Source organism: Mycobacterium sp. NGS67 (genome assembly GCF_059812185.1).
This window is the reverse complement of sequence record NZ_JCALCF010000016.1, coordinates 1-57,671: the sequence shown is the minus strand read 5'-3', so window position 1 is coordinate 57,671 and position 57,671 is coordinate 1. Positions and strand designations below refer to the sequence as shown.

General features: G+C 66.7%; 48 protein-coding genes and 1 pseudogene (1 of these 49 running past the window's edge). 28 read left to right on the top strand and 21 right to left on the bottom strand.

Features of this window, described 5'->3' with window-relative positions; all coding sequences use genetic code 11:
- A protein-coding gene (locus AC5Y4D_RS16390; protein WP_500037615.1) for a thiolase family protein crosses the window boundary here: on the bottom strand, window positions 1-247 show its beginning. It extends 899 nt beyond the left edge of the window; only the first 247 of its 1,146 coding nucleotides appear in the window; the start codon lies at window positions 245-247; its stop codon lies beyond the left edge, outside the window.
- A 77-nt stretch (window positions 248-324) separates the two neighbouring features.
- On the opposite strand from AC5Y4D_RS16390, the gene AC5Y4D_RS16385 reads away from it, so the two are divergent.
- Window positions 325-462, top strand: coding sequence for a hypothetical protein (locus tag AC5Y4D_RS16385; protein ID WP_499940955.1), 138 nt, complete (start codon window positions 325-327; stop codon window positions 460-462).
- On the top strand, window positions 459-1,661 hold the full coding sequence (locus AC5Y4D_RS16380) for a cytochrome P450 (RefSeq protein WP_500037614.1): 1,203 nt from the start codon (window positions 459-461) through the stop codon (window positions 1,659-1,661). The genes AC5Y4D_RS16385 and AC5Y4D_RS16380 overlap by 4 nt, the downstream gene beginning before the upstream one ends.
- Here AC5Y4D_RS16380 and AC5Y4D_RS16375 read toward each other — a convergent pair.
- Entirely contained in the window at window positions 1,658-2,047 is a 390-nt protein-coding gene (locus tag AC5Y4D_RS16375; RefSeq protein ID WP_500037613.1) for a lipocalin-like domain-containing protein, read from the bottom strand. The two genes, AC5Y4D_RS16380 and AC5Y4D_RS16375, sit on opposite strands and share 4 nt — an antisense overlap.
- Window positions 2,048-2,112: 65 nt before the next feature.
- Here AC5Y4D_RS16375 and AC5Y4D_RS16370 point away from each other — a divergent pair, with 65 nt between their 5' ends.
- Window positions 2,113-3,165, top strand: coding sequence for an LLM class F420-dependent oxidoreductase (locus tag AC5Y4D_RS16370; protein WP_500037612.1), 1,053 nt, complete (start codon window positions 2,113-2,115; stop codon window positions 3,163-3,165).
- Window positions 3,153-4,085 carry an SDR family oxidoreductase gene (locus tag AC5Y4D_RS16365; protein WP_500037611.1) on the top strand — a complete coding sequence of 311 codons (933 nt, stop codon included), beginning with the start codon at window positions 3,153-3,155 and terminating at the stop codon, window positions 4,083-4,085. The genes AC5Y4D_RS16370 and AC5Y4D_RS16365 overlap by 13 nt, the downstream gene beginning before the upstream one ends.
- On the opposite strand, the gene AC5Y4D_RS16360 is transcribed toward AC5Y4D_RS16365, so the two are convergent.
- Both AC5Y4D_RS16360 and AC5Y4D_RS16355 read right to left on the bottom strand, forming a co-directional pair.
- On the bottom strand, window positions 4,067-5,713 hold the full coding sequence (locus tag AC5Y4D_RS16360; protein WP_500037610.1) for an acyl-CoA synthetase: 1,647 nt from the start codon (window positions 5,711-5,713) through the stop codon (window positions 4,067-4,069). The two genes, AC5Y4D_RS16365 and AC5Y4D_RS16360, sit on opposite strands and share 19 nt — an antisense overlap.
- Before the next feature lie 78 nt (window positions 5,714-5,791).
- Window positions 5,792-6,823 (bottom strand): Rieske 2Fe-2S domain-containing protein, encoded by a 1,032-nt coding sequence (locus AC5Y4D_RS16355; RefSeq protein WP_500037643.1) that lies wholly within the window; start codon window positions 6,821-6,823, stop codon window positions 5,792-5,794.
- A 93-nt stretch (window positions 6,824-6,916) separates the two neighbouring features.
- On the opposite strand from AC5Y4D_RS16355, the gene AC5Y4D_RS16350 reads away from it, so the two are divergent.
- From AC5Y4D_RS16350 to AC5Y4D_RS16340, 3 genes are read left to right on the top strand one after another with little or no spacing between them, the layout of a single operon-like run.
- Window positions 6,917-7,135 carry a nuclear transport factor 2 family protein gene (locus AC5Y4D_RS16350; protein ID WP_500037609.1) on the top strand — a complete coding sequence of 73 codons (219 nt, stop codon included), beginning with the start codon at window positions 6,917-6,919 and terminating at the stop codon, window positions 7,133-7,135.
- A gap of 3 nt (window positions 7,136-7,138) precedes the next feature.
- Window positions 7,139-8,746: a flavin-containing monooxygenase gene (locus tag AC5Y4D_RS16345; protein WP_500037608.1), complete on the top strand. Its 1,608-nt coding sequence runs from the start codon at window positions 7,139-7,141 to the stop codon at window positions 8,744-8,746.
- A 10-nt stretch (window positions 8,747-8,756) separates the two neighbouring features.
- Window positions 8,757-9,845 carry a PHB depolymerase family esterase gene (locus AC5Y4D_RS16340; RefSeq protein WP_499940941.1) on the top strand — a complete coding sequence of 363 codons (1,089 nt, stop codon included), beginning with the start codon at window positions 8,757-8,759 and terminating at the stop codon, window positions 9,843-9,845.
- Window positions 9,846-9,956: 111 nt separating this feature from the next.
- On the opposite strand, the gene AC5Y4D_RS16335 is transcribed toward AC5Y4D_RS16340, so the two are convergent.
- Window positions 9,957-11,453, bottom strand: a complete 1,497-nt coding sequence (locus AC5Y4D_RS16335) for an acyl-CoA carboxylase subunit beta (protein ID WP_500037607.1) — start codon at window positions 11,451-11,453, stop codon at window positions 9,957-9,959.
- 72 nt (window positions 11,454-11,525) lie between these two features.
- Here AC5Y4D_RS16335 and AC5Y4D_RS16330 point away from each other — a divergent pair, with 72 nt between their 5' ends.
- Window positions 11,526-12,542, top strand: a complete 1,017-nt coding sequence (locus AC5Y4D_RS16330) for an LLM class F420-dependent oxidoreductase (protein WP_500037606.1) — start codon at window positions 11,526-11,528, stop codon at window positions 12,540-12,542.
- Between the two features lie 14 nt (window positions 12,543-12,556).
- The gene (locus tag AC5Y4D_RS16325) at window positions 12,557-13,777 is read left to right on the top strand and encodes a cytochrome P450 (protein ID WP_499941383.1); all 1,221 of its coding nucleotides are present in this window, start codon (window positions 12,557-12,559) and stop codon (window positions 13,775-13,777) included.
- Window position 13,778: 1 nt separating this feature from the next.
- Here the strand turns inward: AC5Y4D_RS16325 and AC5Y4D_RS16320 are convergent, their stop codons facing one another.
- Complete coding sequence (locus AC5Y4D_RS16320; protein ID WP_500037605.1) at window positions 13,779-14,171, bottom strand: nuclear transport factor 2 family protein; 393 nt, start codon at window positions 14,169-14,171, stop codon at window positions 13,779-13,781.
- A 157-nt stretch (window positions 14,172-14,328) separates the two neighbouring features.
- Here AC5Y4D_RS16320 and AC5Y4D_RS16315 point away from each other — a divergent pair, with 157 nt between their 5' ends.
- Together AC5Y4D_RS16315 and AC5Y4D_RS16310 are read left to right on the top strand one after the other, a co-directional pair.
- Window positions 14,329-15,159: an SDR family NAD(P)-dependent oxidoreductase gene (locus AC5Y4D_RS16315; RefSeq protein ID WP_499940933.1), complete on the top strand. Its 831-nt coding sequence runs from the start codon at window positions 14,329-14,331 to the stop codon at window positions 15,157-15,159.
- Window positions 15,159-15,947 carry an SDR family NAD(P)-dependent oxidoreductase gene (locus AC5Y4D_RS16310; protein ID WP_500037642.1) on the top strand — a complete coding sequence of 263 codons (789 nt, stop codon included), beginning with the start codon at window positions 15,159-15,161 and terminating at the stop codon, window positions 15,945-15,947. The genes AC5Y4D_RS16315 and AC5Y4D_RS16310 overlap by 1 nt, the downstream gene beginning before the upstream one ends.
- 75 nt (window positions 15,948-16,022) lie before the next feature.
- Here the strand turns inward: AC5Y4D_RS16310 and AC5Y4D_RS16305 are convergent, their stop codons facing one another.
- Together AC5Y4D_RS16305 and AC5Y4D_RS16300 are read right to left on the bottom strand one after the other, a co-directional pair.
- Window positions 16,023-17,180 carry a Zn-dependent alcohol dehydrogenase gene (locus tag AC5Y4D_RS16305; protein ID WP_500037604.1) on the bottom strand — a complete coding sequence of 386 codons (1,158 nt, stop codon included), beginning with the start codon at window positions 17,178-17,180 and terminating at the stop codon, window positions 16,023-16,025.
- A complete protein-coding gene (locus AC5Y4D_RS16300) occupies window positions 17,177-18,403 on the bottom strand; it encodes a cytochrome P450 (RefSeq protein ID WP_500037603.1) in 1,227 nt (408 codons plus the stop codon). The genes AC5Y4D_RS16305 and AC5Y4D_RS16300 overlap by 4 nt, the downstream gene beginning before the upstream one ends.
- Window positions 18,404-18,526: 123 nt before the next feature.
- Here AC5Y4D_RS16300 and AC5Y4D_RS16295 point away from each other — a divergent pair, with 123 nt between their 5' ends.
- The 4 genes from AC5Y4D_RS16295 to AC5Y4D_RS16280 all read left to right on the top strand — a co-directional run bounded on the left by AC5Y4D_RS16295 (window position 18,527) and on the right by AC5Y4D_RS16280 (window position 22,163).
- A complete protein-coding gene (locus AC5Y4D_RS16295; protein ID WP_500037602.1) occupies window positions 18,527-18,883 on the top strand; it encodes a Rieske (2Fe-2S) protein in 357 nt (118 codons plus the stop codon).
- Window positions 18,880-19,932: an amidohydrolase family protein gene (locus AC5Y4D_RS16290; protein ID WP_500037601.1), complete on the top strand. Its 1,053-nt coding sequence runs from the start codon at window positions 18,880-18,882 to the stop codon at window positions 19,930-19,932. Before AC5Y4D_RS16295 ends, AC5Y4D_RS16290 begins: the two co-directional genes overlap by 4 nt.
- Window positions 19,929-21,095 (top strand): amidohydrolase family protein, encoded by a 1,167-nt coding sequence (locus tag AC5Y4D_RS16285; RefSeq protein WP_500037600.1) that lies wholly within the window; start codon window positions 19,929-19,931, stop codon window positions 21,093-21,095. The genes AC5Y4D_RS16290 and AC5Y4D_RS16285 overlap by 4 nt, the downstream gene beginning before the upstream one ends.
- A 105-nt stretch (window positions 21,096-21,200) precedes the next feature.
- The gene (locus AC5Y4D_RS16280) at window positions 21,201-22,163 is read left to right on the top strand and encodes an alpha/beta hydrolase (RefSeq protein WP_499991001.1); all 963 of its coding nucleotides are present in this window, start codon (window positions 21,201-21,203) and stop codon (window positions 22,161-22,163) included.
- A 42-nt stretch (window positions 22,164-22,205) separates the two neighbouring features.
- Here AC5Y4D_RS16280 and AC5Y4D_RS16275 read toward each other — a convergent pair whose 3' ends face one another.
- Both AC5Y4D_RS16275 and AC5Y4D_RS16270 read right to left on the bottom strand, forming a co-directional pair.
- Complete coding sequence (locus tag AC5Y4D_RS16275; RefSeq protein WP_499991063.1) at window positions 22,206-22,790, bottom strand: Rv1363c family protein; 585 nt, start codon at window positions 22,788-22,790, stop codon at window positions 22,206-22,208.
- 542 nt (window positions 22,791-23,332) lie between these two features.
- Window positions 23,333-24,184, bottom strand: a complete 852-nt coding sequence (locus AC5Y4D_RS16270) for an Rv1363c family protein (RefSeq protein WP_499940922.1) — start codon at window positions 24,182-24,184, stop codon at window positions 23,333-23,335.
- A gap of 184 nt (window positions 24,185-24,368) precedes the next feature.
- Here AC5Y4D_RS16270 and AC5Y4D_RS16265 point away from each other — a divergent pair, with 184 nt between their 5' ends.
- Both AC5Y4D_RS16265 and AC5Y4D_RS16260 read left to right on the top strand, forming a co-directional pair.
- Window positions 24,369-25,499: an acyl-CoA dehydrogenase family protein gene (locus AC5Y4D_RS16265; RefSeq protein WP_499940920.1), complete on the top strand. Its 1,131-nt coding sequence runs from the start codon at window positions 24,369-24,371 to the stop codon at window positions 25,497-25,499.
- Window positions 25,496-26,731 (top strand): acyl-CoA dehydrogenase family protein, encoded by a 1,236-nt coding sequence (locus tag AC5Y4D_RS16260; RefSeq protein ID WP_499940918.1) that lies wholly within the window; start codon window positions 25,496-25,498, stop codon window positions 26,729-26,731. The genes AC5Y4D_RS16265 and AC5Y4D_RS16260 overlap by 4 nt, the downstream gene beginning before the upstream one ends.
- 3 nt (window positions 26,732-26,734) lie before the next feature.
- On the opposite strand, the gene AC5Y4D_RS16255 is transcribed toward AC5Y4D_RS16260, so the two are convergent.
- The 4 genes from AC5Y4D_RS16255 to AC5Y4D_RS16240 form a co-directional block, all read right to left on the bottom strand.
- Window positions 26,735-28,699, bottom strand: coding sequence for a SpoIIE family protein phosphatase (locus tag AC5Y4D_RS16255; protein WP_499940916.1), 1,965 nt, complete (start codon window positions 28,697-28,699; stop codon window positions 26,735-26,737).
- Window positions 28,700-28,827: 128 nt separating this feature from the next.
- Window positions 28,828-29,253: an anti-sigma factor antagonist gene (locus AC5Y4D_RS16250; RefSeq protein WP_499940915.1), complete on the bottom strand. Its 426-nt coding sequence runs from the start codon at window positions 29,251-29,253 to the stop codon at window positions 28,828-28,830.
- Window positions 29,254-29,432: 179 nt separating this feature from the next.
- A complete protein-coding gene (locus AC5Y4D_RS16245) occupies window positions 29,433-30,461 on the bottom strand; it encodes a hotdog fold thioesterase (protein WP_499940914.1) in 1,029 nt (342 codons plus the stop codon).
- Between the two features lie 225 nt (window positions 30,462-30,686).
- Window positions 30,687-31,004: a WhiB family transcriptional regulator gene (locus AC5Y4D_RS16240; RefSeq protein ID WP_499940912.1), complete on the bottom strand. Its 318-nt coding sequence runs from the start codon at window positions 31,002-31,004 to the stop codon at window positions 30,687-30,689.
- 347 nt (window positions 31,005-31,351) lie between these two features.
- On the opposite strand from AC5Y4D_RS16240, the gene AC5Y4D_RS16235 reads away from it, so the two are divergent.
- Window positions 31,352-32,488: an FHA domain-containing protein gene (locus tag AC5Y4D_RS16235; protein ID WP_499940911.1), complete on the top strand. Its 1,137-nt coding sequence runs from the start codon at window positions 31,352-31,354 to the stop codon at window positions 32,486-32,488.
- A gap of 4 nt (window positions 32,489-32,492) precedes the next feature.
- Here AC5Y4D_RS16235 and AC5Y4D_RS16230 read toward each other — a convergent pair whose 3' ends face one another.
- Complete coding sequence (locus tag AC5Y4D_RS16230; protein ID WP_499940910.1) at window positions 32,493-33,254, bottom strand: DUF5336 domain-containing protein; 762 nt, start codon at window positions 33,252-33,254, stop codon at window positions 32,493-32,495.
- An 89-nt stretch (window positions 33,255-33,343) separates the two neighbouring features.
- Window positions 33,344-35,053 (bottom strand): type VII secretion protein EccE, encoded by a 1,710-nt coding sequence (gene eccE / locus AC5Y4D_RS16225; RefSeq protein ID WP_499940908.1) that lies wholly within the window; start codon window positions 35,051-35,053, stop codon window positions 33,344-33,346.
- A gap of 120 nt (window positions 35,054-35,173) precedes the next feature.
- On the opposite strand from eccE, the gene eccB reads away from it, so the two are divergent.
- On the top strand, window positions 35,174-36,664 hold the full coding sequence (gene eccB, locus AC5Y4D_RS16220; RefSeq protein ID WP_499940907.1) for a type VII secretion protein EccB: 1,491 nt from the start codon (window positions 35,174-35,176) through the stop codon (window positions 36,662-36,664).
- A 29-nt stretch (window positions 36,665-36,693) separates the two neighbouring features.
- Here eccB and eccD (AC5Y4D_RS16215) read toward each other — a convergent pair whose 3' ends face one another.
- Entirely contained in the window at window positions 36,694-38,190 is a 1,497-nt protein-coding gene (gene eccD / locus AC5Y4D_RS16215; protein WP_499940905.1) for a type VII secretion integral membrane protein EccD, read from the bottom strand.
- A gap of 92 nt (window positions 38,191-38,282) precedes the next feature.
- Here eccD (AC5Y4D_RS16215) and eccCa point away from each other — a divergent pair, with 92 nt between their 5' ends.
- From eccCa to AC5Y4D_RS16195, 4 genes and pseudogenes are all read left to right on the top strand, one after another.
- Window positions 38,283-42,326 carry a type VII secretion protein EccCa gene (gene eccCa, locus AC5Y4D_RS16210; RefSeq protein ID WP_500037599.1) on the top strand — a complete coding sequence of 1,348 codons (4,044 nt, stop codon included), beginning with the start codon at window positions 38,283-38,285 and terminating at the stop codon, window positions 42,324-42,326.
- A gap of 29 nt (window positions 42,327-42,355) precedes the next feature.
- Window positions 42,356-43,798: a type VII secretion integral membrane protein EccD gene (gene eccD, locus AC5Y4D_RS16205; RefSeq protein ID WP_500037598.1), complete on the top strand. Its 1,443-nt coding sequence runs from the start codon at window positions 42,356-42,358 to the stop codon at window positions 43,796-43,798.
- A complete protein-coding gene (mycP, locus tag AC5Y4D_RS16200) occupies window positions 43,798-45,204 on the top strand; it encodes a type VII secretion-associated serine protease mycosin (RefSeq protein WP_500037597.1) in 1,407 nt (468 codons plus the stop codon). Before eccD (AC5Y4D_RS16205) ends, mycP begins: the two co-directional genes overlap by 1 nt.
- Window positions 45,205-46,277: 1,073 nt before the next feature.
- A pseudogene (locus AC5Y4D_RS16195) lies at window positions 46,278-47,687 on the top strand (MinD/ParA family ATP-binding protein); the annotation flags it as partial.
- Window positions 47,688-47,699: 12 nt separating this feature from the next.
- Here the strand turns inward: AC5Y4D_RS16195 and AC5Y4D_RS16190 are convergent.
- The 3 genes from AC5Y4D_RS16190 to AC5Y4D_RS16180 all read right to left on the bottom strand — a co-directional run bounded on the left by AC5Y4D_RS16190 (window position 47,700) and on the right by AC5Y4D_RS16180 (window position 51,729).
- Window positions 47,700-49,337, bottom strand: coding sequence for a hypothetical protein (locus AC5Y4D_RS16190; RefSeq protein WP_500037596.1), 1,638 nt, complete (start codon window positions 49,335-49,337; stop codon window positions 47,700-47,702).
- 99 nt (window positions 49,338-49,436) lie between these two features.
- Window positions 49,437-49,880, bottom strand: a complete 444-nt coding sequence (locus AC5Y4D_RS16185) for a hypothetical protein (RefSeq protein ID WP_500037595.1) — start codon at window positions 49,878-49,880, stop codon at window positions 49,437-49,439.
- A gap of 121 nt (window positions 49,881-50,001) precedes the next feature.
- On the bottom strand, window positions 50,002-51,729 hold the full coding sequence (locus tag AC5Y4D_RS16180; protein ID WP_500037594.1) for an alpha/beta hydrolase: 1,728 nt from the start codon (window positions 51,727-51,729) through the stop codon (window positions 50,002-50,004).
- A 101-nt stretch (window positions 51,730-51,830) separates the two neighbouring features.
- On the opposite strand from AC5Y4D_RS16180, the gene AC5Y4D_RS16175 reads away from it, so the two are divergent.
- The 4 genes from AC5Y4D_RS16175 to AC5Y4D_RS16160 all read left to right on the top strand — a co-directional run bounded on the left by AC5Y4D_RS16175 (window position 51,831) and on the right by AC5Y4D_RS16160 (window position 56,016).
- Window positions 51,831-52,667, top strand: a complete 837-nt coding sequence (locus AC5Y4D_RS16175; protein ID WP_500037593.1) for a hypothetical protein — start codon at window positions 51,831-51,833, stop codon at window positions 52,665-52,667.
- A 75-nt stretch (window positions 52,668-52,742) separates the two neighbouring features.
- Complete coding sequence (locus AC5Y4D_RS16170; protein ID WP_500037592.1) at window positions 52,743-53,594, top strand: hypothetical protein; 852 nt, start codon at window positions 52,743-52,745, stop codon at window positions 53,592-53,594.
- Entirely contained in the window at window positions 53,587-54,435 is an 849-nt protein-coding gene (locus AC5Y4D_RS16165; RefSeq protein WP_500037591.1) for a hypothetical protein, read from the top strand. The genes AC5Y4D_RS16170 and AC5Y4D_RS16165 overlap by 8 nt, the downstream gene beginning before the upstream one ends.
- A 27-nt stretch (window positions 54,436-54,462) precedes the next feature.
- Window positions 54,463-56,016, top strand: coding sequence for a 9-bladed beta-propeller domain-containing protein (locus AC5Y4D_RS16160; protein WP_500037590.1), 1,554 nt, complete (start codon window positions 54,463-54,465; stop codon window positions 56,014-56,016).
- Window positions 56,017-56,550: 534 nt separating this feature from the next.
- Here the strand turns inward: AC5Y4D_RS16160 and AC5Y4D_RS16155 are convergent.
- Window positions 56,551-57,126 (bottom strand): hypothetical protein, encoded by a 576-nt coding sequence (locus tag AC5Y4D_RS16155; RefSeq protein ID WP_500037589.1) that lies wholly within the window; start codon window positions 57,124-57,126, stop codon window positions 56,551-56,553.
- 95 nt (window positions 57,127-57,221) lie between these two features.
- On the opposite strand from AC5Y4D_RS16155, the gene AC5Y4D_RS16150 reads away from it, so the two are divergent.
- Window positions 57,222-57,395 carry a GAD-like domain-containing protein gene (locus tag AC5Y4D_RS16150; protein WP_500037588.1) on the top strand — a complete coding sequence of 58 codons (174 nt, stop codon included), beginning with the start codon at window positions 57,222-57,224 and terminating at the stop codon, window positions 57,393-57,395.
- Window positions 57,396-57,671 lie beyond the last annotated feature (276 nt).

Below are 57,671 nucleotides of genomic sequence, written 5' to 3'. Positions count from 1 at the left end.
TGGCCGCGGTGGCGCACGCATTGAAGACGTTGGTGAACGGAATACCGGACAGCCCCACCATCCCGACGATCGCGTCCGGGTTGGCCACCGTCCAGCTGCCACCGGTGGCGGCCTGGATGTCGCGCCACTGCACGCCGGCGTCGGCGACCGCGGCGACGATGGCGTCCACACCCATCTGCATCGCGGACTTGCCCTCGAACCGGCCGAAGGGGTGGAGACCAACCCCGATGATGGCAACCTCGTTCACTTCGCAACACCCTTCCTGCCCCGAAAGGAGGGAAACCTATGCCCGACGACTTGTCTATACTACTGTAACCATTACCGTTGATCGTTCCGAATGTGTGGACCGGGGAGAGGTTGCGCCACGTGGGCAAGTTGGACGCGTTGCCTGTCGGCAATGCCGAAACCGTCCTCGACGACGGGATGCGGGTCCTGCTGACACGGCAGGGGCCGAAGCCATGACCACGGCGACGGTGGTATTCGACCCGTTCTCCGAGGATTTCTTCAACAGTCCCTACGAGATCTACCGCCGCATGCGCGAGGAAGCTCCGGTCTATTACAGCCAGGAGTACGACTTCTATGCACTGACCCGCCACCAGGATGTGGCGGCCGCCTTCAAGGACTACACGACGTACTCGTCGGCCTACGGGGTGGACCTCGCCCAGGTTCGCAAAGGGCATGTGACCGAACACGGGTCGATCATCGCCATGGACCCGCCCGCGCACCGCCGCATGCGGGGTCTGCTCAACAAGGTGTTCACCCCGCGCGCGATCCAGGCACTGCGGCCTCTGGTGGCGGAGTTGGTGGACAAGCACCTGTCCGCCGTCGACCCAACGGGTTTCGACTTCGTGCAGGACTTCTCCGCACTGTTCCCGGTCGACGTGATGACGACGCTGCAAGGCGTTCCGGAGCAGGATCGCCAGCAGATCCGGCTGTGGATCGACGATCTGCTGCATCGCGGCCCCGGCGAGGTCGAGATGGGTGAGGTGGGACAGAAGTCGGCGGTCGACATGGCCATCTACTACTACCGGCTGACCAAGCAGCGTCGCGGGAACCTGGGTGAGGATCTGCTGAGCCGGCTGATCGAGGCCGAGATCGAACGCGACGACGGCGAGATGGCACCGCTGACCAACATCGAGATCACCGAATTCGCAACGCTTTTGGGCGGTGCGGGGGCGGAGACCGTGACCAAGCTGCTGGGCAATGCCGCGGTGGTGTTCGCCAGGTTTCCGGGCCAGTGGCAGAAACTGTTGGACGACCGCAGCAAGATCCCGCTGGCGGTCGAAGAACTGCTGCGCTACGAGGCGCCCGCACAGTACAACGTGCGGCGCTCCACCCGCGATGTCACGTTGCACGGCGTGACGATTCCGGCCGGCAAACCGGTGTTCCTGGTGGGTGCGTCGGCCAACCGCGACGAGCAGGCCTGGACCGACCCGGACACCTTCGACATGGAGCGCGACCGCACCCAGGCGCAGAATCTGGGATTGGGCTACGGCATTCACAGCTGTCTGGGGGCTGCCCTCGCGCGGCTGGAGAGCGTGATCGCATTGGAGCGCATGCTGGACTTCATGCCGCGCTACGAAGTGGACTGGGCCGGCTGTAAGCGGGTCAACATGCAGAACGTGGCGGGCTGGAGCAACGTGCCGGTGCGGGTGCTCTAAACCGCCGGGTCCCGTCGCCAAACCAGCGTGCTGTGAACGGCTTTGCCGCGGGCGGAGGTCTGGGACGCCGAGAGCGTCAACCGGTCGCCGTCGATGCGTGCTTGCCGGAGCTGCGGCTGCTGCAACAACTCTGGCATCGTCGACACCAGCACCAGATGACGCACCGTCGCCGCGGCATCGTCGACGTCGAACCTGCCGCCGTAGGAGACGAATTCGCCGTCCGGGCCCGAGGTCAGCTGCGCGGACATGTGACCGTCGGCGGTGTAGAGGATCAGCCCCGAGGGATGCTCACCGAACGGGTGCCGCAGTTCGTCGCTGTCCGGGTAGCGGGAGACGAACGACTCCAACAGCCAACCGCCCAACAGTGCCTGCCGTAACTCACTCACCCGGTTGACCCTACCGAATCGATTACAGTAACGTCCACGCTCATGAGCTGTGGGTGTCTGCGGCGATGATCGCTGGATCCGGCTCCGGGATCAAGATCGACGGCGGCATCCCCATGGAGCTGACCCGGGTGCCCCCCGCGGCGGCCGAACTGGAAGGCCGTGGCTACGACGGCGGCTGGACCGGGGAGATCAACCACGACCCGTTCCTGCCCATGCTGTTGGCTGCCGAACACACCTCGACTCTCGAACTGGGCACCAGCATCGCGGTGGCGTTCGCGCGTAACCCGATGACGGTCGCCAACGTGGCGTGGGATCTGCAGTCCTACTCCGGCGGCCGGTTCATCCTCGGCCTGGGCACCCAGATCCGGCCGCACATCGAGAAGCGGTTCGGCCTGCCGTGGAGCCGGCCGGTGGCCAGGATGCGGGAGTTCGTCGCGGCGCTGCGGGCCATCTGGGATTGCTGGCAGCACGGCAGCCGGTTGAGCTTCGAAGGCGACTTCTACACGCACCAGCTGATGACGCCGATGTTCACCCCGGAGCCCTTGACCTGCGCGCTGCCAAAGGTTTTCGTGGCCGCGGTCGGCGCGGTGATGACCGAGATGTGCGGCGAGGTCGCCGACGGCCTGATCGCTCACGCGTTCACCACCCGGCGCTTCCTGGACGAGGTGACCCTGCCGGCGTTGCAGCGCGGGATCCAGCGTGCCGGACGTGAACGTGCCGACGTCGCGGTGTCCTGCCCGGTCTTCGTCGTGACAGGCCGCACCGAAACCGAGATGGCCGGTGCCGCAGCGGGAATCCGAAAGCAGATCGCCTTCTACGGCTCGACGCCGGCGTATCTGAAAGTGCTCGAGCTGCACGGCTGGGCCGAGCTGCACACCGAACTGCACCGCCTGTCCCGACAAGGCGAATGGGATGCCATGGGCCCTTTGATCGACGACGACGTGCTGGACGCGTTCGCCGTCGTCGCGCCCGTCGACGAGTTGGCCGCCGCGCTGCGCACCCGCTGCAAAGGTGCGGTCGATCGCGTGCTGCCGGCCTTCCCGGCCTGCCTGCCGCGGGAGGCAGTCGTGTCGATCCTCGATCAGTTGCGCCAGGAGGTTCAGCCATGGACAGGGTGAGAGGCAGAACGGTGGTCGTCACGGGCGGGGCCCGCGGCATCGGATTCGCCACTGCGACAGCGTTGTTAGCGCGCGGTGCGCGGGTGGTGATCGGCGACCGGGACGGGGCGGCGCTGGACGCGGCCGTCGCGGCGACGGGGGGTGCGGTTTGCGGTCACCTGCTCGACGTCTCCGACCGCGACTCCTTCGCCGGGTTCCTCGACCGGGCCAGGGCCGACGGCGGTGGACGCATCGACGTGCTGATCAACAATGCCGGAGTGATGCCGGTGGGCTCGTTCGTCGACCAGGCGCCGCAAGCCATCCGATCCTCCATCGAGGTCAACCTCTACGGAGTGCTCAACGGTTGCCAGCTGGTGCTGCCGGAAATGGCGGCGCGCCGGCGCGGCCACATCGTCAACATCGCGTCGATGGCCGGCGTGATGGCCATCCCGGGACAGGTCGTCTACGCCGCGACCAAATTCGGTGTGGTCGGACTCAGCGTGGCGCTGGCCGACGAATTCGCCTCCCGCGGTGTGGATGTCACCGTGGTGATGCCGCCCTTCACCCAGACCGACTTGATCGCCGGGACGAAGGCGTCGGGCATCGGCAAACCGGTCAAGCCCGACGTGGTGGCCGCGGCGATCGTCGGCGCGCTGGACAAACCCCGGACCCACGTGGCGCTCCCGCAGCCGACCCGGTTCGTCGGCCCGGTGGTGGCGATGCTGGGTGCGCGGGGGAGGCGCTGGTTCAACAAAAGGATCGGCGCGGACAGATTGTTCCTCGACGACATCGACCATGCCGCGAGGGCGTCCTACGAACGGCGGGCGCAGTCGGCGGTCGGCGTGGTGGAGGAACCCGTCGAGCGTCGCGCCAGCGTGACATCGGGTGACGAGCGTCGCGCCAGCGTGACGCTCGATGCGGGCTACGAATCCTCGGCCTGAGCCCGCGCCCATCGGTAGTCCGCCTTACCCGAGGGGCTGCGCTGGATGACATCGCGGAAGACGATCGCTTTGGGAAGTTTGTAGCGCGCCAACGAGTTTGCGGCGTGCGCGATCAGCTCGTCGGCGTCGGTCACGGCTCCCTCGGCCAATGCCACCACCGCCACCACTTCCTGACCCCACCGTTCACTGGGACGTCCGGCGACCACCACGTCGGCGACGGCCGGATGGGAAGCCACCGCGGTTTCCACTTCCTCGGCGAAGATCTTCTCGCCGCCGGAATTGATGGTCACCGAGTCGCGGCCCAGCAGTTCGATGTGGCCGTCCTCGCGATGCCGGGCCCGGTCACCGGGGATCGCATAGCGGACGTCGTCGATGACCGGGAAGGTCGCCGCGGTCTTGGTGGCATCGCCCTTGTAGCCCAACGGAACATACCCGCGTTGCGCCAGCCACCCCAGTCCGTCGTGACCCTTCGGCAGGATCGAGCTCAGATCCTCGGCCGCCACGAACGTGTCCGGCCCGGCGTTGAAGGTGCCCGTCGACACCGCACCGGAGGTGGACATGTGGTGCATCTGCGCGCCGGTTTCGGAGGACCCGACGCCGTCGATGATGATCGCGTTGGGCAGCACCTCGATCAGTTTTTGCTTGACGTACGGCGTCAACAGCGCTCCGCCGTTGGCGACCACGGCCAGCGACGATACATCGGCGATCCCCTTCTCGATGGCGGCGACCAGCGGCCTTGCAATCGCATCACCGACGACCGTCACCACCAGGACCTTCTCGCGTTCGACGGTGCGCACCACCTCCTCGGTGTCCAGGCGCTCGACCGTCGAGGGGAACACCACCGACTGCCCGGTGGTCAACGCCGTCATCACACTCCACTGCGCCGCCCCGTGCATCAACGGCGGCAAGACCATCAACTTGCTACCCGGGCCGGCCGTCACCCGGGCCACCACGTCGTCGACGGAACCGACCGGCTGGCCGGTGACCAGGTCGCGGCCGCCGAAGGAGGTCATGAAGATGTCGGCCTGGCGCCACAGCACGCCTTTCGGCATGCCCGTCGTGCCGCCGGTGTAGAGCACGTACAGATCGTCGGGGGAGTGCTGCACCGGTGGCGCGTCCGGACTGGCCGATGCCAATGCTTCCTCGTAATCGACTGCGCCGTCGAGCAATTCGTTGCCTGAGTCGTCCGCGATCTGGATCAGCACCTTCAGGTCAGGCAGGTCCGGCAGGATCTCGGCCACCCGGGGCGCGAACGCGGCGTGGTAGACCAGCGCGGTGGCACCGGCGTCGGCCAGCAGATACTGCAGCTCTTGTTTGACATAGCGGAAGTTGACATTGAACGGGGCGACCCGGGCCGCGAACGAGCCGAGCAACGTCTCGACGAACTCGTTGCCGTTGTAGGCATAGATCCCGAGTAGGTCCTGCCCGGCTTCGTGGCCGGCCAGCGCGGAGCGTTCGGTGTGGCAGCCCAGCCCCCGGGAATGCAGATAGTTGGCAAGGCGGTTGGACCGCTCGAGGATTTGCGCGTAGCTGAATCGGCGGTCCCCCTGAATGACCAGGTCGCGGTCGGGAATCGCGGCCGCGACGGCGGCCACTACATCGGGAACGGTGAATTCGGTGTCGGGCACGAGAGTCCTTTCCGCCGAGCAGACAGAGAATCGCACGAATGAGTGTGCCGCAGTGCGATTCTGTGTCTGCTCGCGGCCTCAGGGTTGGTGGGGTAGCAGGCCGGCTGCGGCGTCGACGCGCGGTGGCACGTCATAGAACTGAGTCGCCCATTTCCGAAGCGCCATATAGCCTTTCGCGTCGGTCTTGGACAGCGCCGGACGCTCCACGTACTTCTGGTACCGCCAGATCTGCAGGTCGTCGAAAACGGTGGACAGGAACTGCTTTTCGATCAGGTCACGCAGCTTGCCCTCCGGTACGGGGGACTCGTCGCCCGGGACACGGGGCCACCAGATCGAGTAGAACAGATCCGAAGTCTCGTCGTCGACCGGCGTGCAGGTGAAGATCAGCCGATGGTTCTGCGCGCCCTCGAAAACGCTGATCGCACCGCCGAGTCCGAACAGGTGGCTGTGAAACACCAACGCCAGGTCGTCGGGATCGTCGCTGCGCGCGTCCGGCCAGCCCGCGGTGAACTGCCATTCATGCTCGACGATCTTGTAGTCCAGCACCCGCGGCGTGACGGTGGCGTGGTGCACATACTCGAAATGCGCGCTGTCCGGGGCATTTTCGGCGACGATCTGCGGGTGCACCGGTTCGCGCTCGGCGCGCCGGGAGAACTCCGGGTAGGCGCGGTAATAGGCTGACGGGTCGGTCTCGAACTGCGGGAATTTGCGGAAAATGTCGGGCATCTCCCACTGCGGCTCCTTGCCGTCCGGATGATGCCAGACGAACACGCAGTCGTACTGCTCCTGCACCGGATACACCTTCAGCGTCAGCGCACGGTTCGGCCGGTCCGGCTGATACGGGATGTAGCGGTTGGTGCCGTCGGGTCCCCAACGCCACCCGTGAAAGGGGCACTGGACGCAGTCGCCCACCACCGTGCCGCCGTGGCCCAGATGGGCGCCCAGGTGTTTGCAGTGGGCTTCCAGCACATGCAGGGCGCCGGACTCGTCACGATAGGCGACCAGGTCCTCGCCGAAGTACCGCAGCGCGCGAACCTCACCCACCGGGAATTCGGGGGACCACCCGATCATGAACCACCCGGTGACCTTCCAGGTGAACGGGACCTTCACGTCAGTGCCTTTCGACAACGGCTGATACTTAATGCTTTACAGTATAGATTTCAGCAGACCGGCGATACATCGTCCAGCGCGGCAAGGAGCTCTATGGCCGAGGATGGCTTGCGGGAAGCCGACGAATTCGAGGCGATTCGCCAGCTCAAGGCACGCTATTGCCGGTTTCTGGACACCACGGACCTGGATTCCCGGCGCGCCGAGTTCACCGACGACGTGACGCTCGACATGGCTGTGGGCACCGGCGCAGCCGATCCGCAGACGGCGCCGCCCCTGGTCGGTCTGGACAACTTCGCTGTGCTGGGCGGGTGACCGGTGGATCCTGAAGTTCTGGTGATCGGCGCCGGGTTCTCCGGGCTGTACATGTTGCATCGACTGCGTGAGTTGGGGCTGCGGGCCCGGGTGCTCGAGATGGCTGACGGAGTCGGCGGCACCTGGCTAGTCAACCGGTATCCCGGCGCGCGGTGTGACATCGAGAGCATCGAATACTCCTACAGCTTCTCCGAAGAGATTCAGCAGGAATGGGTTTGGACGGAGTCGATGCCGGCCCAGCCCGAGATAGAGGCCTACCTGAACTTCGTCACCGATCGGTTGGATTTGCGTCGCGACATCGCGTTCAACACCAAGGTCGTCGCGATGGACTTCGACGAGGAAGCCGCGGTGTGGATGGTACGGACCGAAGCAGGGGAGACGCTCACCGCGCCGTTCGTGGTGGCGGCATCGGGCATTCTCTCGGTCCCACTGGAGCCCGATATCGCAGGGATGGCGTCTTTCGCCGGGACGTCGCTGTACACCAGCCGCTGGCCGCGCGGGGGTTTCGATCTGACCGGAAAGCGGGTCGGCGTCATCGGTACCGGGTCCACCGGAGTCCAACTCATTCCGGTGGTGGCCCGAGAAGCTCAGCAGCTCACCGTATTTCAGCGTTCGGCACCCTACACACTGCCTTGGCGCGTGCACCGGTTCGAACCCGGTGAGCTGGACGAGATGAAAGCGCGTTACGGCGAGATCCGCGCCGCCCAGCGCGCGCACCCGATCGGTGCGGCACGGTTGAGCGCGTTCTCGGTGCTGCTGGAGATGCTGACCAGCCCGGCGCTGAAATCGGCAACCCGCGAGCAGCGGCTGCAGGCCATCGAGGAGAACGGCGTACTGGGCGCACTGAATTGGAGCGACGTCTTCTTCGACATCGAGGCCAACCGGACGGCCGCCCAGCTCTACGGCGAAGCCGTGGCCCGCATCGTCGAAGACCCCCGGACCGCCGCCGCCCTCGTGCCCCGACATCCGTTCGCCTGCAAGCGCCCGATCATCGACCAGGGCTATTACGAAACGTTCAATCGGGACAACGTCACCCTGGTCGACCTGCGCGACGACCCGATCCGGGAAGTGACGTCAACTGGCATCCGGACCGCGCATGCGGATCACGAACTGGACGTGATCATCTACGCCACCGGATTCGACGCGATGACAGGTGCGTTGAGCCGCATCGACATTCGCGGTCGCGACGGGGTGTCGCTGCGTGATTTCTGGGCGGAGCAGGGCCCACTGTCCTATCTCGGGCTGGCGGTCGCCGGATTTCCCAACCTGTTCACCGTGCAGGGCCCCGGCAGCCCCAGCGCGGCAACCAATTTCGTGGCGGCACTGGAGCAGCACGTGGAGTGGATCGGCGACTGCATCGCCCACCTGCGGGCCAATGGAATCCGCGCCATCGAGGCGCTGGACAGCGCCCAGCAGGAGTGGATAGACCATGCCACGTCACTCGTGGCGCCGACGGTGCTGGTTCACCCGTCCTGCAACTCCTGGTACAACGGCGGCAATGTTCCCGGTAAGAAGCGGATGTACATGGGGTATACCGGCGGCATCCCCGAATACCGGCGTCGGTGTGACGAGATCGCGGCCGCCGGGTACACCGGGTTCGAACTGAGGTAGGTGATAGGTCGTGTCTTTGGCAACGCGCGGACTGGGCATAACCCGGGAGTTGAGCCTGATGCTGCCGCGTACGGTGGCCGGCGTCCGGGGTGGTCCGCTCGGGGTGCGCCAGTTCGGCGAGGTGTTCCTGGACGAGTTTGTGCTGACCAGCTTTTCGATTCTCAACAACGGTGTGTTCAAGACGGTGCGATCACCGCAGACGTGTGCCGCGGCGGCCGAGGAGTTGTCGGCGCTGGGCATCGACGGCGCGCACGGCGACCCGGCGCCGTTGCGGGTGCACGGCATCCGGCGCCGGCGTATCGCCGGGTTGAATTACGAGCGGATGACATTCGAGCACGAACCCGCGCTGCCGCGGACCCTGGTGGAGCAGAACTTCGGCGGCCCGTCACGAGCGGCGGTGCACCTGGTGCGGCACCGAGACGGTCCGCGTCCCTGGCTGATCTGGATCCACGGCGCCGGTCAGGGCGGTGCGGAAGACATGCTCCTGTCGCGCATCAACCGGATCCACCGCGGATTGGGATATAACGTCGCGATGCCGGTGCAACCCGGCCACGGCAGCAGGCGCGGGCATTGGCCGGCGTATCCGGACATGGATCCGCTGGGCAACGTCGCGGGCATGATGCGCTCGGTGTCGGAGATCCGTGCCATAGTGCGCTGGGCACGCAGGCAGGCGACCGCCGTCGTGGTAGCCGGGGTGTCGATGGGCAGCCCGGTGGCAGCGCTGGTTTCGCACCTCGAACGGGACGTCGATGCGGTCGCGCTCTACACGCCGATCCTGGGGCTCAACTCGATGATCGCCCGCCACCTGGGCAGGTCGGGTGCGTCGCGCAGCGACTACCGGAGATTGCTGCGGTCCGACGCGGTTTCACAGCTGACCTCGGTGATCGATCCACTGCAGGCCGACCCGGCGCCACCACCGAACCGGCGGTTGATCGTTGCCGCGCGGCACGACCGAATGGCGATGCTGGAGCCCGCGCTGGTCTTGCAGGAGAAGTGGGGTGGCCAGCTGTACTGGTATGCCGGGGGCCATGTCAGTCACATATTCTCGCGTCGCGTGCAGGCGGTCTCCGAGCGGTTCCTGCGCGAAGTGCTTGTGTAGCCCCTCGCAACGGCTTGCGCTCTGCGCGAGGGTCCCCAAGATGCCGGTGAAAGCGCCGTATTGCCGTGCATTTGAGGACACTCGCGCCACAGGCGGCTCGCGTCAGCAGGCCTACGGCAGGATCACTGTGCGAAGCACCGGCTCGGCGACCGCCTGCCGCGCGGACAGCCCCCGCCGCAACGCATCCAGCAGCGCGTCGCGCGTCTCGCGCGGATCGATGAGCTCGTCGAACCCCATGTTCGCGGCCGAGCGGTAGGACGCCTGCAGTTCGGCGTTGCGCAGCTTGGTGGACAGGTCCTCACCGGCGTGCGAGGCGCGGGTCAGCGCAGCCGCGCTCATCGCCCCCATGGTGGCACCGGGATAGGCGAAAGTGGCTGTCTGCTGGTCGAATCCGAGCAACGACATCACCATTGAGCCGAAGCCGTACGCCTTGCGCAGCGTCACGTGCAGCTTGATGGTTGTCGCCGCGGTCTGCGCGGCGAACATCCGCGCCCCGCTGCGCAGTACCCCCTGGCTCTCCGAACGGCTGCCCGGCAGCATCCCCGGATTGTCGGCCAGGAACACGATCGGCAGGTGGAACGAATCGGCCACCAGGATGAAATGTGCCGCCTTGTCGGCTGCGTCGGCATCGATGGACCCGGCCAGCACCTGCGGCTGATTGGCGACGACGGCGACCGGGTGCCCGCCGAGGTGCGCCAGCGCGCAGATGATCGCCTTGCCGAACGCCGGTTGAATCTCGAACCAGTCCGGGCGGTCGAACACCACGTCGAGCACCGCCCGCATGTCGTAGACCCGGCGGTTGTCGCGCGACACGATGCTCAGCAACTCCGGCGTCGGGCGGGGTTCGGAGTTTTCGTCGGGCTCCAGGGACGGCGGGTACGACCACGCACTGGACGGGAAATACGACAGATAGCGCCGGATGTCGTCGAGCACGGACTCGTCGTCCTCGCCGACGTTGTGAATCACCCCGCTGGGCAGCGCGACCGAGGGGCCACCCAGATCCTCCTTCGAAATGTCTTCGCCCGTCGACTCTTTGACGACGGGCGGGCCCGCGGTGAAGATGGTGCCGTTTCGGCTCATGATCCGGAAGTCGCACACCGGGGCGACCAGGGCGCCGTGTCCGGCGGACGGCCCGAGCACCGCGGCTACCGTGGGAACCCGCCCCGAACACTGCGTCTGGGCGAGCAGGTCGGTGGGACTGCGCCCGTAGTGCCCGCCGGTCGGGCGGAAGCCGGCACCGTCGAGCAACATCACCATGGGCACCTTGTTGCGCAGCGCCAGTTCGGCGATCCGGTGGCGTTTGGAGTTTCCGCCCGGGCCGATGCTGCCGGCCAAAGTCGTGAAGTCTTCAGCGCCCACCATCACCGGTGCGCCGTCGATCAGGCCGGAGCCGGTGACGATGGCGTCGGCGGCTGTGTCACCTCCGACCAGGGTGCCGATTTCCCGGAACGTGCCTGGGTCCAGCAGCCGCTCGATTCGGGCGCGTGCGTCCAATTTGCCCTTGCCGCGGTGCTTGTCGAGACGCTCCGGTCCGCCCATCGCCCACGCGTGCTGTCGACGTCGGTCGAGGTCCGCGAGGGTCTCGTCCCAATCCTCGGGCTTGCCCATCCTGGTTACTGTAGTGGGTGCTGCCGGGCGTGACGTTGACCCTACCGAATTGCTTACTGTAACTTTTCCCTCATGTCGCGTGGGGGCCTCAAGATCGACGGAGGCATCCCAGCCAGGCTGGACCGGACGGTCGAGGCCGCCGTCGCCCTGGAACGTAACGGCTATGCCGGAGGCTGGACGGCGGAAACCAGCCACGACCCGTTCCTGCCGTTGCTGCTGGCCGCCGAGCACACGTCGCGCATCGAACTCGGCACCAACATTGCGGTGGCGTTCGCGCGCAGTCCGATGACGGTCGCCAACGTGGGCTGGGATCTGCAGGGGTACTCCCAGGGACGATTCATCTTGGGCCTCGGCACTCAGATCCGACCGCATATCGAGAAGCGGTTCGGCATGCCGTGGAGCCATCCGGCCCGCCGGATGCGTGAGTTCGTCGCGGCGCTGCAAGCGATCTGGTCGACCTGGAAGGGTGGCGAGCGGCTGCAGTTCGAAGGCGAGTTCTACACGCACAAGCTGATGACGCCGATGTTCACCCCGGAGCCGATGCCGCACCCGCCGCCGAGGATTTTCCTGGCGGCGGTTGGGGAGGCGATGACCGAAATGTGCGGCGAGGTCGCAGACGGTCACGTCGGTCACCCGATGGTGTCGAAGCGCTATCTCGCGGAGGTGACGTTGCCGGTGCTGCAGCGCGGTCTGCAGCGCTCGGGCCGAGACCGCGCCGACATCGAGGTCGCCGCCGAAGTGATGGTGGCGACCGGCACAAACGAAGAGGAGCTGGCCACGGCAATCACGGCCGCCCGCAAGCAGATTGCGTTCTACGGGTCCACACCGGCCTATCGCCCGGTTCTGGACCTGCACGGCTGGGGCGACCTGCACACCGAGCTACACCGGATGTCCAAGCAGGGCGAATGGGACGCGATGGCCTCGCTGGTCGACGACGAGATCCTCAACACTCTGGCAGTGGTGGGGCCGGTCGACGAGATCGCCGCCGCCCTGCGCAGCCGCTGCGATGGCCTCGCCGATCGGGTGTGGCCGATCTTCTATGCCGCTTCCCAGGACTGTATCAACGCCGCACTGAAGGAATTTCGCTGATGAGCACACCGGTAATGGACGAGGCCGCCAAGCTGCTGGCCGATCCGCAAACCTACACCGACGAGCGCCGTCTGCATGCCGCGCTGACGCACCTGCGTGCCGACGCCCCGGTCTCGTGGGTGGACGTCGAGAACTACCGGCCGTTCTGGGCTATCACCAAACACACCGACATCATGGACATCGAACGCGACAACACGCTGTTCACCAACTGGCCGCGGCCGGTCCTGACCACCGCCGCCGGTGACGACCAGCAGGCCGCCATCGGCGTCAAGACGCTGATCCACCTCGACGACCCGCAGCACCGTGACGTGCGGGCGATCGGCGCGAACTGGTTCCGTCCAAAAGCCATGCGGGCGTTGAAGGTTCGTGTCGATGAGCTGGCCAAGATCTACGTCGACAAGATGGCCGAGGTGGGTCCAGAGTGCGATTTCGTCCAAGAGGTCGCGGTCAACTATCCGCTCTACGTCATCATGTCGTTGTTGGGCATCCCGGAGTCCGACTTCCCGCGCATGCTCAAGCTGACCCAGGAACTGTTCGGCAGCGACGACACCGAGTTCAAGCGCGGCACCACCGTGGAAGACCAACTGCCGGTGCTGCTGGACATGTTCGGCTACTTCAACGACGTGACCGCCGCGCGTCGCGAACAGCCGACCGAGGATCTCGCATCGGCGATCGCCAACGCCCGCATCAACGGTGAGCCGCTGTCGGACATCGAGACGGTGTCCTACTACCTGATCGTGGCGACCGCGGGGCACGACACCACCAGCGCCACCATCTCCGGTGGCCTGCACGCGCTGACCGAGCATCCCGACCAGCTGCAGCGGTTGCGCGACGATCTGTCCCTGCTGCCGCAGGCGACCGAGGAGATGATCCGCTGGGTCACCCCGGTCAAGCAGTTCATGCGCACCGCCGCACGGGACACCGAAGTGCGCGGTGTCCCGATCGCCGCGGGCGAGTCGGTGTTGCTGTCGTACGTCTCGGGCAACCGCGACGAAGAGGTTTTCGACGACCCGTTCCGCTTCGACGTCGGTCGCGAGCCGAACAAGCACGTGGCGTTCGGTTACGGCGTGCACTTCTGCATGGGCGCGGCGCTGGCACGTATGGAAGTCAGCAGCTTTTTCAACGAACTGTTGCCCAGGCTGAAATCGATTGAGCTGACCGGTGATCCGCAATATGTGGCGACCACCTTCGTCGGCGGCCTGAAACACCTGCCGGTGCGTTACTCGCTTCGGTGAGCTATCCGAACAGCACCGTGCTGATCAGGTGAGTGTCGCAGTACTCCCGCCAATGGGCGACCTTGTCGTCGGCGAATCGGAACAGCCAGGAGTAGACATTGGCGTACTTCTTGCCGCTGTGCGCCGTGGCATTCGACTCGCCGAAGACGACTACGGAGTCGCCCTCGCTGACCGCGTGCTCGAAGGCGAAGTGCAGACCGTCCCTGGTGAAACTCGGGATGCTGCCGACGAAGTTGAGGAATTGTTCCCTGTCGAAATCGCTCGGCATCGGATCGCCAGAGGGCAAGTCGATCGGAGCGCGACGCATCGACCTGAAGGTGAAATCGTCGCTGATCATTGTCTCCACTGCGGCAGTATCACCATGCTCGGCTGCCCGCAGGAGATCTTGTGCCATCCGGCTACGCTGCTCGTTCGTCACGCGCTCCCTTTCGGTGCGAGGTGTGGCCTCGTCATTGTCACGCGCCGCACGCCCCGACGCCAGACTCAATACACCCGAGCGGTAAAAAGGTGTGGCCCAAGTCATAGACTCCCCACGGGAGGACAGCAGCCTAATGACCCCGAGGACGATCATCATCACCGGTGCCAGCGACGGCATCGGCGCCGCTGCTGCGCGCCGGTTGCGCCAACTCGGCGACAACATCGTCGTGGTCGGCCGGTCGCAGAGCAAGACCCAGGCCGTGGCCGCCGAGCTGGACGCAGACCATTTCGTCGTCGACTTCGCCGACCTGGCGCAAGCGCGGGCGCTGGCGGACAAGATCCGCTCCGACTACCCCAGGATCGACGTGCTGATCAACAACGCGGGCTGCATGGGCACCAAGATCCACATCACGCCGGACGGCTACGAACACACCTATCAAGTCAACTATCTGTCTCCGTTCCTGCTGACCACTCAGCTGATGGATGTGCTCGTCGACTCCCGCGCCACCGTCGTCAACACCACCAGCTCGTCGCATCTGCTGATACTGCGCGCCACCGTCGCGGATCTGGAGAACACGGCGCGGCGCCGTCCCAGCACCGCCTACGCACTGTCTAAGCTGGCGATCGTGTTGTTCACCAAGGAGTTACACCGCCGGTACCACGGCCGCGGACTATCCGTCGCAACGGTCCACCCCGGCTACGTCAACTCCAACTTCGGTCCGGCCTCGGGATCGAAGACGCTGGCCTTCTCCAAGCGGTACCTGCCGACCGAGCGCTACACCGCCAGCTCGGAAGAAGGCGCCGAACAACTGATCTGGCTGGCCTCGACCCAACCCGGTGTGGCGTGGACGCCGGGGGAATACTATTCGCGGCACAAGGTCGCCAGGACCAATCGGCTCGCGAAGAATCCGCGGCTGGCCGGCGAGCTGTGGGACAGCACGCTGGCCAGGATCGCGACCTCGTGATGCAGGGCACGAAGACGACCGCCCTGGTGACCGGCGGCGGGTCCGGGATCGGGCGCGAGGCGGCGACGCTATTGCGCGAAGCCGGACACGACGTCGTCGTCTGGGACGTGTCCGGTGGCGATATCGCTTGTGACATCAGCGATTACGATGCGGTGCTGGCGGCGATGGAGCAGACCGTGCGCGAGCACGGTGTGCCCACCCGGGTCGTGGCGTCGGCCGGCATCGGATCGTCGGGTCTGCTGCTGGAGTTGCCGCCCGCGGAATGGCAGAAGGTGCTCTCGGTCAACCTCACCGGCACCTGGTACACGATCCGCGCGGCCGCCCGGGCCATGATCGACGCCGAACTCGAAGGTTCGATCGTCGTGGTCTCCAGCATCAGCGGCACGGTGGCCGACCGGGACATGGGCGCGTACTGCGTGTCGAAGGCCGGCCTGGACATGCTGGTCAAGGTGGCGGCGGTGGAGTGGGGGATCCACGGCATCCGGGTCAACTCCGTCGGGCCCGGTGTCACGCGCACACCCATGCTGCCCGACGCCGAAAAGTGGCCGGCCTGGGTTGAGGGCATGTCCAAACGAACGGCGTTGCGGCGCTTGGGAGATCCCGGCGACGTGGCCGAGGCTATCGTCGGCACCCTCGAAATGTCCTGGGTGACAGGGCAAGTGATCCACGCCGACGGCGGGCTGTCACTGCACAGCCCGATCGACGCCTACGGGCAGGTCGAGAAGCTGATGCGGTTGAAGAAGCTGCGCGAGCTGCATGCGGCAAAGCAGCAGGCCCAGGAGTCTTAGCCCCGAGAGTGAATCTCACGACGCACCGCCCGCGTGTCGGGTCGTCGGATTCACAGTCAGCGGTGAGGGTTTGGGTCAGACGATCCCGTAGTCGATGACGCCGCGAACGATTTCGCCGTTGAGCAGGTCGGCGTAGGCCTGGTTGATGTCGTCTAAGGCATACCGGCGGGTGATCATCTCGTCGAGCTGCAGCTGCCCGGTCTGGTAGAGCCGGGCCAACCGTGCGATGTCGGCCTTGGCGTTGCAGGAGCCGAAGATGGTGCCCGCCAACGTTTTGTTCATCAGGATGAAGTCCTGCAGGTTGATCTTGACCGATTGTTGCAGCTGCGAGGTCATGCCGGTCAGCACGCACGTCCCGCCCTTGCGGGTGAGTTGCACCGCGTCGCGGACATCGTCGGCGGTGATCAGTGACGGCGAGACCACCACGGAGTCGGCCATCACCCCGTAGGTGAGATCGCGCACCAGGTCCAGCGCCTCGGCGATCGAGGCAACACTGTGCGTGGCGCCGAACCGCAACGCCGACTTCTGTTTGAACTCCACCGGATCGACAGCGACGATGTGCGCGGCGCCGTTGATCCGTGCGCCCTGGATTGCGCCGGTGCCGATGCCCCCGGCACCGATCACGACCACCACGTCCCCGCCGCGCACCCCGGCCCGGTTGGCGGCCGACCCGTAGCCGGTCGGAATGGCGCAGGACAGCAGCGCGCTCGGGACCAGCGGCAGCTGCGGCTCCAGCTTGATCAGCGAATTCACCGACACCACAGTGTGTTCGGCGAATGTGCCGACCTTGGCCAGATGGCCGAGCGGCCGGCCGTCGGAGGTGTGGTGACGGAAGGTGCCGTCGGTCGGCATCCCCGGGACCATGGTGCCCATGCCCTGGTCGCAGATGTACTCCATACCCGAGGCGCACCACCGGCATTGCCCGCATACCGCGACGAACGTCGTCACCACATGGTCGCCGACCGCGAAATCGGTGACCCCGGGCCCGATTTCACGCACCACGCCCGAGCCTTCGTGCCCGCCGATCATCGGGAACATGGTGGGCAGGCCCAACGCTTTCAGCACCTCGTTGGGTGCGGACATGTCGCCTTTGAGGATGTGGTCGTCGGAGTGGCACAACCCGGCGGCCGCCAGCTGGACCAGCACCTCGCCGGCGCGGGGTGCGTCGAGTTCGAACTCCTCGACCGACCACGGCCCGCCGACGTCGTGCAGGATCGCCGCGCGGCTTCTCATGCGACCGGCCGGAATGTGACGGGAAGTTTGTTCGGGGAGCGGAAGGTGAGGCCGACGATCTTGGACTCCACCCCGGTGCCGTCGTCTTCGACGAACGTCAGGTCCTGGACGCGGTCGAACAAGCTGTTCAGCATGACCCGCGTCTCCAGTCGGGCGAGGTGCATGCCCAGGCACATGTGGATGCCGCCGGCGAAGGCGATGTGCGCCTGCCGGGGGCGCCGGATGTCGAAGGTATTGGGGTCGGTCCAACGCGTTTCGTCGCGGTTGGCCGAGCCCATACACATGTCGATCTGCGCGTCGGCGGGAATTGTCTTGCCGCCCAACTGGACTTCGCGTGTGGTGGTCCGGGTGACCATGGTCAACGGCGTCTCGTAACGCAGGCCCTCTTCCATCGCCATCGGGATCAGCGACCGGTCTTGATAGGCCATCGACAACTGCTCGGGGTGGGTCAGCAGGCAGTACAACAGGTTGCTTGAAGAGCGGTAAGTGGTTTCCAGTCCGGCGGGCAACAGCAGCCGCAGGAACGCGATGATGGCCTCGTCGGTCAGCTTCTCGCCGTCGATTTCGGCGGCGACCAGATCACCGATGATGTCATTGGTGGGCTTGCGGCGCCGCTGTTCGACCTGGTTGAGGAAGTAACCGTGCAACTCGGCTGCGGCTGTCAGGCCGGCCATGATGTCGGTCGGGATCGAGATCAGATCCAGCGACAGCCGGCGGAACATGTCGAGATCTTCCGGCGGCAACCCGAGCAGCGAGGAGATGATGCGGGTGGGGAACTCGAAGGTCAGCGCCTTGACCAAGTCCGCCTCGCCGTGCTCCTTGATCTCGTCCACCAGCTGGTCGCAGACCGGCCCGATCACCGACGGCTCCCAGCGCTCCAGCGCTGTCGACCGGAACGCCTTGGCCACCAGGTTGCGATGGTCGTGGTGCTCCCGGCCACCCATCGCCAAGATGGTGTGGCCCATCACCAAGCCGATGGTCTCGTCGTACTTGGCTGAGGTGAACGTCTGGTCGTCGCGGAAGGCGTGGAAGACGTCGTCGTAGCCGAACAGGACCCACTCGTCGCTCGGCTTGAGCTCGTCGGGCAGCTGCTCGAGGTCCGAAAGGCCGCCGTGCCAGACCGGGTCGGTGCGCCGCATGTATTCGAAGAACGGATACGGGCTGGTTTCACCGGTGAGGTCCAAGGCGACGGGCGCGCCGTTTTGGTCGGTGCTGAGCGTCATCAGGCGCTCCTCTCTGAGCAACCGAGTTAGCCCTTGCACATGGGCCGAAAGTGGAATGTCGCTATCATAATATAAATAGCAATCTAATCAACGAGCCGACCGATGACGAGGCGGTGATGCCCGGTGCAACGCCGTTTCGTGTGCTCGCTGGCCGAACTGCCGCCCGGCGCGATGAAGCTCGTCGACGCCGGCAAGTTCGGCGTCGGCGTCTACAACGTGGACGGTTCGTTGTACGCGATTGTCAACTACTGCTCGCACGAAGGTGCCCCGCTGTGTCTGGGTCCGGTCGGCGGGACCAACGAACCCGCTCCCGGGGAACCCGACGGGCTGCGCCGGGTGCGGGAGGGTCAGATTGTCCGATGCCCTTGGCACAATTGGGAATTCGACATCACCACCGGACGCAACGTCGCCGACCCGAGTCGACGTGTGCGCACCTATCAGGTCGATGTCACCGACGGGGAAGTGTATGTGACCGCATGACGAACCCGATCATCGATGCGAACGTCCAGCCGCATTTTCGCTACAACGCCGAGATCCGGCGTTATCTCCCGGCCGCCCACAAATTGCGCTCCATCCCCGACGTCGAGCAGCAGTGGTATCAAGCGCCCGGCGGCGACTACCGCGCCGACCTGTACGGCGACGGGTATCCGGGATCGGACCCCGACACCGTCGCGCGGCATCTGTTCGACGAAGGCGGCGCGAGCTACGCGATCCTGAATCCGCTGACCCGGGGCAACATTGCCGACTACCTGCTCAACAGTCGGATCTGCGCCGCGGTCAACGACTGGCTGCTGGATCGGTGGCTGGGGTCCGACACGCGTTTTCGCGGCACCATCCGGGTCAATCCGGAGGACCCCCGCGGCGCGGTCGCCGAGATCGAACGGCTGGCCGATCACCCGAAGCTGGTCCAGGTCGGCGTGCCGATGCAGTCACGCGAGCCGTTCGGCAAGCCGATGTTCGAACCGATCTGGGAGGCCGCGGCGGCGCATGGGCTGCCGGTGGCAGTACACGTCAACGGCGGCAACGGCGTCGACCATCCGCCCACCTTCGCCGGGCACGCGCACACCTATCCCGGTTACGCCGCGTTCATGCCGCTGAACTATTTCGTGCACCTGGCCACGCTGATCGTCGAGGGCGTCTTCGGCCGCCATCCCGGGTTGAAGTTCGTCTTCGCCGACGGCGGATACGACATCCTCACCCCGTTGATGTGGCGGCTGGATACGTTCTGGCTGTCCATGCGTGACCAGACGCCGTGGGTGGACCGCTATCCCAGCGAATACCTGCCCGACCACGTCCGGTTCTGCACGTCGGCGTTCGACGGCGCCCCCGACGTCGGCCAGGCGCAGCGCTGGATGGACTTCTCCGGCAAGGCCGACCTGGTGATGTACGGATCGGGTTATCCGCATTGGTCGACGACGCCGGTGGCTCAGACGGTCGACGGACTGGATCCTGAGCAGCGCGCGAAGTTGTTGTGGCGCAACGCCAGTGAGCTCTACGGGTTGACAGTGAGTGAAGGAAGCGCATTATGACCGTCGTCGAACCTCTCGATGCCCGCGCGGACCAGCAAGAAATCGCCGTCACCGTCGTCGACACCGACGTGCACCCATTGCCCGTGTCCGCCGACGTGCTCAAGTCCTATGCGCCGACCGAATGGGTGGACAAGATCTGGCCGACCGGCAACGCCGTCAGCCCGGTCCCGCATTTCTACGACACCCCGGACTCCTACAAGACCTTCTCGTTGCGGATGGACGCCGCGCCGCCCACCGGGGGAGGGGCCGGCAGCGACCCGGACTTCGCCGCCCAGCAGCTGCTGGTCGACGCCGGCGTCAGCATCGCCTCGCTGGAGCCGATGTGTGACGCGCAGTTGCCGCAAGCCGAGCACGTGCTGAAGTCGACCTACAACGACTGGCTCGCCGACGTCTGGTTGGACAAGGGCAACGCGCACGGCCGCTGGCGCGGGTCCATCAGCGTCAGCGCGCAGACACCCGAGCAGGCCGCGCGGGAGGTCGAACGGTGGGCGGGTCACCCGTACATGTCCCAGGTGTTGATGACGCCTCAGACCCGCGGAATCCCTTTCGGCACAACGCATTTCGACCCGTTGTACGAGGCGGCGGCGCGCAATGGGCTGCCGGTGGCCACGCATTTGATGGGGCAGACGCCGTTCGAGTTGATCCCGCTGTACCCGGTCGGCAATCCCGCGCACTGGCACGACTTCTTTGCGTCCTGGCCGCTGTTGTACGTGTCGCACCTGATGAGCCTGGTGTTCGACGGCGCGTTCGACCGTCATCCGGACCTGCGGGTGGTGTTCATTGAGGGCGGCTTCACCTGGGCGATGCCGGTGATGTCGCGGATGGACCGGATCTGGGAGGCCCGTCGCCGCGACCTGCCGCAGGTGCGTCGGCGCCCGTCGGAGTATGTGCGCGAACACGTTCGGTTCACCACACAGCCTCTCGAGGACGCCGACACGGTGCAGTTCCGCGAGTACCTGGAAATGATGGACCTCGGCGACAACCTGATGTTCTCGACGGACTACCCGCATTGGAGCTACGACTCCCCGACGTATGCGATCAACCGGTTTCCGCGTGATCAGCGGGATCGAATCATGCGCGGCAACGCGACCGCCCTCTACGGGTTGCCGTCAACCGTGAAAGCACTGCCGGGCGAGCAGGTGGGCGTTTCACCGAGCGTGTAACCACTGTCAAATTCGTGCGGATTTTTCGCAGCAGTTACACGCTGGGCGACGGTGTTTCGGTGACCGGCGGCGAGTGCTCGACCGGCGCAGGTCTACCTTGAGGGCATGACGCAGACGAATGTCACGCGCCCGCAGGGACTGGGCCGCATCGACCCGGCACTCCGAGACGCCGCCGAGAGGTTGGGCGTTGTCGAGTTCAGCGCCGACAGCCTGCCGGCCGAGCGCGCGCGGTTCGACCGGGAGGCCGCCGAGCGCGCCGCTGCGGTCGACACCACCGGGGTCAACGTCGAAGCCCGATCCATTCCCGGCCCGGACGGCGGCCAGCTCGACATCCGCCTGTATCGGGGCGCCGACACGTCGTCTGCGCTGCCGCTGGTGATCTATGCCCACGGCGGCGCTTTCGTGACCGGCAATCTGGACACCGACCACGCGCATTGCGTCGAGTTGGCCCGCGACTCCGGCACTTTGGTGGTGTCGGTCGACTACCGGCTGGCGCCGGAGCATCCGGCCCCGGCGGGGGTGCAGGACGTGGAAGCCGCGTTGTACTACGCGGTCGGGCAAGCCGAGGAGTTGAACGCCGACGCCACCCGGCTGGCGGTGATGGGCCGCGACGCAGGTGCTGCCCTGGTGGCCAGCGTGGCCCAACGGACGTTCGATGACGAGGGACCCAAGATCCTGGTGCAGATCCTGCACCAGCCGATGCTCGATTCCGATGCGACGCCGTCGCGGCGGGAGTTCCAGCGCACGCCCGGCCTCAACGGTCAGGCGGTGAGCCGGGCGTGGAGTCACTACCTGGGTCACGCTTCGGCCAACGGTCAGCACGTGCCCTCGCACCGGGCGAACTTGGAGGGACTGCCGCCGACGTTCGTCAGTTGCGCCGACGTCGACCCGTGCCGCGACGAAGCGATCGACTACGCGAACCGGCTGCTGCACGCTTATGTCCCCACCGGGCTGCACGTGATCGCAGCGACGTTCAACGGGTTCGACTCGGCAGTGCCCGATTGGGTTGTCTCGCAAGAGAACCGGGCGCTGCACGCGCAGTCGCTGCGGCGTGCGTTCGCTGTGTGAGAGACCTGACGGTGGCGATCCGCTGCGTCGCGCTGGCGATCGTCACTCAACCGGAGTGAACTTGGTGATCATCCACTTGCCGTCGAGCAGGTTCAGGGTCACCAGCACACTGCGGGGGGCTACCGACGGTTGTTCCGGATTCTCCTTGCTGGTGGTGCTTTGGTCGGCGAAGACCAGCACGATCGCCGAGGTGGGATGCAACTCCTGCACCGCCGCGCGCTTGACCTGAGTGGTGGTCTTGATCGACTTCTGCTTGGCGGCCGGCGTCACGACCTGCGAGGTGAACTGGTCGTAAAAGGACAGGAAATCCCCGGACAGATGCGACCTGGCATTGGCAAAGTCCTTGTCCAGCGAATCGGACGAATATGACAGCACCGCAACCGTTCCCTCCGAGGCCGCGTTGATCGCCGCTCGGGCCACGCTCTGGCTGGTCTGCTGATCTGGGCGGTAGTACTGGAAATACAGCCACGCCGTCATGGCAGCCGAAGCGAGCAGTAGCAGGACCAAGATCACCGGGATGGGTTTGACGGTGATCTGCCGGCGCCAGATGTCGCGCCACCAGTTCCGCTTGGGCGTGACTTCGCCGTCGGCATCTTCGGCGTCGGTCTCGGATGGTGGCACGACCACCACCTCGGTGGGCTCCTCGAGCCCGCTGTAGACGGTGTCGTCGTCCGCGACCGCGAAGGCGTCGTCGTCCGCGACGAACTCGTCGTCCGCGACGAAGTCGTCGTCCCCGACCGTGCCGTGGTCCCCGACCCTGCCGTCGTCCGCGACCCTGCCGTCGTCCGCGCCAAAGCCGGCGTCCCCGACGAAACCGGCGTCCCCGACGAAGCCGGCGTCCCCGACGAAACCGTCGTCCCCGACCCTGCCGTCGTCCCCGACGAAACCGTCCCCGCCCAAATCCTCGTCCCCGACCGCGTCATCGTCCGCGACGGTGCCGCCGGATTCAGCGTCGCCCGCCGCCTCGTCGACCTCACGCTGCGCTTCGGCGCTCTTGGCGAGGGCGACCGCGAACGTGGCGTAGTTGGAGCGCGCCGCGTCGGTGTCAGCGGCGTCGAGCCGCGCGGGTTCCTCGTCCGTCGCGGTGTCATCCACCACGGCTTCGGGGTCTGCGACGGATTCCTTTGGCGCGTCTTCGTCGGTCAGATCGACGTCGCGCACATCGTCGCTCACGGTACGAACTCAACTTTCGACACTTTGTACTGGCCGTCCTCCTCGGTCACGGTAACCCGCATGCGCCACGCGCGCGGTTCGTTCTTGCCGCCGCTGGAATTGGTGACCCGCGAGCTCACCGAGATCAGTACCTGCGCGGAGTGACCATCCATCGACTCGATGGCCGCCGCGTTCACGGTTCCCTCGGTGACCACCTTGGACTGTTCGACCACTTTCGTGAAATCGGCTGCGCGCTGCTGGAAGTCGTCCCGGAACTCACCAGTCGAATTGTCGATGACACGCTGCACATCCTGCTTGGCGCGGTTGAAGTCCAGCGAGGTCATGTACACCACACCTTGTTTGGCGCCGGCGATGAAAGCCGCTTCCCGCTGCTGCTTTTCGGTGCTCTCGTGGTGCCGCCACGCGAACACCCCGCTGAGCACCCACAACCCGAGGATCAGCAACACCGCCACGGCGGTGGCGATGGTGGACAGCTTCGGCACTCGCAACGACCTTCGCAGCCGCTCGCGCCGGGACGGCGGGGCAGCTGCGACGGGTTCGGATTCGTCGTAATTCTCCGACTCGTCGTACTCGTCGGGTTCGTATTCCTCGGTTTCGTCGTACTCCTCGGACTCGTCGTAGTCCTCGTAGTAGTCGTCGTCTTCGTCGTCGAACTCGTCGTCCTCGTCGAACTCGTCGGTTTCGTCGTCCATGGCGCCCAGCGCCTTGCGGCGCAACCGCGCCGCGCGGGCCTTCGCGCGTGCCGCGGCGGCCAACAGTTCGGCCTCGGCAGCTTCGGCTTCTGCCTCCTCGGCCAGCGCCAGCGCATCGGCTTTCGCGGTCACCGCAGCGTCGTCTGTCTCAGCCATCTCGGCTACCGCTCGTCATTATCGACTGAACTCCGGTATCTCTTACGGTATTGCCCATTGCTAACATCGGAGTCGCCAGCAAACCCCGACGAGGACCGATCAGGCGGATGACCCACCACTCCGACTTTCCCCCCGACTTCCCTCGCAGCAGCGAAGGAATGCCCGGGAAAGTCCGGCCGGCATCATGACCGCTGTCGACTCTCCCGAAAAGATACTCTTCACCACCACCACCCAAGCATTTCTGTCCAAACAGGCGTCCCTGCGTCACGTCCGCGACCTGCACGGCACCGGTGAATCGTTCCACCCGGAGTGGTGGCGGCGGGCCGCTGAACTGGGGTGGACGGGATTGCTGGTACCCGAGGAGCTGGGCGGCGGCAGCGCCTCGGGGGACGGGTTCACCGATCTGGCCTCGGTCGCCGAGATGCTCGGCAAGACGGTGGCGCCCGGGCCGTTGTACCCGGTCAGCACCGTGCTCGCCGGACTGGTCGGGTCGACCGATCGGGATTCCCACGCGGAGTTGATCGACTCGGTGGTCTCCGGTGAGACGGTGGCGTCCTGGGCGGTGGCCGAGCCGGGCCGCGGTTGGGCGCCGCTGGATCCGACCGTCACCTGCACTGCCGTAGCCGACGGGTACCGGATCGACGGCGTCAAGGACCGAGTCGAAGCGGGCGCCCAGAGCGCGGTGCTGCTGGTGGTGGCGCGAGACGGCTCGGACGAGGTGCGACAGTTCCTGGTCCGGACCGACGCCCCCGGCGTGCGGATCGTCCCGCAGCAGTCCATCGACCTGGTCAAGCAGTACGCGCGGGTGGAGTTCGACGGTGTGGTCGTCAACGGTGCCGCCGTCGTCGGCAGCGCCGCCGAGACTCCCGCGCTGATCGAGCGGCAGAGCCAGATCGCGCAAGTGCTGCAATGCGCCGAAGTGGTCGGAATCCTGCAGACGGTCTTCGATTTCACCGTCCAGTGGGCACTGGACCGGCATTCGTTCGGTCGTCCGCTGGCCTCCTACCAGGCACTCAAACACGGGTTCGCCGACATGAAGATGTGGCTCGAAGCGTGCCGCGCGACCACCGCCGCCGCCGTCGCCGACGTCGCCGCGCAGGCACCCGACGCCGGACTTTCGGCCAGCATCGCCAAGTCCTACGTGGGCGAACTCGCCGGGCAGATCGTGCAGCGTTGTGTGCAGATGCACGGCGGCATCGGCGTCACCTGGGAGCACGACCTGCACCTCTATCTGCGACGAGTTACGTTGTACCGCAACATGTTCGGCACCCCGGAGGAGCACAACATCCGGGTGTATCGGATGGCAAGCCGATGACCAACGCCGAGTCCGTCGCCGAATTCGCAGCCCGCGCCCGGGCGTGGCTGGCCGAGAACATGCCCAGCATCGATCCGGAAGTGCCGCCGGCCGCGCCGCGCGACGACGAGCGGTCCTGGCAGCGCGCCCGGGAATTGCAGAAACGGTTGTGGGACGGCGGATTCGCGGGCATCTGCTTTCCGCGTGAATACGGCGGTCTGGGCCTGGACTACGAATACCAGCGGGCGTTCGACGTGGAGTCCTACGCCTACGAAATGCCGTTGATCCTCAACGTGCCGACGTTCACCATCTGTTGCGCCACCCTGCTCGACACCGGCAGCGAGGAACAGAAGAAACAGCACATTGCCGCCGCGTTGCGCGGCGAGGAGATCCTGGTGCAGCTGTTGTCCGAACCCAGCGGTGGATCGGATCTGGCCGGGGTCATCACCCGCGCCGAACGACACGGCGACCGGTGGGTGATCAACGGCGCCAAGACCTGGAGCACCAGCGCGTTCGCCGCGGACTACGGGCTGTGTCTGGCCCGCACCGATTGGGATGTGCCCAAGCATGACGGTCTGACCATGTTCCTGGTGCCGATCAACCACCCGGGGATCACCCTGCGCCGCATCGTCCAGGTCAACGGTGGTGCGGAATTCTGCGAGGAGTTCCTCGATGGGGTGGACGTCGGCGACGACGCGGTGGTTGGCGAGGTGAACGACGGGTGGGCGGTCGCGTCACGGCAGCTCTACCACGAACGCCGCGCAGTCGGACAGGGCTCGGAGTTCGCCAGCGGCTCCGGGCACGAAGGCGGGCACACCACGCCGGTGGACTACGTCGACCTCGCGGCCCGGACCGGTCAGGCCGACGACGAACGCATCCAGGAGATGGCCGGCCGGGCACTGGTGCACCGCGCCGTGGCCGAGCAACTCATCGAGCACGTGTCCCGCAATGTCCGCGACGGCGGACTACCGCCCGCCGCCGGCAGCCTCATCCGGCTCTTCCACGCCGAGCACGTGATGTTGGAGATGGACATCGCGCTGGCGATCGCCGGCTCGGCCGGTGTGGTGGGGGAGTTCGGCGAAGGGCTGCAGACCGGCATCCGCTACCTGTCGCGGCAGTCGGTCGCCATCGGCGGCGGCACCACCGAGATGGCGCGCAACGTCATCGGCGAGCGGGTGCTCAACTTCCCGCGGGAGTACGCCGCCGACCGTGGGGTGCCCTTCAATCAGGTCCGGCACGGCAGCGCCCGGTAGGGCTCAGTCTTCGACCAGCACGCCTTCGGCGTCGCCCCCGCTGACCGGGATCTGAACCAGCGACAAGACGTGGTGTGCCGGGCTTCCCGGCGGAGCCACCAGCACGCAGTCACCGCCCTGTTTGCGAGCCCGTTCCCGAGCGGCCGCCAGCGCGCTGACCCCCGCCGAGCCGAGGTGGGTGACGGCGCTCAAATCGATGGTCAAAGACGCTATGCCGGAACGGCTTTCGACGGCGATCTGGCGGTCCAGGGTGGAAGCGGTATGCGCATCGACTTCGCCCCGTACGACGATGCGACCACCGTCGGACACCAGCGAGACGAATTCGCTGTCCACCGCACGCTGGTAGGAGACCCGGCTGACCACTGAGTCGCTCACGAAGTTGGCCGGACGGAAAAGGTGGTGGCTGAGCGTGGCGGTGGTGCCGCCGGGCCCATGGGTGACATGTGAATCGGTCACCAGCGCCTCGGCCATCGCCAAGCCGCGCCCGCGGCCGCGTTCGCCTTCGCGGTGATCCTTCCAGATGCCGCGGTCCATCACGACGGCCCGGAGCTGGCCGTCGCCGCCCAGTTCGGCGGTGACGACGATGCCGTCGGGAACCTCGGTGCGGTAACCGTGTTCGACCGCGTTCTCCACGAATTCGGAGATCGCATGCACCACGTCGGAGATGTCGTCGGCTACAGCGCCGATCTCCTTGAGCCACTCCCGCAGTCGGGCTCGGATCCCGCGCGCGGCATGGATGTTGGCATCGGCTGTGATGTGCAGCGGCGGGGTCGCGGCTCGGCGCTGCGCGGCGAGCAACGTGACGTCGTCTTTGTAACCGGTGGAGCGAAGGAGCAATTCGAGTGTCTCCGAACAAAGCCGGTCGATGGGCCGCGCGGGCGCATCGATCACGAAGCCGCCGGTGCCCGCCGCGATGCTGGCCGTCAGGTCGGCGAATTCCGTGGTGCTGGCTCCCAGTGGCCGCCCCGGACGTTCGATCAGGCCGTCGCTGTACAGCAGCACCGCGTGGCCGACGTCCAACGACTCGATGCGCGTCGGGAATCCGGTGCCGCTGCCCAACGGGGCACCCCCGGAAGGTTCCAGATACCGCGAGCCCCCCTCGGCCGTCACCACCAGCGGGGGCGGATGGCCGGCGGTGCAGTACTGGAATTCACCGGTACCGAGATCCAGCGAACCGATGCAGACGGTGGCCGACTTCGAACCCGGGACCTGCTCGTGGAACCGGTCCACCGCCTCGAGTGACTCGGTGATCGGTAGCCCCGCGGTGAGTTGCATCCGCAGTGCGGTGCGCAGTTGGGACATCACCGCCGCGGCCTCGACGCCATGGCCGACCACGTCGCCGACCACCAGTACCAGGCGATCGCCGAGCGCCAACGCGTCGAACCAGTCGCCGCCGGCGGCGGTGTCCTCGGCGGCCACCAGATATTCGGCGGCGACGTCGGCGCCGGGGATTATCGGCACCGACCGCGCCAACAGTGCCTGCTGCATGACGGTCGCCGAGTCGCGGACGTTGCGGTAGCGCTCCGACAGTTCCTCGACCTTCGCCTCGGCCGCCTGGCGCGCCTCGACCCGGGCGGTGACATCGTCGAAGAGCAGCTGGACGCCTTCGATCTGACCGGACAGGTCCCGGCGCGGTGTGACGACGAAGTCGAAGAAGCGCTCCTCGACCCCGGAGCCCTGCAGGTCGACCTGCAATCGCCACTCGGCGCCGGACTGCGGCACGCCCGAGTGGTACACCCGGTCGAACATGCCGAAGATCTGCTGGCCCTCCAGCTCCGGATAGACCTCTCGCGCAGGCTTGCCCACGAAGCTCATTGCCGGATTGAAGGCGCGAAAGGCCGCATTGGCTGCGATGAAACGGTGGTCAGGACCCTCCAAGCCGACCACCATCGCGGGAATGTTCTCGAAGATGCGTCGCACGTCCGCAGCCGTGCCCACCGTGTTGTCCCAGTCCTTATCGGCCGACATATTGGCCGTACCTCCCGCGGACCGATGTAGCAGATCCTGACGATGGCGTCAGGCAACAACAATCAGATTAGCAATCACGGGCTTTGTTCCAGGCACCAAATTTCTCGCCGCACCAACGGCCTGGCGTGTCACGCCACCGTCATCGCGGCTTCCGTCGTGGGGTGGACCGGCAACACACTGCCGAACGAGCACGCGTCGACGATGCGGGCGACGCCGGGGTTGCTGCTGACCATGCGCAGCGTGATGCCGCGGTGACGCAGACGTTCGGCTTCGTCGGCCAAGACGGTGAACGCGCAACAGCCCATGAACTCGAGGCTGGTGACGTCGACGACCAGCAACCCGGCGTGGCTGGCGACGGCGGATGCCTCGGTGACCAGACCGCGCCAGGTGTGTTCGTTGGAGGCGTCGACTTCGCCCCCGGCGCGGATCAGCACCGCCGAACCCGTGCGCACGGTCGTCGCCTTCAGCGCACTGTTGGGCTCGCCGAGTTCAGAAGCCAACCGGTTGCTGAGTGGCACCGGGATGGAAGACGATTCGGACGGACCCACGTTCATAGCACACCCCCAAGAGTGGTGGACCGCGCCGGTGAAACCCCCCGAATGGAATGTCCGCTGCGCGCCGGAAAAATAGCGATGCCTTTTGTATAGCAAAAGGCTCCGCCGGGGGAGGCGAAATGCCCAAATCCGGTTGAGGTCTTCGGGATTACCCTGGCTCGGCTGAATTCAAACCTGACTCAGGCCGTGGTCTCCTCGGCGTCGGTGGGACGGCCGATGATGGCGAAGTTCACGGTTGCGGTTGCGGCGAGGTCGCTGTCGCTGTCACCGAAGATGTCGATCTGCATCACCATCGAGCGACGGCCGGCGCGCAGCACCGTGGGCACGGCGCGTGCCGAGCCGTGCCGGATCGGGCGCAGATAGCGGATGACCAGGTCAGAGGTCGTCATCGCGGTGCCGGGCTGCAGGTACTCCATCCCCAGCTGTCCGCCGGCCACGTCGGCCAGCGTGGCGATCAAGCCGCCCTGCAGCGCGCCGTTGGTGTTGACCACCTGCGGACTCACCGGCATCGACATGGCGAACTCGCCGCCGGGGCCGGCCGTCGGGCGCAGGCCGATTCGGGCGAACAGTTCGCCGAGCGTGGGCGCGACCGCGTCGCCAGCGGTGTCCCGGATCCCCAGCGCTCGGCTGCAGAAGTCGTAGAGCTGTCCGGCGTCGATGGGAGTGCCGTTGAGTTCGGTACCGAGCCAGCGCAATCGCAGGGCGCCGATGATCGTCTGCATGACGATCGCCGACGCCGCACCGACGTCGATTGCGGCGTCGAACAGCCCTTCGGTGATGCCTTGGCCGACGATGTCGCGGATCAGCCGGTGCAGCGGGGACAGTACCCGGGCATATTCGCGCGGCCGGGTCTCGGCCAAGTGCTGGTTGTAGAGACTCAGCGCCCTATTGAGACTGTCCTGGGTGCTGGATTCCGGCTGCGCGGTGACCCGGTCGATGACCAGCTTGAGTGCCGCGGTGCTGTCGAGTCCGGCGGTCTCGGCGCGCCACATTTGCGCGGCCTGAGCCATGGTTCGGTCGAACAGCGCCAGCAGCAGTTCGTCCTTGCTGGCGAAGTGTTGATAGAACGCGCGCAGTGAGGTCTTCGACCGGGCAACGACTTCCTGGACGGTGAAGTCGGTGCGTCCGGTTTCCCCCAGGATCTCGACCGCGGTCTTGATGAAGCGGTCGGCGCGGGTGACGTCAGCTTGCTCGCCGGGGCCGGCCATCGGCGGTCTCCTCTTCGAAGGCGTTGCAACAACGTTCTGGCAATTCCGAGAATGACATTACCGCGTGTTGCTCCGCGAGCCGCCATCAGAGCTGCCCCGCGTCATCGCCGCGGTGTGCGCAGCACCGCCGCTGAAGCACAGCGGTGGGCGTGTCTTATTTTCGTTCCGAAGACCGTTGTCGCACAACAAATTACGCCGAAGCAGTGCTGTGCGGCCCAAATCACCTCAGTTGCGGGAGCCGCGCGGCCGACCGCGTCGACGTGGGCGAACGTGGTAGCCGCCTTGTTCGGCCAACGCACGCAGCCGGCGCAGGGCGAAGTCCCGCGGACGTCCAGACTCCGGGATCGCCACGCCCGCCCATAGCCCTTCGACGTTCGGGTCCTGGCAGGCTTCGCGCGCGCACAGAAACCGGCGTGGGCAGGCCAGGCAGAGCGCTTTTGCCTCCTCGTCCGGTTCGCAGGTCGTCCACCGATCCGGATCGACGCTGCACACCGGCACGTATTCATCCAACGGCGTGGACGACGGCATCACTGCTGCGGTCATCGCTTTCCTCCCGACTTCTGTCGCAAACCCACCGATGCGACGACTTTAACCACAAGTCGCGCGGGACTGCAACAAATAAAACGTAGCAGCTACATTTTTTGCTGAAATCGGCCTAGTATTTTACGTGTGTACTACAAGACATCTGTGGCAGTCGCTCGTGCGGAAGCGTAACCGGAAGCCGGAGATCGCGCGCGCAAACCGCATAGGAAGAGTGAAATGCCGCCTTTCTGAGGGTCGGACACGGGTGTGTAGCAGGAAAGATGTAGCATCTAGCCACGCAGTGCTGGAGGAAGGCTGTAGCGACGATGCCCGTTGATGCGGGAGGTCCGAGCCGGGGGAGTGGCGCAGTGATACCTGACCGGACCGCGCCCGCATCGGCGCTGGTGGTCCGCCTCGGCGACGACGAGCACGTGTTGGACCCGGCGGACGGCGTGGCCGTCATCGGCCGGGACCCTTCGGCCACCATCCGACTCCCCGACGACCGGGTATCCCGCTGGCACGTGCGGCTGGAGCCGCACCAGGACGGCTGGCAGGCCATCGACACCAGCACCAACGGCATGTACGTCGACGGCGTGCGCCGCAGTTCCGTGCTGGTCACCGATGCCGTCACCGTTCACCTGGCCAACCCCGAGGGCTTTCCGGTGACGCTGAGGCCAGGCCCGGCGCCGGACCTCTCCGCGGCTGTCACCGGGGTGATCGACCTGCCCGAGGCCGACGAGGACGAGTGGTGGGGAACCGATGCCGATCCAGGGGTTGCGCGGGCGGGGCAGGCGGTCGCCGCGCGCCGCAACGAACTGGAGATCACCCAGCGCGGTCTGGCCAAAGACAAGGTCATCAACGCCGGGACGCTGATCGCCTTCGAGAAAGGCCGCAGTTGGCCGCGGCGCGCGACCCTGGCCAAGTTGGAAAAAGCTCTGCAGTGGAGTCCGGGCACCATCGCCCGTATCCGCAGCGGGTCTGCCGTGCTGCCGATCCCGGCTGCCGTCACCGCCCCCGACAGGATTCCATCGGTCGGCGAGCAGACCACCGAGGCGCTCAGCGACACCGTCCGGGCGCCGCTGATGGCCGAAGCCGTCGAACTGGCCATGCACGCCATCAGCACCGCCACATCCGAGCTGCCTGACCCCGGCGACCCCGCGTTCACCCCCAAGGTCACCAAGATCCTCGCCGACCTGCGCAAACTCGAGAAAGTCGCCGCCAACGCGGCGCGCAACGCCAAAGGCACCCCGTCGGTGGTGCTGGCACTGAGCACCGTGCGCCGGGCCTACAACGACGTGATGGCCCGCGCCGCCCGCTCGCCGAACGCCACGCTGGGTCAGCGGTTGTACGGCGCCCGGCACGGCGCGGAACTCAGTCTGGATGAAGCGGCCGCCGCTGCCGGGCTACCGGCATCGGTCCTGGCCGACGCCGAGGCGGAACGGCCCGTCCCCGAGGACGTCGCCGCGGCGTTGAACACGCTGATCGGCCAGCTTTCGATCAGCTGACCGGTTACTGCTGGGTGCCTCGGTATCCGGTCTCGAAGGCGACGGTCTGCTGTTGAGCGGGAGTCGGGGAGTGCCCGACGTTCGGCATGCCCGACGGCGGCGCGCTGGAACCCCGAGACGACGCATCGGCCGGCGCGGATGACGGTTCGCCGACGAACTCCGCATAGCTGGCGCTTTGCGCGGCGCGTCGCGGTTCCCTCGCGGAGACCTGCGCTGCCGCCTGGGCGTGCGCGGTCCCCTGCTCGTACTGGGTCTCGCTCGGCTCGTCCTGCGCGTACTGGTTGTAATACTGGGCTGCGGCCTGCGCGTACTGCTCGGCGTAAGCCGCATACCAAGCATGTTGCGCGTCCGTTTGCGTGGGCGCGTGCCGCAACGCGGCCACCGCGACGGCGGTCTGCGCGGCGTTGAGCACCACCAGAATCCACAGCGCCCAACCCGGCTCGACCCCGTCGGGGAGGACGATCCCGCGCGACAGGGCGTCCAAGAACCCGACCGCGGCCAGCGCGGCGACGAGCTTGGCGGCCGGAGTCTGCCGCGGGAAAAGGCCGAATGCCGCCAGCAGACCCGCCAGCACCGGGAACCGGACATCCCAGTCGATCCCCGCGACACCGAGCATCGGCCCGAAACTGACCAGGTAGGAGCACAGACCCAGCAGCGCGACCGCCAGCATCAGATGGCGGTGCGAGACCTTTTCGCCGGAGTCCGGCTCGGCAACCCACTGCGAATAGTCGCCGTAGGCGCTCGATTGCTCCGATGGGTAACCCATGATCACTCCTTTGCACCGCCCCGGTCGGGGTGACCGGGATTCACGCTAGCGCACCGCCGGACCGCAAATCGGAACCGTCGTGCGCGGTTTCAGTCCGAAACGGCGAAAGATCCCTTCAGATAACGCATCTCCTCGTCGGTGGCGACCATGGTGACCACCGACGAGCCCGCCCGGGTGCTCACCTTGACTGTGTCGGTGTCGAGGTCGAGCAGTTGCAACGCCACGTCGGCGTTGGCCGTGACCGCGGATTCGGGCGGGGACACCACGATCGCGGTCACCCCGACCCGCACCGGCTGCTCGGCCACGCCGTCGAACATCTCGACCGAGTAGTTGCGGTCGGCTCCGGCCTGCAGCGAACCCCGATTGAAGTCGGTGACCCACAGCAGGTCGTGGTCTTCGACCTCGTCGACCATCGTGCGCCATTTCGCCGGCCGCCGGCTGTGCACCAGCACATGCGCGCCCAACGCCAGCGACCGCAACACCACCTGCTGGGCCAGGTGCAGCGTGCCGGCGATCTCCACTCGGCGGATCTCCGGACCGAACAGCGCCAGCGCCACCGCGCGACCGTGCTCGTCGGCACCGATCACCTGTCCGCATCCGGACGCCGGTACACACAGCGAGGCAAAGTCCACGTCGGGATCGCCGGTCGAGTAGGCCCAGTTGCGGACCGGCCGCGCCGGTGGCGGCACCGGCAGACTCGCCGCCAGTGCCGAATACTGCTTTCCCCGCAGCGGAGTCAGGCCACGCAGCTGGATCCGGGCGCGGCCGTGGGTGTCGAACCGCGCCAGTCCGCGGATCGCGACGGGGCCGCGCGGATGGTCGCGGCGCAGCGACAGGCTCATGGTGGTGGAGTAGCTGGGGATGGTCCACAGCAGCCCGAGTCCCGCCGTCGTCAGCATGCTCGGCTTGATCGCGAAGCTGCGCAGCCGGAACCGGCCTTCCCGGCAGGTGCGCCAGGTCTCTTCGACGGTGACCAGATCCACCCCGTCGGTCAATTGATTGGTGGCCTGCCCGATCTCGGCGGCGGTCAGCACCCGGGTCCGCAAACCGCCCTCCGTCAGGCGGTTGGCCACCCGCCGCGTCGCGGTGGTGGCGGCCCGCAAGATCCCGTCCCGCCCGCCGCCGCGCCGGCGCACCGCGTCCGCGCACCGGGACGGGTCGAACCGGATCACGATCCACACGTAGCGGTGGGCGATCGCGGGCAGCGGTCCCAGCACGGCGTCGTACACGGCGGCCACCTGGCTACGTCCCTGCGAGCGCGAACCCTGGCTGAGCACGTCGATGGAATCCAGGGTGATGTCGAACTGTTGCAGGCTTTCGACCAGCGCCAGCACCGGCACGGTTTCGCCGGACAGCGTGCTGCCCGGCTCCATGATGGTCATGGCTTGCGGATTCTCTTCGATTTTCAGCAACGACATCAAAGTGCTTCCGTCCCAACGGAAGCCGATCAGGGACCCGTCGGGTATAGGCACATCGAAGGGTTCGGCCGGCGTCATCTTTCGGGATCTGACCCTTCGTTGCCGCCAGAATCCGGAGCGTGCCGCGATCAACCGCGGCAGGGTCGTGCCGCGGAATCGCAGTACCAGGATCAGCGCCACTGCGAAGCCGGCCAGGCTGCCCTGCCAGCCGGCGAATCCGAGCATCGGCGCCGTCACCGTCCCGGCGGCGACCAGCAGTTGCAGCACCAACAGGTCGGGCAGCGGCAACAGACGCTGGGCGCCGATGTCGATCGTCGACCGCAGTCCGTTCGGTTCCGATGACGCATCCGTGCTCGGACGCGTCGCTGCAGGGCGCGGCACAGTCGGATCCTATCCAGTGCGCTGCGCGAAAATTCGCGCGCATTTGGCTGGTGACGGCGTTATAGGCTACCGAGGCTCGGTGCTTGCCCGACTCTGATGGGGGTGGTTATGCCCGCGCAAGTGACGACACGCGCGCAGGTCAACGGCTATCGGTTCCTGATTCGCCGACTCGAGCATGCGTTGATTCGTGCCGACTCGCGGATGATCCACGACCCGATGCGGGGACAGATCCGATCGCTGTTGGTCGGGCTGGTGATCGCGGTGCTCATCACCGGTGCCGCCGGTGTGCTCGCCTTCTTCAAGCCGTCACCCAACATCGGGAACGCGCAGATCCTGCTCAGCAACAACGGCGGCTTGTATGTCCGCATCGGTGATCGCCTGCATCCGGTGCTCAATCTGGCCTCGGCGCGGCTGATCACCGGCAAGCCCGATGCCGCCAAGACGGTCAGTGACAAATGGCTCAATCAGCTGCCCCGGGGTCCGATGGTCGGAATCATCGGCGCTCCCAACAACATTCACGGCGGCGCCGATATGCGCATGTCGCTGTGGACGGTGTGCGACGCTGTCACGACCCCGGATGTGTCCAAGAACATCGGGCTGGCCAGCGTGCAGACCACGGTCATCGCCGGTGACCTCACCCTCGACGACGACATCCGCCGGGCATCGCCCGCACAGATGTTGCTGGTCCGTTCGGGTGACGCGGTCTATCTGATCTTCGACGGGGTGCGCGCGGTCATCGATCCCACGGACGCGGTCGTCGTCAACGCGCTGCATCTGCAGAATGCGCAAGTGCGGCCCATCTCGGTCGCGTTGCTCAACACCTTCCCGCTGGTCCCGCCGATCCGGTCGGTGACGATTGCGGGGGCGGGCCGTGTCCTGGCCGGCTTGGCGGCCTATCCGGTGGGTTCGATCGTGAAGACCGTCGACTCGCGCGGCGAGCAGCTCTACGTGGTGCTGCCCGACGGGTTGCAGCCGGTGTCGCCGGCGGCCGCCGACATCATCCGGTACAGCAATCCCAATGACGCTGCGGCACAGGGCAATCGCGAGGTGTCACCGGCGGTCGTCAGCCAGGTTCCGATCGTGCACACGCTGCCGGTGGACCACTACCCGAGCGTGTCGCCGCAGATCGTCGACGACGAGCCCGACCGGGTCGTGTGCATGGCGTGGGAACGCGGGAACTCCGCCGCGCAAGCCACCGTGCGCGTGCTGGTCGGGCACCGGCTTCCGATTCCGGACGGGGCCCAGCCGGTCGCGCTGGCCAGCGGCGACGGCAACGGTCCAGGCGTCGACGGCGTCTACGTCAAACCGGGCACCGGTGAGTACGTCCAGGCCACCGGCGGTGACGCGGACAGCCGGGCGATGGGTCAGCTGTTCTACATCTCTGATGCCGGCGTGCGCTACCACATCAAGGATCTGCCGACCGCGGCGGCGCTCGGTGTCACCGGCGTGCACGATCCCCGCCTCGACGCCGACGTGCCTCAGTTCGCGCCGTGGCCGGTCGTGGCGTTGCTGCCCGCCGGACCGGAGCTGTCCCAAGAGGCGGCGCTGGTGGCGCATGACGGGATGGGCGCCGACCCGCGCGGATCCAAGGTCGAACAGCCGAAGTCCTGAAACAAGCGGAGGGCTGGGCCGTGCGCCGCTCAGAGCCGCAGTTCGCGAAATACCGCGTACAACCGCACGATCCAGCAGCACAGCGGAAACACCATCACGATGGCGAGGAACTCCAGAAGCTCGACCTGGCGACGCATCACCGGGGAGAACTCCAACCTGGGCGCGACGATGCCGCAGGCGACAGCCAACACCATCAGCAGTATCAGCGCCAGCGTCGCGTCGAGCTCCCAATTGTCCAGGCCGACGGCCGTCTTGACGATGGTGAGCAACCCGATGGTCAGCCCGGCCCCGATCAGCGTGGCGGATTGCACCAGATCGTGGTGGCTGCGTCCGCGCAGGCACAGCACGGTTGCCACGGTGGCTGCGAATAACGTGCCCTGCCAATAGAATCCGCCGCTGACGTCGACCGCCAGGTAGCAGCCGACGGTGGCGGTGATCGCCGCGGCGGTCAGGATGCCGGTCAGGTACTGGCTGGCCCGGCGGACCCGCACGATCATGCCCTCCTCGGTCGGGATGACCTGTTTGCCGACGGCGTTGACGCCCTCCACCGTGGTCCCGCCCTGGGTTTCGATGTCGTCGAGCGGTTCCCCGGCCGTCGGCACCCGCGGCACCGGCAGCTTGGCCAGCAGGATCGTCACCCGGGGGGAGAGGTAGACGACGATCACCGACACCGTTGCCAACACCGCACCGATCGCGCGAGGCGGCGGGTTCCACAGCAGGGCAACCGCACTGGCCGTACCGCCGATCACCGCCAGCGCGATCACCGCCGTGTGCAGCGCGCGCCCGCGGCCGGTCACCAGCAACACCAGCAGCGACGCCAGCCCGGTCAGCGCGAACGCCATCGGCAGCGACTTCGTGCCGAAGCCGTCCGGCACCACGTACAGCGCGCCGCCGAACAACAACGGAGTCGCTACCGCCGCAACCCATTCCGACCGTCGTGCCCCGGCCGAGCGGTGCGCGATCACGCACGCCGCGAGCACTGCCAGCGTCCCGATGCCGAGCGCGGTGGCAGGCACGTAGATCTCGGCCGCATGCCGCGGCAGCAGAAAGGCGACGGCGACCGCAGCGGCCAGGCCCACGCCGAAACACGCGATCTGCCGCGCGTCACGGTGCAGCCAGCCCAGGACCGGGGACCGCGACCGGTCATGGTCGTCCTGCACGTCGTCGAAAAGCATCGGCCGGGCCGGGTGGTCGATCTCCCGGATGCTCAGCAGCTCCCCGTCGTAGACGTTGGCGTCGCTCAACGATCTGGCGGGGTCGATCGGGTCGTCACCGAGGCGGGCCAACGTCCACTTTCCCTCGGAGGTGTCGAAGACGACCTGCTCGAGTCCGGCGCCCGCAGCGGGGTGCGTCGCGATTTGCTCGTTGGCGATGTCGATGACGTCGTCGATGAAGGCGGAGATGCTGGTATTGGCCGGCAATCCGAAGTCCAACCGCAGGTTACCGACCACCAGCGTGACCCGGCTGAGCGTGGGTTCGGACTCTGATTCGGCGTCTAATTCCGAGAGCGACGGCGGTAGAGTCATCGCTGTCGGCCTCCTGCGTGTTGTGGCATTTCGCTGGTGACAATACCCAGGGGCGCCTTGAGAATTTGTCACGAGTTTCGGGGAATGACTATTTGAGTACGCAGGGTTTCGTGCGCCGAACGCGGCTGTCGCCGCCGCGCATGCCGGGCGGTGAAGTGAATCTGCAGGCGCCGCCCGAGGTGCCGCGGGTGATCCCCGGCAACCTCCTGATGAAGTTGCTGCCGTTCGTGATGATCGTCGCGGTCGTCGGGATGATCGCGCTGATGGTGACCGTCGGAGGCCGGGATCTGGCCCGCAATCCGATGTTCCTGATCTTCCCGATGATGATGATCATGTCGATGGCCGGCATGTTCATGGGCGGCGGCGGTCGTAGCGGCAAAGCGGCCGCCGAACTCAACGAGGAGCGCAAGGACTACTTCAGCTACCTGGCCAACCTGCGCGACGACGCCGAGGAGACCGGCGAGGGGCAACGCACCGCGCTGGAGTGGAGCCATCCGGACCCGCGGGCGCTGGCCGATGTGGTGGGCAGCCGTCGGATGTGGGAGCGCCGAACCACCGACAACGACTGGTGCCATGTGCGGGTGGGCATCGGCACCCACCGGTTGGCCACCCGGTTGCTGGCGCCCGAGACCGGCCCGCCGGAGGACCTGGAGCCGGTGTCGACGGTGGCGTTGCGGCGGTTCGTCAAAACCCATTCCGTGGTGCACGCCCTGCCCACCGCGGTGTCGCTGCGGGCGTTTCCCGCCATCACCTTCGAGGGCGACCGGAAGTTGGCCCGCCAACTGGTGCGGTCGATGGTGCTGGAGTTGTGTGCGTTCCACGGTCCCGACCAGGTCCAGGTCGCGGTGGTGACCGCCAACCCCGACAGCGAGAACTGGAGCTGGGCCAAATGGTTGCCGCACGCCCAGCATGCCACCGCCCGCGACGGCATGGGACCGCTGCGCATGCTGTTTCCGAGTCTGGAGCTGCTGGAACGTTCGCTGGCCACCGACCTGGGCGAGCGGGGACGGTTCACCCGCAACGCCGAGCCGACCAAGGGTCTCAAACAACTGGTGGTCGTCATCGACGACGGCTACATCACCGGAACCGAGCGGCTGGTCACCGACGCCGGTCTGGACAGCGTGGTGTTGTTGGATCTCAACGCTTCTGCGGCGCCCGCCAACCGACGAGGGTTGGCGCTGGTGGTGGAGAGCGACTCCGACGGTGAGCACGTGGGTGCCCGCACCGCTGTCGGTGTCGAGCGCTTCGCCACACCCGACACCATCACCGTCGCCGAGGCTGAGGCGACCGCGCGCCGCATCGGCCGCTACCGGCTGGCCAGCGCCGCGCACATCGTCAACCTGGAAGCCGACGCGCGGGCCACCGATCCGGGACTGATGTCGCTGCTGAAAATCTCCGACGCCGCCGAGATCGTGCCCGAGCAGGTGTGGCGCCGACGCTCGCCGCGGGAACGGTTACGGGTCCCGATCGGCTACACACCCAACGGTCAGCCGCTCGAACTCGACATCAAAGAGTCCGCCGAATCGGGCATGGGCCCGCACGGATTGTGCATCGGGGCCACCGGCTCGGGGAAGTCGGAATTCCTGCGCACGCTGGTGTTGTCGATGATCACCTCGCACTCACCCGAGGTGCTGAACATGGTGTTGGTCGACTTCAAAGGTGGCGCAACGTTTCTCGGACTGGAGGGGGTGCCGCACATCGCGGCGATCATCACCAACCTCGAGGACGAGCTGGTCCTGGTCGACCGGATGCGCGACGCATTGGCCGGTGAGCTGAACCGCCGGCAGGAGCTGCTGCGCGCGGCCGGCAACTTCCCCAACGTCAACGAATACGAACGCGCCCGGGCCAACGGCGCCGAACTCGACCCACTGCCTGCGCTGTTCATCATCGTCGATGAGTTCTCCGAATTACTTTCGCAGAAACCCGATTTCGCTGAACTGTTCGTGATGATCGGCCGATTGGGCCGGTCGCTGCATGTGCACCTGCTGCTGGCGTCGCAGCGTCTCGAGGAAGGCAAGATCCGCGGGCTGGAGTCCCACCTGTCCTACCGCATCGGCTTGAAGACTTTCTCGGCCGGTGAGTCGCGCAGCGTGCTCGGTGTTCCAGACGCTTACCACCTGCCCAGCGTTCCCGGCTCGGCCTTCCTGAAATGCGATGCCTCCGAGCCGATCCGGTTCAACACCTGCTATGTGTCCGGAGAGTACGTGCGTCCCCGACGGACCGCGCAGAGCGGCAGAGGGCGCCAACTGGGGGCGCTGGCGCCCAAATTGTTCACCGCCACGCCGGTCAAGAAGGACGCCGTGTCGGTCGGTCCGGTGCCCGGACCGGACGCGGAGCCCGGTGCTTCGTCCGCTCCGATCTCCTCCCCGACCAAGACCACATTGCTCGATGTCGTGGTGTCGCGCCTTCGGGGACACGGCCGACCGGCCCACGAGGTGTGGTTGCCCCCGCTCGACGAGAGCCCGGCGGTGAATCTGCTACTGCCGAACGCGAATTGGCCGGCGCCGGAGAATCTCGACGGCAGGCTGTGGCTGCCGATGGGGGTGGTGGACCGGCCCTACGACCAGCGCCGCGACGTGCTGATGGTCGATTTGTCCGGAGCGCAGGGCAACGTGGCCGTGGTCGGTGGTCCCCAGTCGGGCAAGTCGACCACGCTGCGCACGCTGATCATGTCGGCGGCCGCGACCCACACCCCCGAGCAGGTGCAGTTCTTCTGCCTGGACTTCGGCGGCGGGACGTTGACCAGTCTGGTCAATCTGCCGCACGTGGGCGGGGTGGCGGGCCGGATGGACGCCGACGGCATCCGGCGCACCGTGGCCGAGGTCGCCGGGGTGCTGCGGGCCCGCGAAGTCCGGTTCCGGGATCTGGGCATCGAGTCGATGCGTGACTTCCGCGCCCGCAAGGCGCAGCTGGCGACGCTGCCACCCGAGGTCGCCGCGCAGGATCCGTTGAGTCAGGACAAGTTCGGTGACCTGTTCTTGGTGATCGATGGCTGGGCGTCCATCCGCAGCGACTTCGAGATGCTCGAGCCGACTTTGAATTCCCTTGCCATTCAGGGTCTTTCGTATGGCGTGCACCTGGTCATCTCGGCGTCGCGCTGGATGGAGGTGCGCGCTGCGGTCAAGGACATGCTGGGTACCAGGGTCGAGCTGAAGCTGGGCGATTCATTGGACAGCGACGTGGGGCGCAAATTCAACGAGCTGATCCCGGTCGGCCGGCCGGGTCGGGGTATCAGTCACGAGCGGCTGCAGATCCTGATCGCGCTACCTCGGCTGGATTCCAGTTCGGGGGTCGAGGATCTGCCCGAAGGTGTCGCGGCCTCGGTCAACGCGATGCGCGCGCACTACGGCAGGCGACAGGCGCCCCGGGTGCGCATGCTGCCGCACAACGTGGATCGTGACGCGGTGGTGCGGACGGCGGGATCGGCCCGGATGCTGAGTCGGGCACGCGTGGCCGTCGGCATCAACGAATCCGAATTGCGGCCCGTGGTACTGGATTTTGATACCCAGCCGCATCTGGTCGTGTTCGGCGAGGCGGAATGTGGCAAGACCGGTCTGCTGCGCAACATCGCCACCGGGCTGATGGAGAACGCGACGGCCGATCAGTGCAAGATCATCCTGATCGACTACCGCCGCTCGATGTTGGGCGTGGTGGACAACGACTATCTGGGGGGATATGCCACGGCGTCACAGTCGTGCACCGAGTTACTGACCGCGCTCGCCGCCAGTTTGCGAGATCGGTTGCCGCCCAACGACATCACCCAGCAGCAGCTCAAGGAACGATCGTGGTGGTCGGGCCCGGACATCTTCGTGATGATCGACGACTACGACCTCGTGGCGACCGGATCGATGAGCAGCCCGCTGAGCCCGCTGGTCGAATTCCTGCCGCAGGCACGCGATATCGGCCTTCGAGTCGTCGTAGCGCGCCGCATCGGTGGCGCCGGGCGCGCCATGATGGACCAGTTCATCGGCCGGCTCAAAGACCTGTCCTGCAACGCGGTGGTGATGAGCGGCACCAAAGACGAAGGTTCACTGTTCGGCTACAAGCCCACCGAACTGCCGCCGGGACGCGGGATGCTGATCTCGCGGACCGTCGAAAGCGGCATCATCCAACTGGCCAGGATGCCCGAGCTGTGACCGGCGTCAGCGAACTCAGACAGTTCCGCGTGACATCGGCTGCGCCCGAGCACGTCCGGGTGTCGGTATTCGGAGGACGCACGCAACTGGATATCGCACTGCCGCTGGATGTCCCGCTGTCGGGCTTCGTCCCGGAACTGGCGCGCCTGGTCGATTCCCGGGACACCGAGCAGGACGGTACAGGCACCGCCAAGGACGAGCGCCGGAACTTCTGGGTCCTCAGCCGACTCGACGGCGAATCGGTCCTGGCGCCGGACCGCACGCTGCGCGAGGCCGGCGTGACGAACGGCGAACTGCTGCGACTCAGCTCGCAGCGGGCCTTGTCGCCGCCCGTCCGCTACGACGACGTGGTGGACGCGGTCGGACGGCTGAACAAGTCGGCCCACGCCGCCTGGAGCGCGGCATCGGCGCGTTGGATGGCGTTCGCCGGAGTCCACCTCGCCGCCCTTGCCGTCACCTATTGCGTGGTCGGACGATCCGACGCGGCCAACCACTATATGCTCGTGGCCCTAGCCGGGACGGTGGCGTTGACGCTGGTCGGTGGTGCGGCCCTGGCGCACCGCTCCTACGGACTCGACGATGTGGCCGCCGCACTCGGGTGGGTGGCGATCCCGATCACGGCCGGCATCGCGTTTGCGGTGTTGGGGCGGTTCGGCTCGTACGGGTTGGCCGGCGCCTGCGGCGCGGTGCTGTTGCTGTCCGTCGTCTATTACCGGGTGGTCGGAACGGGACGCTGGGCGTATCTGGCCAGTGCCCTGTTGTTCGGGCTGGTCGGTGCCGGCCTGATGGCCCGGGGTCTGCATGCGCGCGCCGAGATCGTCTTTGTGACGGCGACGGTGGCGGCGGTGCTGGCCTGCTTGGTCGTGCAGCGGTTGACGGCGCGGTTGAGCAGATTTCCGACACCGCGGGTTGCCGTCGAAACCAGCCGGGAGGACTGGGATTTCAAGAATCCGTTCGAACCGTCGACACCGGTCGACGGTGGCGATTCGGAAACGACGATGCCGACGGCCGAAGCGGTGTGGACCAAGGCGAAGTCGGCGGCCATCACGCGGGCGGGGTTGCTGACCGGATTGGCCGGCGCCGCCGCCGTGTATGTGACGTTGTTGCTGCACGCTGCGCCGGTGGACTGGCCGGTGGTCGCGTTCGGGTTGGCCGCTGCGTTGGTGCTGGCCTTGCACGGCAGGACCTTCCGCACCTGGTTCGAACGCGCCGCGCTGGCGGTGCCGGCCGTCACGATCCTGGTGGGCATCGGCGAAACCGCGCAGCACGGGCCGCCGCCGATGCCGGTGGCCGCCCTCGGCGTGCTGCTGGCGGTGGCGATCGGTGCCGCGTTGGCCGGGTTGCGGGTGTCCGGTGACGGGTCGCCGTCTCGAACGACGACATTGCTCGCTTATCTGCAGTACCTGGCGGTTGCATCGCTGATCCCGCTGGCGCTGTGGGTGGTGGGCCTCTACCAGCGGCTTGGCTTCTGATGAAGCGCGTCGGCGCGGTGCTGGGCGTATTGCTGGTGCTCTCGGCAATGAATCCCGCGGTTGCCCAGGCGATACAGCCGCCCGTGGTGCAACCGGGGCCGCCGCCTGACGGGCCACTCGGGCCGCCCGAGACGACGGAACTCAAAGCGATCTGCGGTGTGCCGACCGGGGTCTTGCCGCAGTCGGATTTCAGCCTCCAGCCCGGCGCCGAGGCGATGCTCGACTTCACCGCCGCGTGGCGGTTCTCACGTGGTGCGGGACAGACGGTCGCCGTGATCGACACCGGCGTCAACCGGCACCCGCGGTTGCCGCTGCTGCAGGGGGGCGGCGACTACGTCTCGAATTCCGACGGCCTGCAGGATTGCGACGCCCACGGAACGCTGGTGGCCGGGATCATCGCCGCCCAGCCCAGCCCCGCCGACGGCTTCGCGGGGGTGGCACCGGAAGCGACCATCCTGTCGATCCGGCAGAACAGCACCGTGTACGGCCCGAAGGAGGGCGGCTCAGCGCAGACCAACGATCCCAACGCGACGTCGCCCGGATACGGCAACACGCTGACTCTGGCGTACGCCGTCACCCGCGCGGTCAACCTGGGTGCCACCGTGATCAATCTCTCCGAGGTGGCCTGCACCCCGGTCGGCGGCGGTCTCGACGACGCGGCGTTGGGGCGCGCGGTTCGGTATGCCTTCGAGCGCAACGTGGTGGTGGTGGCCGCGGCCGGCAACTTCAGCAATCAGGGATTGTGCAAGACCCAGAACGCGATGCCTGACCCGAACATGCCGCTGCGCAGCGGTTGGGATTTGGTGCGGACCATCGCCAGCCCGGCATGGTTCAGCGACTACGTGTTGACCGTCGGGGCGTTGACGACGTCGGGTGAACCCGCCGATTTCAGCTTGCGCGGGCCGTGGGTGGGCGTCGCGGCGCCGGGCGAAAGGATCGAGTCGCTGGACTCCAACGGGCCCGGACTGATCAACGCGGTCTTGGGTCAGCAGGGTTTGTCGCCGATCAACGGCACGAGTTTCGCCGCGCCGTTCGTCTCCGGGGTGGCGGCCCTGATCCGGTCCCGCTTCCCCGAACTGAGCGCCGCTCAGGTGATCGATCTGATCAAACGCACCGCGCATACACCCGGGGCGGGTCCCAACGAGGCCACCGGCTACGGGGTGATCGACCCGGTCGCGGCGCTGACCTACCGTCTTCCCGCGTCCGACCAAATGCCCAATCCGGAACGGGCGACACCCATCGCCGGTCGGCCACCGCGCGACCCGGGCAGTCACCGCGCCCAGATCATCGTGCTGTCGGTCACCGCAGGCGCGGTGGCGTTGGCCGGGGTGGCGTGCGCGCTGGCAGTGGCCCGCCGACGTCGCGAAGCACGGACGGATCCCGAACCGGTCGACGCGGTGCATTAGGCATGTCATCGGCCGGCATCGCGGTTCGTGCGTCGCGCGGATGTCTGGCAGCGTCCAACTGAGAATTAACCGTTTGACGCTACGTACGATTGACTACGGCGTGTCGCGTATTCACCAAATGGAAAGGGGGGACGACAGTGGCTGACCGAACGCCGAAGCAGAAGCCGGCGGCCGAAGAGCGTGGGTCACTGGCGCAGCCTCCCTGGCTGACCGGTGAAACGACGCAGCAGCGGCGTGTTCCCCCCGGCCGTGGCAAACAGGACGACGACGGCGAGCAGTCCACCAGGTCCCGCACGCGGCGCAAACCCAAGGAACCTGTTCGCGAACAGGAACCGGACCCGGTTTCACGTACCGAACCGCATGCCGCGCCGCCGCCAGACCCCGAAGACGTTGTACCGCCGCGGCCCGCGCGGGTCTCGGTCCGACGGAACCGTTTCGGCGCCGAGGAGGATTCCGGCTTACCCACGCCGCCGGTCGCGGACGACGCCGACGTGGCGGCGCCCCAGTCAGGTGCGTCGGGTCGGCATTCTGTGGAAGCGCGGATAGCCGATCCACCCGACTCCCCGGCCTTCCAAGCGTCCAATCTCCCGGCCGCGTCCGAGCTTTCGAGGCACGCGGCGCCCGGCCCCGCGTCGCCGAGACCCGAGTCTGAGCCGGAAAATCCGGCGGAAGCTGAACCTTCCGTTGATGTTTCGACTCAGACAGTTTTTGCGCGCGAGGCAGCCCCCGAATCGCTGGTTGAACCCGAGCCACCTGGTTCGAGTCCGGAGTCTTCGGCGCCCGACCGGCCGACAGCTGACGAGGCCACAGCGGGCGAACTCGACGAGATCGAATCGAGGGCGGCGGCGCTCCTCGAACAGATGCAGGCCAAGCGGGCACAGGTAGCGCAGACGGCGCGAGACCCCGAGATCGAAGAGGCAGTCGACCCGCAGCCGGACGTCGTTGTCGAAGATTGGCTGTCGACCGACGTCGAGGTAACCGAAGTTGCGGCGCCTCAAGATGATTGGCTCACCGAAGTCCATGAGCCGTCCGCAGTGGACCACGTGCAGGCCGCCGGCCACGGCGCGACCGTCGCGGAGCCCAAGGAGTGGCGATGGAACGACCTGCTGGATGATGTGGCCACGTCGGCGGAGCCGGTCGGTCAGCATCAACTTGCCGAGCCGACCGCTCAGACCGGACCGGAGTCGGACCACGCACAAGAATCGTCGCCGGAGCTTCGTGGCCCGACGGTGCCACCGCGACAGGTGGCGGGTCCGGGCACGCTGCCGGGGACCGAAGACACCCATGGGGCTCCCCAGCAACCGCCGCCCGCCTCCCCGACCCAGCTCGGACCGGCCGGTCCGCGGGTGCGGCGCGGTGGCGCACCGCCGTTCCCCCCGCCGCCACCACCCCCGCCGGGGCCGTTCCCGCCTCCGCCGTGGTGGCCCGGACCGCCGCCCGGGCGGCGCGTACCCCGCACGCAGCAGTCACCGGCCAACCGACCGCCGCGTCCCGGAGCGCCGCCGGCCCCACTGGGCCCGCCTCCGAACTATCAGCCGTTCCAGGTGCCGCCGCCCATCGACGAGGCCGAGGTGGCCAACCTGGACCGGTTCGCGCCGCCGTCGGGCTGGCGCCGTGCGGTGCACAAGGCGACCGCGGGACATCTCAACCCCGGAGCGTCCCGCAAGGAGCGTCGGCACGAGCATCTGCTGGCCGAGATCCGGCAGCCGATCGTCGGTGACTTCCGCATCGCGGTGTTGTCGATCAAGGGCGGAGTGGGTAAGACCACCACCACATTCGGGTTGGGTTCGGCCTTGGCGACGGTGCGACATGACCGGGTGATCGCCGTGGACGCCAATCCCGACCGCGGCACGCTGGGCGAACGAGTCGGTGACGTCTCCACCCGCTCGACCGTGCGCGACCTGCTCGCGGATCCCGACATCAACCGCTACGCCGACGTCCGCAACCACACCTTGATGGCCACCAGCCGGCTGGAAGTACTTGCCAGCGAACAGGATCCGGCTGTCTCGGAGATCTTCGGCGCGGACGACTACCGGCGTACCGTCGACATCCTTCGGCACTTCTACAACATCATCCTGACCGACTGCGGAACCGGCATCATGCATTCGGCGATGTCGGCTGTACTCGATCTGGCGCACACCATCGTGCTGGTCAGCTCACCTGCCATCGACGCCGCGCGCAGCGCCTCGGCGACCTTGGATTGGCTTATGCAGCATGGACATTCGGGCCTGGTTCGGGAAGCGCACGTGGTGCTCAGTGCTTCGCGGCCGGGATCGGCGGCACTCAAGCTGGACAAGGTGTACGAGCATTTCCAAACCCGCTGTCGCTCAATTCATTTGATCCCGTTCGACCCACATCTGGCCGAAGGTGCCGACGTCGATTTCGACCGGCTGCGCCCTGCGACCAGGCAGGCGTACCTGGAACTGGCCGGGTCGGTGTCGGAGAACTTCGGACGGTTGAGGGGCGCGCGGGAGCAGGTGTAGCGGTCGCCTCGCTCAGTCGAAGATGTCGGTGCCGCTGTCGTGGGCCGGTGGTGGGTCGACGGCGGGGTGGCGTTGGCGGAATTGTGCGGAGAGTTGGCTGCTGACTTGTGCGGTGGGTGTGCTGGCGGGTGCGGTGAGGATGTGGTTGTCGTCGGCGACGTAGTAGTGGGTGTCGAGAGGGTGGGTTGTGGCCATTTGCCAGCCGTCGCGGAGTCGGGTGGGGCGCAGGTCTGTGGTGGGGTAGGTCGGGTCGTGGGTGTTCAGGTAATCCCGCAGGGTGGCTAGTGCTTGTCCGGGGGGTAGGTAGGGGCTGTCGGCGGGGGAGGGGAAGTAGTAGATCTGGTCGGCGGTGGGGACGGCGTAGCCGGCGCCGGTGAGGTCGCGTACGGGTTTGAGGTAGCCGTCGATGAGGTGGTAGGGGACGATCGCCATGGTGAGGCGCGCGGCTTCGAGGATGTCGATGGTGGCCCAGATGTCACCGGGACCGAGTATCTCCACGTTTGGGAAGTGTCCTAGTTCGTCGCGTGTCGGAGCGGGCGGTTCGGGCGTCGTGGGACTTTTCCGGCGACCGCCGTCGAGGCTGAGTCGTAGCGTTGGTCCGTCGATCCGCCGGATCGAGTACGGGTTGCCTTTGTACCAGCAGGTGGTGATTACCTTGTAGAACGCATGCACTTCCGATTCCGGTATCGCCTTAAAGGCAGTGGACTGTACGAAGGAGCGGCTCGAATCCTTGGGCTCGAATCCGGGTGGGATCGATTGTCCCGGGGAGACGATCAATTTGACCCGCGAGGCATTGATATCGCAGCGGAATATTCGCCCCTGGTAGTTGCAGTAGAGATCGCGCGGCAGCAACTGTGTGCCGTCCAGACGTAGCGGGTGCTGTGGTGTGGGGGCAGCAGGGCTGCCGAATACTTCGTCGGCGACGGCGCTGACTTGCGCGGCCGTGACCTGGCGAGGTGCGAAGTCCTGTTCCCGCAGATAGTCGAGGAACTGTGTTCCCGGGCTGAGGTGGTAGTGGCGTACGTAGTAGGTGACGGCGTCGTCCCAGCGCCATATCCCGTCGGTGCGTTGGGTCAGGGGCACTTGTGCTGCGGTGTTGTCGGACCACGGATCGGGCATCCGGGCGGTGGTGCGGGCCACCACTGCTCCGGCGTCGAGATAGTCGGCGACGCGCAGCGCGTCCTGTGCGGACAGTCGGGGTAGCGACTCGTCGGGGGCGACGCCGGAGGGGCTGCCCGGTTCGGGCCGCCATACCGACAGTGCGCGGGTTCCTTCACGAGGGAGTAGTCCCGCTGCCTTCCTGCCGGCCGTAGTGAGGTTCAGCCACGTCTGATATTCCCAGGCGTCCGGGTCCGCCCATTGGCCGACGATCCGGTCGGCCAGCTGCTGCATCACCGAGTCCAGCCCGCCCGGCCATACCAGGAACCCAGAGTCGTCTGGTCCCGGGATATCACCGAGTTCTACCAGACCGTCTTCAAGTAACGAGCGGATAGTGGTCAGCATCAGTTGCTGCCGCTCGGCCGGTGCGGCCGGGAGCCAGCGGCGGTCGAGTTGGCCACGCACGTCCGCCATCGATACCCAGTCAGACTGACCGAGTGCCAGGATGTCGCCGCGTAGCAGGGCTTGTGGCGTCGCCGCCGGTTCGGTCATTGCTTCGTGCTCCCGTCGTGCTCGCCTGCCATCATTTCAGTGCTCGCAGACTTCGCGCCGGTTTCCCTGACGATCCTCAGGGACCTGCTGCGACGCAAGTCAACCACCACGACCCTCGGTCTCCTGCCACTGTGTTTGCCGCCCCGCAGTTCCGGTTGCGGTCGACGGCGCACAATCGGCGGGCTCGGCGTCGCCCCGTGCCGTTTTCGGCCCAGGAACGTTCGGCTCGGCGCCCAACTCGCGATTGATATGCACCTTCCAATGTTCGGTGCCGGTGGGGCCGTGCAGATCAATGTCGAGCGCCGGCTTGCCCGTCGAGCCCGCCGCGCGGCGTTCGCCGACTTTGCTGCCGTCGGGGAGGTCAGTCCACGCGCCCTTGGCTGGGTCTCCATAGCGGTTGCGGCCCTCGGTACCGCCCTGAGCCATCCACTTCACGAGTTGCTCCAGGCCATCGAGGGAGCGCACCAGGCGGATACCCTCTCGCGATCCCTCGGGCAGTTGGTCGAGTACGCCCCGGATGTCGGCGGCGCTCGGTCCGGACATCGCTGGAGCTGCTAGGACGGGAGGGGTTTCCGGGGACTCCTCGGGCTGATGATCTATCACGGCCTGTGCCGCGCCGTCATTGTGTTCCGACGTGCCCGTTGTCTCGTCGAAGGGCAACTTCTCAGCTGACGCCGACGCCTGCGTCGGCTCCTCGTGTCTTTCGGTTGGTGGTCGCAGATCCTGAACCACGTGACGCTGGGCACTGTCGGTGTGGGTTTCTCCAAATCCGGGGTTGGTTTGACGCAGAGCAGGGTCGGTGCGCTTCAGTGGGGCCCCAAGAGAAGGAACTCCGCGGTGATGCGGTGTGCCCCGAAGTCGTGCATCGCCGGGTCGACACCCAGACCGATCCCGAAGAACCGGCCGTTCGGATCGCCGCCGAGGCGGCGAACTGATACTTCGAGTAGGCATCGAAGGCCCGCGACGCAAAGTCGAGCGGACGCAGCCGGAACGCCGACCCGGGTGTGCGTCCGCCCAGGGCGGTGACCGGATCCCGCGATGAGGACGCGACGAACACGTTGTCGCCGACGTTGAAGTCGCTGGCATGGCGCTGCGGCCCGGCGCCGGGAGACCCCAGCAGGGTGACCGTCTGTACCACGTCGCCCAGCCGGCCGTGCTGGCCGGCGTAGCTCGTAGTGGTCGACCCATAGGAATGCCCGAACAGGTGATTGGTCGAGAAGTGTTCGCCAGCAACCGAACTGGCGTCGCGGGCGGCGTTGAACGCGGTGAGGTCGCCGTGCAGGATGTTGCCGCCGTCGCGGGCCAACCCGTGGGAGGCGACCCGCCAGGATCCCAGCCCGCTGGGTGCGTCGTAGCCGATCCAGGCGATGGACGCCGCTGTGAGGTCGGGACTCTCCATCCGGACCGACTGCAGATGGTGGATCGCGTTGGTCAGGTTGCCGCCGAGGCTGTCGATCGTGGTCGTCAAGCCCGGGATATGCCAGGACACCGAGTCCGCGTGATACGGATCGTGGCCGACGCTGACCACCATCCGGTCGTCGCCGTGGAAGACGTGCGGGTCGAACGCGAGGATGTGCACCTCGCCGCCGAGTTCCGCGGCTCTGGTTCTCGCCTCGTCGAGTGCACGGTGAATCTCGTTGTAGCGCTTGAGTTCTTTCTTCTCGGGTCGGCTCAGGTGCTCGCCGGCGTCCTTGCGGGACTGCAAATCGTCATGCTGTCGCGAGAGTGCCTGCTCGTTTGCTTCGGTACGCGCCCAGGCCGCAATGCCCTCGGCATTACCGATCTCGCGCGGATAGGTGTCGATCAGCGCGCGTTGTTCCTCACCGCTGAGCCCGCGCCACCATGTCGCGTTGTCCTTCGCGCGCTGTTCGCCGAACGTCTTGTCGGCCAGATGATGGCGGATCTCGCTGGTATGCACCGGCGGAATCCGTTTCCACAACGCCTCGTTCGCGATTCGCTCGCTGCGCTGGGGGTCGGGGTGCGAGGGAACATAACGGCCGCGGTCACCAGGATCGTGCGGGCCGCCACCGCCGCCGTCGTCGTCGCCGGAATGGGGGCCGTGTCCCGGCCCCGGTCGATGGGGCGCAGGTGGCTCGCCGCCGTCTGAACCTGCGGTGCCGGCCGCGGGCCGTGCGGCTGCTTCTCGTCCCGAATCGGGATGTGCACCAACATGTTCGGTAGTTCGCGGCGTCTGCGGTGCATCGATGCGCGCCTGGGCGGCCATCGAATGAGGCTGGCCGGCAGCGACGTCCGGCAACACTGGACCGACGACGATCGGCGGCAGTGTCCCGCCGTAGGGTGCCTCGGCATCGCGATGTTCAGCGGCGTGCTGTGATGTCGCTTCGTGCTCCGGGGCGGCGTGCTCGCGAGCCGACTCGGTACTGGGCCGCACCGATCCCTCGTCGTGCCTGGCCCCCGCGGACCGCAGATTCTCGGGATGCTCGATATCGGGCCGGTCATGTTGGGGGGGTTGGCTCCGCCGCGCGGTGCTCGGTGCGTCGTGCGGGGTGCTCGGTTTCGGCCGGGGAGTGGACGGAGCGGGCCAGCGGATCGCTGGGTGTGCTCGGCCGTGCGTTGTCCGGACCCGGCTGTTCCTCGCGTGGCCGGGGGTGGGTTGCCTCGGCGGGCGAGTGCCCATCGGTGCTCCGGGGAGCGACGGGTCGCGTCTGGGTCGGCGACGCGCCACGCGCGGTTTCGGCCGCTTCGCGCGCCGAGGGGCCATGGCTGACAACCGAATCCGCGCTGCGCGCGATCGGTGCGCCGGCCGGGTGCGTCGCCGAGACCGCCGCGCGCGGCTCGGAGACCGAGGAGCGAGCAGCCGGTGGCGGCGAGGCGCCCTCGGAGGTGGCGCCGTGGCTGGGCGCCGAGCTTGTCGACGCCGCTGCGGTAGGCGTCGGCCCCGCCGATCCGGCGGCAGGCGCTGGCGTCGTCGACATCGGGCTCGACCCTGGTTCGGTGCCCACCGCTGTTGTGCTCGCCTGCGGCGTCGCTGTGGCGTCCACGGGCGGATGCGTCGTGGTGTTGGTGGCCGGGCCAGGGGCCGCCGCGTCGGGGTGGGTGCCGCCCGACGGTGTCGCATCGCCGACGGGTGTGCTGGTCGGGTGTTGGGTTTCGACGGTGCCGGCATGCTGCCCGGGTACGGCTGGGTGCCCTTTTTCGGATCCGGAGAATCCTTGGGGTGCAGCAGAACTCGCGGGGGCAGCGGACGCTTGGTGTGTCGCAGGGCTGGGGTCGGATGCGGGTTGTGTCGGGGCATCGGGCGTACGGGGCGCGTTGGTGGCAAAACTGCTGGTGGGGCGCCCGCCAGCGCGGTTATTTTGGCGTGAGTAGAAAGAGTTTCAGGGCACGATTTGGGGTTTCGCCCAGTGCAACCCCGGCAGCAGGGTGGTCACCTAGCCTGGGTGGGTGGCTGCAGACGGTGGGGGAGTCCCGGTTGCTGATCGGGGTTTGATCGAGGATGCGGTCCGGTTGTTGCTCGCGCAGGCGCCGTCGGGGTGGCAACGGTTGCGGGGCGAGTTCGAACCGGCGTCCCAGCCTGCCGTTGCCCAGGTGTCGGTGATGACCGAGGACGGTCAGCAGCCCCTGAGTGTGTCTGCCGGCGTCCTCAGCATTCTGGCCGAGCATCGGCGTCGGGCGTCGGCGGCGGGAACGCCATGGCGGCGACTGGTCGTGGATTGTCATGCCGATGGTCGGCTGTCCGTTCGCACCGAGCCCGATGTAGTCGCACCATGTGTGCAGCCGGGGTCGGGTGCGCCGGCAGCGGCGGGTGATTGCCGCAGGCTGCGTCGTGCGTTGATGGTCGTCGCGTTGGTCTGTTCGGCTGCCGCTGGTGTGGTTTTTGTGCTGGGGTGGACATGGTCGCCGCCGCCACGGGCCGACGTGATTTCGGTGCTCCCCCCGCCGGCGCGGGAGCGCCCAGCCTATGACGTGGTGTGGCGTTGGCTCGACGCCGAGAATCGCGGCGACGCGGCCGGAATGCGGGCCGTGGTGTGTACGAACCCGACGCCCAGGGTGTTGGAATTGATCGAGGCGGTCGAGCAGGGCCAGCACAACGACATCGTCTTCCCGGACGTCTTCACCGAATTCGACGATCAGAAGGCCGAGATTTGGGTGACGATCGCGGTGCGCGTCCGGCCGCTCAACGACCGCATGAGGTCCCGTGTGGAGGCGGCCCAGAAGAGTGGCGGCTTCTTCCTGGAGCGGTTCACCCTTGCCGATGAGAACGGTCAGTTGAAGGTGTGTGACGACAGTGACTGAGGGTTCGGTCGGGAGTCGTTCGTTGATCGAGGACGCGGTAGGACTGCTGCTGGCGGAGGCGCCCACCGGGTGGATTCGGCTGGTGGCCGAGGTCGAGCCGTCGTCAACACCGCCCGCGGCGGAGGCTTTTGTGACGACTGCGGCCGGGCAGTATCCGTTGCAGGTGCCGCCGGCCGCGGTGTCGTTGGTGGCGGAATACCAGCGACGAGCGATCGATTCGGGCGCGGTGTGGCGCCGAGCGATCATAGACGTCGACAACACCGGGCGTTTGCAGTTGCGCACGGAACCGCTCATGGCGACCGATGCCGGCGCCGCGCCCGCGTCGACAACCGCGGCGACAGGTGCCCCTGCCGTCCTGGCCCAAGCCCCACAGTCAAAACTGCAACGTCGGGCTCGGATCGTCCTGGGCTTGTGGGCGCTGGCTGCCGCCGTGTCGGTCGCCGTCCTGGTGGTTGCCATCATCGGCCGTGACCGGGGTACCGGGCCGACGTTGCGGGCGATGGCGGCCAGTGAGTCGATGTCCGACGAGCAGGCACACGCTGTTGCCAACAACACGGTGCGAGTGTGGGTGCGGGAGCGCAATGCCGGGCATGCAGCCAATTTGCGGGTCCTGTCGTGTCCACCGGATATGAGGCGGGGCACGTTGGCGACGGAGTTCGGAATTCTCGACCGGGGAGAGCGCGGCGTGTACGTGGATCTCAACGCCACGGGGACGTTCAGTCGTTTCGGTCCGGTGTGGACGTTGAGCACGCACTTCCGTCATGCCAGCGCGGTCTTTGCACTCAGGATCCTCGATGGGGAGTTGCGTGTCTGTGACATCAATGCTGCGCCGATCCCATGACGATTCGATGACCAGCGAGGAGCCTTCGTGACAGGTCCGCAGATTCCTCCGGGTGGTTTCCGGTGGGAGGAGCCCGAACCGGGTGGACCACCAGCCGCGGCTGCACAGACGCAGCCGCTGCAATCGATCAGCGAGGCAGCACCAAGGAGGCGTCGGCGGTGGTGGATCGTGGCATCACTGGCTGCGGTAGCTGCCCTGGCCGCCGGCCTGATTCTGGTGTGGGCCAGGCCGTGGTCGGGGGAGCACGGCCGTGCGCTGAGCACCGACGCCCAGGGGCAGCCACAAACTTGGACGGCAGGTACTCCCAAGGACCTGTTGGTTCCATACTCGTTGAACCGTCAGCCGGTGCCAGGCTGGCGGGCGAGCACGGCTGATATCGGACTGGCGCAGGGCATCCACGTCGGTGACCTGTTCGCCAGCATCGGCGCGAAGGCGTACTTCGTCACATCCCATTGCGACGATGGGTCATGCTCGCACCCCAGGGGCTGGGTGTACGGGCTGGACACCAGCACCGGTAAACGGCTGTTCGCGCCCGTGCTGATGGACGGTTTCTACGGCGGTGCCACCGCCTGCTACACCAACGGTCCTTCGGCGGCGTTGTGTCTGACCGAGAGATATCTGCCGAACCTGCCCCAGCTGGTCTGGGTGATCGACCTTGACCGCGGCGTGGTGACTCACAGCGGGCCGACAGAGCTCCATCCACAGGCCGTTTACGGCACGGGGCCAAAGGTTCGTGCGGTGGGTAACAATCAGGGTGAGACCCGGTTGATTGCCACCGTCGACGGTAAGGGCGCGTACGGTATCGGGTCCCACGCGGAACTGACGTGGTTTGTTCCCGGCAACGGCAACGTGCCGGTCCTTGGATATCTCACGGCCAGCGACATTCCACCGGTGACGCTCGCGCTGCAGGCCCGCAATCTTGACGATCGGTCCGGTCCCAGGGATCGAGTGTTCTCGGTGATCGATGGCAAGGATGTCACCTCGCGTGTGCCGGCGGGCGTGGCGATTGATCATGCTGCGGTGTACAACGGCGGCTTCGCCTATCACTACCAGGAGGGTGCCTCACAGGGTGTCATGTTCTTCGACACCGAGGGCCGGGAGCTTGCCCGCCAGGAGTTGGGGTTCGCGGCTCCATTGCAGAATGCGGCCCTGCCGACCTTCGTGATCAACCCGCTGTCGAAGCCGGAATGGGTGGTGTACACCGGCGACGGGAGGCTGCTCGCCCGGATGCCGGGTGATCCGCTGGCTGCCGAATTCCAGACGATCGGCTCCAAGCTCTACATCAAGCGAGGCCCTAGCGGGCCCGAGGAGAGTTGGCAGCAGTGGGATCTGCTGACGGGCAATCCTGGGCCTACTTGCAAGATGCACCTTGGGTCCGCCTATGTGGCCTCGGATGGGAATGTCATTGTCAGCCGGAATTCAGATCGAGTCGTAGCCGTGGACGCCTCAACGTGTCAGGTGCTATGGGAAACGCCTTCGGAGCCTGACGATGAACGGGTGGTCATCTGGAAAGTCGCCGGCGGTCTGCTGGAACGGACCCGACGCAGCGACAGCGTGACCTCACTGGGTCCGGCGGCATGATTTGGTGGTCACCGTCGACCTGACGAAGTCCCGGGTCGGTCCGTCCCGATCTCCGAAACCCGACCACACCACGGGACTTACCCAGCCGTAGGACTGTGAGCTGTGGTCTTGGGTGCTTGTTGGCGCGGATTTGCGCACTAGCATAGCTAGCCGGCGTTGCACCTGTGCGACATCGTCAGCGGGTGCTGGGTGCCAGCGGCTGGGGTCGTTCAGCGACGGGTTGGGGGTGCGCACACTGCAGCCTCGGTGTGCGCACGCCGTCGGGCGTGAAGCCGTTCCACCGACCGTCGGGCGGAATGCGCGGCGTCAGCTCGTCCTTGGGGCCGCGTTCGACGCCGGTCACTACTGGTTCGCGGCTATCCCGGGAAAGTCCAGATGGGATGGTCGGGGGTATCAGCGGCTGCCATCCGCGCCGTTGCTGGTGTGTCGGCCAGTACGGGGTCAGCATCGCGAGGGATTGTCACTCACCGCCCCGGCTCGGCGGACCAGCGGTTCATCGTTATCACTGTTCGTTGCGGGTGGCGCGCCATCCAATCAGCGTAGGTTCCACCCCACACACCGCCCGATCTCATACAGCGCTTCCGGGGAGAGCTGCGGGTGGTGGGTGTGGAATCGCCGAAGGATGTCGTTGACGCCCTGTTCCAGTGTCAAGTCGCCCCATTCGATGGGTGTCCTGACAGCCTCGCGAACCAGTTCGGAAACGGCCTGGAAGAGAACCTTCGCCCGGGCCTCACCGAACTGTTCGGCGAGTTTGTCGGCATTGATGCGGGGAATTTTGGAACCATTGATCGCGACGATCACGGCCATGTTGAGGGTGTCGGTATCCACTGATGCGACGACGGGTTTGGTCCCATCCTCGTTTATCCACTGGGCACACCAGCGATCCAAGACTGCTCTCGCCGATTCGGCGTCGATTTCAACGTGATCGGTGTCGGTGCTGCCGCGCAGATAGTAGCGGCGCAGGTAATCGGTCGGGTGCCAAGCCATGTCGCGCTGGAACGTCTCGTCGACCGGAGGCTCGGTGTGAATCCGGCGGACAATCCCGATCGGCTGGTCGGGAGTACCGCCGTCATCGAGGACCGCGTAATAGGTAATCCGCGGCTCGGTCATGGCCAATCTCCTTTATGGGCATCGTATCCCGGCTTCGACAGTCGCCGACGGCCAGTAGGCTTACCGATAGCCGATGCAGCGGGCAGTATCCGATCGTGCGCTTGGAGTTCCTCAACTTCCTGTCTCGCTGGGACGAACCCATCGACTCGGTGGCCGTGCCGGAAGACTACTACGGCGAATACGCAGGCCAGCTACCGCAGCTCATGCTCGACATGTGGCGAGAGATCGGCTTCGCCGGCTACCGGCGACGGCCTGCTGTGGGTGTGTGACCCCAGCCTGGCAACCCGTCGTCGACACCTGGCTGGACGGACTCGATCTGCCAGAGTTGTAGGTCGGCAACCAGATCCCCTCTTCCGCACCGCCTACGGCAAGATCTATTGCTGCACACCGGGACTCGGCCTCGCGACCACGATCACACCCCTGGCATCCATGATCACACTGGCACGACCGGACCCGGTGCCCGGCCAAAATGGATCGATATGCCGCCCACCACAACCGCCGCCGCCCCGCCGCATCCACCGTCACCAAATACCGCATCACACAAC

What these genes read in the sequence shown, in the direction of transcription:
- AC5Y4D_RS16380 (WP_500037614.1), top strand. Translation starts at nt 459, where the DNA reads ATGACCACGGCGACGGTGGTATTCGACCCGTTCTCCGAGGATTTCTTC.
- AC5Y4D_RS16370 (WP_500037612.1), top strand. Translation starts at nt 2,113, where the DNA reads ATGATCGCTGGATCCGGCTCCGGGATCAAGATCGACGGCGGCATCCCC.
- AC5Y4D_RS16365 (WP_500037611.1), top strand. Translation starts at nt 3,153, where the DNA reads ATGGACAGGGTGAGAGGCAGAACGGTGGTCGTCACGGGCGGGGCCCGC.
- AC5Y4D_RS16350 (WP_500037609.1), top strand. Translation starts at nt 6,917, where the DNA reads ATGGCCGAGGATGGCTTGCGGGAAGCCGACGAATTCGAGGCGATTCGC.
- AC5Y4D_RS16335 (WP_500037607.1), bottom strand. Translation starts at nt 11,453, where the DNA reads ATGGGCAAGCCCGAGGATTGGGACGAGACCCTCGCGGACCTCGACCGA.
- AC5Y4D_RS16330 (WP_500037606.1), top strand. Translation starts at nt 11,526, where the DNA reads ATGTCGCGTGGGGGCCTCAAGATCGACGGAGGCATCCCAGCCAGGCTG.
- AC5Y4D_RS16325 (WP_499941383.1), top strand. Translation starts at nt 12,557, where the DNA reads ATGGACGAGGCCGCCAAGCTGCTGGCCGATCCGCAAACCTACACCGAC.
- AC5Y4D_RS16320 (WP_500037605.1), bottom strand. Translation starts at nt 14,171, where the DNA reads ATGGCACAAGATCTCCTGCGGGCAGCCGAGCATGGTGATACTGCCGCA.
- AC5Y4D_RS16315 (WP_499940933.1), top strand. Translation starts at nt 14,329, where the DNA reads ATGACCCCGAGGACGATCATCATCACCGGTGCCAGCGACGGCATCGGC.
- AC5Y4D_RS16310 (WP_500037642.1), top strand. Translation starts at nt 15,159, where the DNA reads ATGCAGGGCACGAAGACGACCGCCCTGGTGACCGGCGGCGGGTCCGGG.
- AC5Y4D_RS16305 (WP_500037604.1), bottom strand. Translation starts at nt 17,180, where the DNA reads ATGAGAAGCCGCGCGGCGATCCTGCACGACGTCGGCGGGCCGTGGTCG.
- AC5Y4D_RS16300 (WP_500037603.1), bottom strand. Translation starts at nt 18,403, where the DNA reads ATGACGCTCAGCACCGACCAAAACGGCGCGCCCGTCGCCTTGGACCTC.
- AC5Y4D_RS16290 (WP_500037601.1), top strand. Translation starts at nt 18,880, where the DNA reads ATGACGAACCCGATCATCGATGCGAACGTCCAGCCGCATTTTCGCTAC.
- AC5Y4D_RS16285 (WP_500037600.1), top strand. Translation starts at nt 19,929, where the DNA reads ATGACCGTCGTCGAACCTCTCGATGCCCGCGCGGACCAGCAAGAAATC.
- AC5Y4D_RS16280 (WP_499991001.1), top strand. Translation starts at nt 21,201, where the DNA reads ATGACGCAGACGAATGTCACGCGCCCGCAGGGACTGGGCCGCATCGAC.
- AC5Y4D_RS16270 (WP_499940922.1), bottom strand. Translation starts at nt 24,184, where the DNA reads ATGGCTGAGACAGACGACGCTGCGGTGACCGCGAAAGCCGATGCGCTG.
- AC5Y4D_RS16265 (WP_499940920.1), top strand. Translation starts at nt 24,369, where the DNA reads ATGACCGCTGTCGACTCTCCCGAAAAGATACTCTTCACCACCACCACC.
- AC5Y4D_RS16260 (WP_499940918.1), top strand. Translation starts at nt 25,496, where the DNA reads ATGACCAACGCCGAGTCCGTCGCCGAATTCGCAGCCCGCGCCCGGGCG.
- AC5Y4D_RS16255 (WP_499940916.1), bottom strand. Translation starts at nt 28,699, where the DNA reads ATGTCGGCCGATAAGGACTGGGACAACACGGTGGGCACGGCTGCGGAC.
- AC5Y4D_RS16250 (WP_499940915.1), bottom strand. Translation starts at nt 29,253, where the DNA reads ATGAACGTGGGTCCGTCCGAATCGTCTTCCATCCCGGTGCCACTCAGC.
- AC5Y4D_RS16245 (WP_499940914.1), bottom strand. Translation starts at nt 30,461, where the DNA reads ATGGCCGGCCCCGGCGAGCAAGCTGACGTCACCCGCGCCGACCGCTTC.
- AC5Y4D_RS16240 (WP_499940912.1), bottom strand. Translation starts at nt 31,004, where the DNA reads ATGACCGCAGCAGTGATGCCGTCGTCCACGCCGTTGGATGAATACGTG.
- AC5Y4D_RS16230 (WP_499940910.1), bottom strand. Translation starts at nt 33,254, where the DNA reads ATGGGTTACCCATCGGAGCAATCGAGCGCCTACGGCGACTATTCGCAG.
- eccD (WP_499940905.1), bottom strand. Translation starts at nt 38,190, where the DNA reads ATGACTCTACCGCCGTCGCTCTCGGAATTAGACGCCGAATCAGAGTCC.
- mycP (WP_500037597.1), top strand. Translation starts at nt 43,798, where the DNA reads ATGAAGCGCGTCGGCGCGGTGCTGGGCGTATTGCTGGTGCTCTCGGCA.
- AC5Y4D_RS16190 (WP_500037596.1), bottom strand. Translation starts at nt 49,337, where the DNA reads ATGACCGAACCGGCGGCGACGCCACAAGCCCTGCTACGCGGCGACATC.
- AC5Y4D_RS16185 (WP_500037595.1), bottom strand. Translation starts at nt 49,880, where the DNA reads ATGTCCGGACCGAGCGCCGCCGACATCCGGGGCGTACTCGACCAACTG.
- AC5Y4D_RS16155 (WP_500037589.1), bottom strand. Translation starts at nt 57,126, where the DNA reads ATGACCGAGCCGCGGATTACCTATTACGCGGTCCTCGATGACGGCGGT.